The sequence below is a fragment of the Methylobacterium sp. WL6 genome, from assembly GCF_008040095.1.
In the GTDB taxonomy this organism is placed as follows: Bacteria; Pseudomonadota; Alphaproteobacteria; order Rhizobiales; family Beijerinckiaceae; genus Methylobacterium.
The window spans coordinates 1-54,145 of sequence record NZ_VRVH01000006.1 but is presented as its reverse complement, the minus strand read 5'-3'; the positions used below and the strand labels follow the sequence as shown (position 1 = coordinate 54,145).

At 70.3% G+C, this 54,145-nt stretch carries 60 protein-coding genes (1 of these 60 cut by a window edge); 36 read left to right on the top strand and 24 right to left on the bottom strand.

Translation table 11 applies throughout. From position 1 onward, the window contains the following. A protein-coding gene (locus tag FV230_RS01965) for a hypothetical protein (RefSeq protein ID WP_147841021.1) crosses the window boundary here: on the top strand, positions 1 to 1,303 show its 3' portion. Its footprint begins 236 nt before the window's first position; the window shows 1,303 of its 1,539 coding nt (coding positions 237–1,539); the start codon falls outside the window, past its left edge; its stop codon occupies positions 1,301 to 1,303. Positions 1,304 to 1,368: 65 nt separating this feature from the next. Here the strand turns inward: FV230_RS01965 and FV230_RS01960 are convergent, their stop codons facing one another. Beyond that, on the bottom strand, positions 1,369 to 2,175 hold the full coding sequence (locus FV230_RS01960; RefSeq protein WP_147841020.1) for a hypothetical protein: 807 nt from the start codon (positions 2,173 to 2,175) through the stop codon (positions 1,369 to 1,371). After that, entirely contained in the window at positions 2,176 to 3,699 is a 1,524-nt protein-coding gene (locus tag FV230_RS01955; RefSeq protein WP_147841019.1) for an integrase family protein, read from the bottom strand. Between the two features lie 360 nt (positions 3,700 to 4,059). On the opposite strand from FV230_RS01955, the gene FV230_RS01950 reads away from it, so the two are divergent. The 3 genes from FV230_RS01950 to FV230_RS01940 all read left to right on the top strand — a co-directional run bounded on the left by FV230_RS01950 (position 4,060) and on the right by FV230_RS01940 (position 5,614). Beyond that, positions 4,060 to 4,815 carry a CDP-diacylglycerol diphosphatase gene (locus tag FV230_RS01950; RefSeq protein ID WP_147841018.1) on the top strand — a complete coding sequence of 252 codons (756 nt, stop codon included), beginning with the start codon at positions 4,060 to 4,062 and terminating at the stop codon, positions 4,813 to 4,815. A gap of 219 nt (positions 4,816 to 5,034) precedes the next feature. Further along, positions 5,035 to 5,271: a hypothetical protein gene (locus tag FV230_RS01945; protein WP_147841017.1), complete on the top strand. Its 237-nt coding sequence runs from the start codon at positions 5,035 to 5,037 to the stop codon at positions 5,269 to 5,271. A gap of 97 nt (positions 5,272 to 5,368) precedes the next feature. Further along, complete coding sequence (locus FV230_RS01940) at positions 5,369 to 5,614, top strand: hypothetical protein (RefSeq protein WP_187274660.1); 246 nt, start codon at positions 5,369 to 5,371, stop codon at positions 5,612 to 5,614. Positions 5,615 to 5,757: 143 nt separating this feature from the next. On the opposite strand, the gene FV230_RS01935 is transcribed toward FV230_RS01940, so the two are convergent. Further along, a complete protein-coding gene (locus FV230_RS01935) occupies positions 5,758 to 6,075 on the bottom strand; it encodes a hypothetical protein (RefSeq protein ID WP_147841016.1) in 318 nt (105 codons plus the stop codon). Positions 6,076 to 6,555: 480 nt separating this feature from the next. Here FV230_RS01935 and FV230_RS01930 point away from each other — a divergent pair, with 480 nt between their 5' ends. Together FV230_RS01930 and FV230_RS30475 are read left to right on the top strand one after the other, a co-directional pair. Next, positions 6,556 to 7,803 carry a nucleotide disphospho-sugar-binding domain-containing protein gene (locus tag FV230_RS01930; protein ID WP_147841015.1) on the top strand — a complete coding sequence of 416 codons (1,248 nt, stop codon included), beginning with the start codon at positions 6,556 to 6,558 and terminating at the stop codon, positions 7,801 to 7,803. Between the two features lie 231 nt (positions 7,804 to 8,034). Then, complete coding sequence (locus FV230_RS30475) at positions 8,035 to 8,454, top strand: hypothetical protein (RefSeq protein WP_246694687.1); 420 nt, start codon at positions 8,035 to 8,037, stop codon at positions 8,452 to 8,454. Positions 8,455 to 8,503: 49 nt separating this feature from the next. Here the strand turns inward: FV230_RS30475 and FV230_RS01920 are convergent, their stop codons facing one another. Continuing rightward, positions 8,504 to 8,749, bottom strand: coding sequence for a hypothetical protein (locus FV230_RS01920; protein WP_147726754.1), 246 nt, complete (start codon positions 8,747 to 8,749; stop codon positions 8,504 to 8,506). 646 nt (positions 8,750 to 9,395) lie between these two features. Here FV230_RS01920 and FV230_RS01915 point away from each other — a divergent pair. The 3 genes from FV230_RS01915 (at position 9,396) to FV230_RS29340 (ending at position 10,266) form a co-directional block, all read left to right on the top strand. Next, positions 9,396 to 9,704, top strand: a complete 309-nt coding sequence (locus FV230_RS01915) for a DUF1488 family protein (protein ID WP_147841014.1) — start codon at positions 9,396 to 9,398, stop codon at positions 9,702 to 9,704. A gap of 145 nt (positions 9,705 to 9,849) precedes the next feature. Next, positions 9,850 to 10,083 (top strand): hypothetical protein, encoded by a 234-nt coding sequence (locus FV230_RS01910; protein ID WP_147841013.1) that lies wholly within the window; start codon positions 9,850 to 9,852, stop codon positions 10,081 to 10,083. Between the two features lie 12 nt (positions 10,084 to 10,095). Next, entirely contained in the window at positions 10,096 to 10,266 is a 171-nt protein-coding gene (locus FV230_RS29340) for a hypothetical protein (protein WP_187275350.1), read from the top strand. A 188-nt stretch (positions 10,267 to 10,454) separates the two neighbouring features. Here the strand turns inward: FV230_RS29340 and FV230_RS01905 are convergent, their stop codons facing one another. Beyond that, positions 10,455 to 10,832, bottom strand: coding sequence for a DUF4440 domain-containing protein (locus tag FV230_RS01905; protein ID WP_147841012.1), 378 nt, complete (start codon positions 10,830 to 10,832; stop codon positions 10,455 to 10,457). 411 nt (positions 10,833 to 11,243) lie between these two features. Between FV230_RS01905 and FV230_RS01900 the strand changes: the two genes are divergently transcribed. After that, positions 11,244 to 11,486, top strand: coding sequence for a hypothetical protein (locus FV230_RS01900; RefSeq protein ID WP_147726746.1), 243 nt, complete (start codon positions 11,244 to 11,246; stop codon positions 11,484 to 11,486). Positions 11,487 to 11,559: 73 nt separating this feature from the next. Here FV230_RS01900 and FV230_RS01895 read toward each other — a convergent pair whose 3' ends face one another. Both FV230_RS01895 and FV230_RS01890 read right to left on the bottom strand, forming a co-directional pair. Beyond that, positions 11,560 to 12,831, bottom strand: coding sequence for an SPFH domain-containing protein (locus tag FV230_RS01895; RefSeq protein ID WP_147841011.1), 1,272 nt, complete (start codon positions 12,829 to 12,831; stop codon positions 11,560 to 11,562). Between the two features lie 231 nt (positions 12,832 to 13,062). Further along, positions 13,063 to 13,362 carry a hypothetical protein gene (locus FV230_RS01890; protein ID WP_147841010.1) on the bottom strand — a complete coding sequence of 100 codons (300 nt, stop codon included), beginning with the start codon at positions 13,360 to 13,362 and terminating at the stop codon, positions 13,063 to 13,065. A 286-nt stretch (positions 13,363 to 13,648) separates the two neighbouring features. Here FV230_RS01890 and FV230_RS01885 point away from each other — a divergent pair, with 286 nt between their 5' ends. The 7 genes from FV230_RS01885 (at position 13,649) to FV230_RS01855 (ending at position 22,017) form a co-directional block, all read left to right on the top strand. Next, on the top strand, positions 13,649 to 14,452 hold the full coding sequence (locus FV230_RS01885) for a DUF3108 domain-containing protein (protein ID WP_246694686.1): 804 nt from the start codon (positions 13,649 to 13,651) through the stop codon (positions 14,450 to 14,452). Between the two features lie 130 nt (positions 14,453 to 14,582). Beyond that, the gene (locus FV230_RS01880) at positions 14,583 to 14,972 is read left to right on the top strand and encodes a hypothetical protein (protein ID WP_210248608.1); all 390 of its coding nucleotides are present in this window, start codon (positions 14,583 to 14,585) and stop codon (positions 14,970 to 14,972) included. A gap of 235 nt (positions 14,973 to 15,207) precedes the next feature. Continuing rightward, the gene (locus tag FV230_RS01875; RefSeq protein WP_147726737.1) at positions 15,208 to 15,411 is read left to right on the top strand and encodes a hypothetical protein; all 204 of its coding nucleotides are present in this window, start codon (positions 15,208 to 15,210) and stop codon (positions 15,409 to 15,411) included. Between the two features lie 160 nt (positions 15,412 to 15,571). Beyond that, complete coding sequence (locus tag FV230_RS01870; RefSeq protein WP_147726735.1) at positions 15,572 to 15,766, top strand: hypothetical protein; 195 nt, start codon at positions 15,572 to 15,574, stop codon at positions 15,764 to 15,766. A 345-nt stretch (positions 15,767 to 16,111) separates the two neighbouring features. Continuing rightward, positions 16,112 to 16,402: a hypothetical protein gene (locus tag FV230_RS01865; protein WP_147841008.1), complete on the top strand. Its 291-nt coding sequence runs from the start codon at positions 16,112 to 16,114 to the stop codon at positions 16,400 to 16,402. A gap of 146 nt (positions 16,403 to 16,548) precedes the next feature. Further along, the gene (locus FV230_RS01860; protein WP_147841007.1) at positions 16,549 to 19,467 is read left to right on the top strand and encodes a bifunctional [glutamine synthetase] adenylyltransferase/[glutamine synthetase]-adenylyl-L-tyrosine phosphorylase; all 2,919 of its coding nucleotides are present in this window, start codon (positions 16,549 to 16,551) and stop codon (positions 19,465 to 19,467) included. 126 nt (positions 19,468 to 19,593) lie between these two features. Next, positions 19,594 to 22,017: an MASE4 domain-containing protein gene (locus FV230_RS01855; RefSeq protein WP_147841006.1), complete on the top strand. Its 2,424-nt coding sequence runs from the start codon at positions 19,594 to 19,596 to the stop codon at positions 22,015 to 22,017. On the opposite strand, the gene FV230_RS01850 is transcribed toward FV230_RS01855, so the two are convergent. Then, the gene (locus tag FV230_RS01850; RefSeq protein WP_246694685.1) at positions 22,001 to 23,104 is read right to left on the bottom strand and encodes an OpgC domain-containing protein; all 1,104 of its coding nucleotides are present in this window, start codon (positions 23,102 to 23,104) and stop codon (positions 22,001 to 22,003) included. The genes FV230_RS01855 and FV230_RS01850 overlap by 17 nt on opposite strands. Before the next feature lie 390 nt (positions 23,105 to 23,494). Here FV230_RS01850 and oxlT point away from each other — a divergent pair, with 390 nt between their 5' ends. The 3 genes from oxlT (at position 23,495) to FV230_RS01835 (ending at position 27,501) form a co-directional block, all read left to right on the top strand. Beyond that, positions 23,495 to 24,781 (top strand): oxalate/formate MFS antiporter, encoded by a 1,287-nt coding sequence (gene oxlT, locus FV230_RS01845; RefSeq protein WP_147726225.1) that lies wholly within the window; start codon positions 23,495 to 23,497, stop codon positions 24,779 to 24,781. Positions 24,782 to 24,919: 138 nt separating this feature from the next. Further along, positions 24,920 to 26,683, top strand: a complete 1,764-nt coding sequence (gene oxc / locus FV230_RS01840; RefSeq protein ID WP_147841004.1) for an oxalyl-CoA decarboxylase — start codon at positions 24,920 to 24,922, stop codon at positions 26,681 to 26,683. Positions 26,684 to 26,808: 125 nt separating this feature from the next. After that, entirely contained in the window at positions 26,809 to 27,501 is a 693-nt protein-coding gene (locus FV230_RS01835; protein WP_147841003.1) for an esterase, read from the top strand. Positions 27,502 to 27,513: 12 nt separating this feature from the next. Here FV230_RS01835 and FV230_RS01830 read toward each other — a convergent pair whose 3' ends face one another. From FV230_RS01830 to FV230_RS01820, 3 genes are all read right to left on the bottom strand, one after another. Continuing rightward, entirely contained in the window at positions 27,514 to 28,704 is a 1,191-nt protein-coding gene (locus FV230_RS01830) for an HPP family protein (protein WP_147841002.1), read from the bottom strand. Positions 28,705 to 28,997: 293 nt separating this feature from the next. Then, complete coding sequence (frc, locus tag FV230_RS01825) at positions 28,998 to 30,248, bottom strand: formyl-CoA transferase (RefSeq protein ID WP_147841001.1); 1,251 nt, start codon at positions 30,246 to 30,248, stop codon at positions 28,998 to 29,000. Positions 30,249 to 30,452: 204 nt separating this feature from the next. Beyond that, complete coding sequence (locus FV230_RS01820; protein WP_147841000.1) at positions 30,453 to 30,872, bottom strand: PAS domain S-box protein; 420 nt, start codon at positions 30,870 to 30,872, stop codon at positions 30,453 to 30,455. A gap of 377 nt (positions 30,873 to 31,249) precedes the next feature. Between FV230_RS01820 and FV230_RS01815 the strand changes: the two genes are divergently transcribed. Then, a complete protein-coding gene (locus FV230_RS01815; protein WP_147840999.1) occupies positions 31,250 to 31,693 on the top strand; it encodes an OsmC family protein in 444 nt (147 codons plus the stop codon). Between the two features lie 50 nt (positions 31,694 to 31,743). Beyond that, entirely contained in the window at positions 31,744 to 32,118 is a 375-nt protein-coding gene (locus tag FV230_RS01810) for a nuclear transport factor 2 family protein (RefSeq protein ID WP_147840998.1), read from the top strand. Here the strand turns inward: FV230_RS01810 and FV230_RS01805 are convergent. After that, positions 32,106 to 33,116: an NAD-dependent epimerase gene (locus tag FV230_RS01805; RefSeq protein WP_147840997.1), complete on the bottom strand. Its 1,011-nt coding sequence runs from the start codon at positions 33,114 to 33,116 to the stop codon at positions 32,106 to 32,108. The two genes, FV230_RS01810 and FV230_RS01805, sit on opposite strands and share 13 nt — an antisense overlap. Before the next feature lie 353 nt (positions 33,117 to 33,469). Between FV230_RS01805 and FV230_RS01800 the strand changes: the two genes are divergently transcribed. Next, positions 33,470 to 33,727: a hypothetical protein gene (locus FV230_RS01800; protein ID WP_147726234.1), complete on the top strand. Its 258-nt coding sequence runs from the start codon at positions 33,470 to 33,472 to the stop codon at positions 33,725 to 33,727. Positions 33,728 to 33,773: 46 nt separating this feature from the next. Here the strand turns inward: FV230_RS01800 and FV230_RS01795 are convergent, their stop codons facing one another. Continuing rightward, positions 33,774 to 34,109 (bottom strand): SRPBCC domain-containing protein, encoded by a 336-nt coding sequence (locus tag FV230_RS01795; protein ID WP_147840996.1) that lies wholly within the window; start codon positions 34,107 to 34,109, stop codon positions 33,774 to 33,776. Positions 34,110 to 34,349: 240 nt separating this feature from the next. On the opposite strand from FV230_RS01795, the gene FV230_RS01790 reads away from it, so the two are divergent. The 5 genes from FV230_RS01790 (at position 34,350) to FV230_RS01770 (ending at position 37,932) form a co-directional block, all read left to right on the top strand. Further along, positions 34,350 to 36,026, top strand: a complete 1,677-nt coding sequence (locus tag FV230_RS01790; protein ID WP_147840995.1) for a cache domain-containing protein — start codon at positions 34,350 to 34,352, stop codon at positions 36,024 to 36,026. A 209-nt stretch (positions 36,027 to 36,235) separates the two neighbouring features. Continuing rightward, positions 36,236 to 36,526, top strand: coding sequence for a hypothetical protein (locus FV230_RS01785; RefSeq protein ID WP_147840994.1), 291 nt, complete (start codon positions 36,236 to 36,238; stop codon positions 36,524 to 36,526). 473 nt (positions 36,527 to 36,999) lie between these two features. Further along, positions 37,000 to 37,185, top strand: a complete 186-nt coding sequence (locus FV230_RS01780) for a hypothetical protein (RefSeq protein ID WP_147726923.1) — start codon at positions 37,000 to 37,002, stop codon at positions 37,183 to 37,185. A 16-nt stretch (positions 37,186 to 37,201) separates the two neighbouring features. Further along, positions 37,202 to 37,495: a hypothetical protein gene (locus FV230_RS01775; protein ID WP_147841029.1), complete on the top strand. Its 294-nt coding sequence runs from the start codon at positions 37,202 to 37,204 to the stop codon at positions 37,493 to 37,495. A gap of 182 nt (positions 37,496 to 37,677) precedes the next feature. Then, positions 37,678 to 37,932 (top strand): hypothetical protein, encoded by a 255-nt coding sequence (locus FV230_RS01770; RefSeq protein ID WP_147840993.1) that lies wholly within the window; start codon positions 37,678 to 37,680, stop codon positions 37,930 to 37,932. Positions 37,933 to 37,940: 8 nt separating this feature from the next. On the opposite strand, the gene FV230_RS01765 is transcribed toward FV230_RS01770, so the two are convergent. From FV230_RS01765 to FV230_RS01755, 3 genes are read right to left on the bottom strand one after another with little or no spacing between them, the layout of a single operon-like run. Continuing rightward, the gene (locus FV230_RS01765) at positions 37,941 to 38,699 is read right to left on the bottom strand and encodes an ABC transporter ATP-binding protein (protein ID WP_147841028.1); all 759 of its coding nucleotides are present in this window, start codon (positions 38,697 to 38,699) and stop codon (positions 37,941 to 37,943) included. 28 nt (positions 38,700 to 38,727) lie between these two features. Further along, positions 38,728 to 39,480, bottom strand: coding sequence for an ABC transporter permease (locus FV230_RS01760; RefSeq protein ID WP_147841027.1), 753 nt, complete (start codon positions 39,478 to 39,480; stop codon positions 38,728 to 38,730). Continuing rightward, positions 39,477 to 40,502, bottom strand: a complete 1,026-nt coding sequence (locus tag FV230_RS01755; RefSeq protein ID WP_147840992.1) for an ABC transporter substrate-binding protein — start codon at positions 40,500 to 40,502, stop codon at positions 39,477 to 39,479. Before FV230_RS01755 ends, FV230_RS01760 begins: the two co-directional genes overlap by 4 nt. A gap of 332 nt (positions 40,503 to 40,834) precedes the next feature. Between FV230_RS01755 and FV230_RS29335 the strand changes: the two genes are divergently transcribed. Together FV230_RS29335 and FV230_RS01750 are read left to right on the top strand one after the other, a co-directional pair. Further along, positions 40,835 to 40,987 carry a hypothetical protein gene (locus FV230_RS29335; protein ID WP_187275349.1) on the top strand — a complete coding sequence of 51 codons (153 nt, stop codon included), beginning with the start codon at positions 40,835 to 40,837 and terminating at the stop codon, positions 40,985 to 40,987. A gap of 90 nt (positions 40,988 to 41,077) precedes the next feature. Beyond that, entirely contained in the window at positions 41,078 to 41,485 is a 408-nt protein-coding gene (locus FV230_RS01750; RefSeq protein ID WP_147726929.1) for a DUF3597 domain-containing protein, read from the top strand. A gap of 86 nt (positions 41,486 to 41,571) precedes the next feature. Here FV230_RS01750 and FV230_RS01745 read toward each other — a convergent pair whose 3' ends face one another. After that, the gene (locus tag FV230_RS01745) at positions 41,572 to 42,678 is read right to left on the bottom strand and encodes a polyamine ABC transporter substrate-binding protein (RefSeq protein WP_147840991.1); all 1,107 of its coding nucleotides are present in this window, start codon (positions 42,676 to 42,678) and stop codon (positions 41,572 to 41,574) included. Next, positions 42,675 to 43,034, bottom strand: coding sequence for a RidA family protein (locus tag FV230_RS01740; RefSeq protein ID WP_147726931.1), 360 nt, complete (start codon positions 43,032 to 43,034; stop codon positions 42,675 to 42,677). Before FV230_RS01740 ends, FV230_RS01745 begins: the two co-directional genes overlap by 4 nt. 225 nt (positions 43,035 to 43,259) lie before the next feature. On the opposite strand from FV230_RS01740, the gene FV230_RS01735 reads away from it, so the two are divergent. Next, positions 43,260 to 43,526, top strand: coding sequence for a GlsB/YeaQ/YmgE family stress response membrane protein (locus FV230_RS01735; RefSeq protein WP_147726932.1), 267 nt, complete (start codon positions 43,260 to 43,262; stop codon positions 43,524 to 43,526). Between the two features lie 85 nt (positions 43,527 to 43,611). On the opposite strand, the gene FV230_RS01730 is transcribed toward FV230_RS01735, so the two are convergent. From FV230_RS01730 to rpsO, 3 genes are all read right to left on the bottom strand, one after another. Beyond that, positions 43,612 to 43,833 carry a YgaP-like transmembrane domain gene (locus FV230_RS01730; RefSeq protein ID WP_147726933.1) on the bottom strand — a complete coding sequence of 74 codons (222 nt, stop codon included), beginning with the start codon at positions 43,831 to 43,833 and terminating at the stop codon, positions 43,612 to 43,614. Between the two features lie 148 nt (positions 43,834 to 43,981). After that, positions 43,982 to 46,201 carry a polyribonucleotide nucleotidyltransferase gene (pnp, locus tag FV230_RS01725; protein WP_147840990.1) on the bottom strand — a complete coding sequence of 740 codons (2,220 nt, stop codon included), beginning with the start codon at positions 46,199 to 46,201 and terminating at the stop codon, positions 43,982 to 43,984. A gap of 210 nt (positions 46,202 to 46,411) precedes the next feature. Then, entirely contained in the window at positions 46,412 to 46,681 is a 270-nt protein-coding gene (gene rpsO / locus FV230_RS01720) for a 30S ribosomal protein S15 (protein WP_147726935.1), read from the bottom strand. A 295-nt stretch (positions 46,682 to 46,976) separates the two neighbouring features. On the opposite strand from rpsO, the gene FV230_RS01715 reads away from it, so the two are divergent. From FV230_RS01715 to FV230_RS01700, 4 genes are all read left to right on the top strand, one after another. Further along, positions 46,977 to 47,177, top strand: coding sequence for a hypothetical protein (locus tag FV230_RS01715; protein WP_147840989.1), 201 nt, complete (start codon positions 46,977 to 46,979; stop codon positions 47,175 to 47,177). Between the two features lie 18 nt (positions 47,178 to 47,195). Beyond that, on the top strand, positions 47,196 to 47,768 hold the full coding sequence (locus FV230_RS01710) for a DUF1003 domain-containing protein (RefSeq protein WP_147840988.1): 573 nt from the start codon (positions 47,196 to 47,198) through the stop codon (positions 47,766 to 47,768). A 150-nt stretch (positions 47,769 to 47,918) separates the two neighbouring features. Next, positions 47,919 to 49,205 (top strand): phosphoglycerate dehydrogenase, encoded by a 1,287-nt coding sequence (gene serA / locus FV230_RS01705; protein ID WP_187275348.1) that lies wholly within the window; start codon positions 47,919 to 47,921, stop codon positions 49,203 to 49,205. A 325-nt stretch (positions 49,206 to 49,530) separates the two neighbouring features. Beyond that, positions 49,531 to 50,967: an amino acid permease gene (locus FV230_RS01700; protein WP_147840987.1), complete on the top strand. Its 1,437-nt coding sequence runs from the start codon at positions 49,531 to 49,533 to the stop codon at positions 50,965 to 50,967. Positions 50,968 to 51,182: 215 nt separating this feature from the next. On the opposite strand, the gene xth is transcribed toward FV230_RS01700, so the two are convergent. Continuing rightward, on the bottom strand, positions 51,183 to 51,992 hold the full coding sequence (gene xth / locus FV230_RS01695) for an exodeoxyribonuclease III (RefSeq protein ID WP_147840986.1): 810 nt from the start codon (positions 51,990 to 51,992) through the stop codon (positions 51,183 to 51,185). 174 nt (positions 51,993 to 52,166) lie between these two features. Between xth and FV230_RS01690 the strand changes: the two genes are divergently transcribed. Next, positions 52,167 to 52,883 (top strand): lysophospholipid acyltransferase family protein, encoded by a 717-nt coding sequence (locus tag FV230_RS01690; RefSeq protein ID WP_147840985.1) that lies wholly within the window; start codon positions 52,167 to 52,169, stop codon positions 52,881 to 52,883. Between the two features lie 6 nt (positions 52,884 to 52,889). Here FV230_RS01690 and FV230_RS01685 read toward each other — a convergent pair whose 3' ends face one another. Both FV230_RS01685 and FV230_RS01680 read right to left on the bottom strand, forming a co-directional pair. After that, complete coding sequence (locus FV230_RS01685) at positions 52,890 to 53,360, bottom strand: cupin domain-containing protein (RefSeq protein ID WP_147728930.1); 471 nt, start codon at positions 53,358 to 53,360, stop codon at positions 52,890 to 52,892. Positions 53,361 to 53,527: 167 nt separating this feature from the next. Further along, on the bottom strand, positions 53,528 to 54,145 hold a 618-nt coding region (locus FV230_RS01680), incomplete at its 5' end, for an outer-membrane lipoprotein carrier protein LolA (RefSeq protein ID WP_187275347.1).

The following is a 54,145-nucleotide window of genomic DNA, read 5'->3' as shown; positions in this document are numbered from 1 at the left end:
TGACTGGCTCGCCAGAGGGGCCGTGCCGACGGTCCTGCCCGGGCCGCTGCTCCGTCGGAAGGAGCACGCGCAGGTGCTCCTGACCGAGACGCGGCTCGGCTACACCGCCGGCTGGGACTACGAGCAGCGCGACTACGGCGCCGGCGAGGGCGGGCACCTGGACCCCTGCTGGGACACGGAGGGGGCCTACCTGTGGCTGACGCGGCAGGCCGCAATCCATGCCGGCGGGCACGAGCTCTACGTCGCCGTCCAGGGGCGGTGCCCGCTCTCCGCCGCCGAGGTCCGCAAATACTGCCTGCAGCATGGTATCGACGTTGCGAGCCCACCGGATCGTGCCTTGCAGCGTCGCCTCGTGACGCGCGAGCGGATCAGGCTGCGTGCCGCGGTGCCCGCGCCGGACGATGTCGACGCCGACATGGAACCGAACCCCGAAGCGCTCGCGTACGAGCGCGCGATCGGACTGTCGGACGTTCCGGAACAGGCGATGGTCCGCGTCGGCCCGACCGTCTCGCCGGAGCCTGAACCAGGGGCTGAGTTCGCGCACGAGCCGACCCCCACCGCCGGCGAGGACGACCCCCACGAGCTCCTCCGCGAGATGGTCGCCGACTCGACACCCAAGGGCATCCCGTCGTGCGTCGACGGGGTCGTGACGGCCTATTGGCTGGATGGCGTTCTCGTGGGGCGGCTCCGGATGTGGGATGGGGCCTACTGCTGCCTCAGGGCTACGCCGGCGCCGGGAGGGTACCGTACGTTCTGGGACCACCATGGCCGAGAGCCACCCTACTGGGAGGGCGCGCGCCGGGCGTGGCGCAGGGGGGCGCCCGAGGCCATCGACGAGGACGATGTGGAGGTCGATGCGGAGGACGAGGCCCCGGCACCCGTGCCCGTATCCCAGCCTGAGCCAGCCCCGACCCGTCCCGTTCCGATCCCGGTGACCGGCTCCGGTGTGTCCGCCGAGGACGCCGCTTACGTCCACGCCGCGGTCCTGGAGCTCATGCTGAAGGGGCGGCCCAGCTACGTGAGCGAGATCCTCCGCGTCCGCCGCACCCCCGCCAGAACGGTCTGCGGATTCGTAAAGCTCCGCCCCATCACCGTCGCAACGGTCCGCCTGTTCGATGGTCATCTGGCCCAGGTGAAACTGTTCGAAGACGTCGGCGAGCCCGCCTACGCCGGCGGTCTACGGCTCAGGACTGACCGGGCTGACTTCACGTTCGACGAGGAGGCCTGGGCATGGAAACGCGTCGAGGAGCCCCCGCCTGCGAAGCCCGCCCGCACTCGCAAGCGCAAGCCCGTCACCGCCTGAACCTCGCTCGCGGGAATGGCTGCTTTATTTACGAGTTGGCCGTTAACGATTGGTCGAAGCAAAGATTAACGGGATTGCCCGACCGGAAACAGTTGCCTCGTTTGTGAGTCAACTTTGTTGCGACTGGCGTCGTATCGGAGGCCACGTACACATATCGGCCAGGGGTTGTCTGTCGTTAGCCCCTGCGCGATCGCCCATTTCCAGAACGCGGACAGTCGCGACAGGAGTTTGGCCGCCGTCGTCGGCGCCATGCCAGTGCGGTCTCTCATGCCCTCGGCGATGTCTCGCGCCGTACGATCCGTCACCGCCTCCATGGCCGCCGGCGTGCTCTGTTGGGCGAGGAGCCGCAGTAGCCACAAGATCGCGGTGCGGTCATCGACGAGGGTACGAGGACTGAGCCGCCCGGCCTGCTCGCGAATGTAACGGTCGTGCAGGCCGGCCAGCGACGTCTGCCCTGGCTCAAACCTATCGCTCTGCTCCCTTTCCCCGACGCGGTCCTCGTACGGTATCCCAAGCTGCCGTTCGAGCTCTGCGATCGCACCGGCGGGGTATCGGTCAGGGCGTAGCCGCCAGTCCTCGACAACGGCCAGATACGCGGCGACGTCGCGGTCACGCTGAGTTTCACCGAGCGACGCTAGGGCCTCGTCGATCCTCTCCCGGAACTTGTCGACGTGCGGGATCTTGGCCAGGGCGGCGACCTGGAGGTTCCCCGTCTTGAGGTCGTGCCGGAGCCGGGCGGCGCCGACGAGATGGCGCACTCTCTCCGGCACGAGGATCGTCACGCGGTACGACCCCCCGTGGTATTCGAGGTTGCTCCGGGCCTCCTCGCCCCCGCGGGGGCGGCCTCGGCGCCCGACCGGCTTCTCGACCATTCACGCCTCCCCGCTGCGCTCCCCGACTCGCTCCCCATGGCATGCCCCGGCCGCCGCGGCCAGGGCGCGCTTGCCCTTGCCCGCGGTCTCTCGTGCCCGGCGCCGGCGGGCGAGCTCGGCGCGCAGGTCGGCGATGTCGGGCAGCGCGGCCGCGGCCTCGGTGGCGCGCTCGTCCGCCCAGGCGCACCATCGAGACATCAGGGGCTGCTTCAGGTCCAGGCGATCGTCGTCGCTGTAGTGGCGTTCGAGAACGTCGTCGCTGCGGATGCCCTCGTTGTGGTCGAGGACGAGCTTGACGCTGTCGCGCGGGATTCGGAGCACGCGCTGGCAGACTGTCGAAAGGCCGCGGCGCAGGTCGTGCGGCGAGGCGAGGACGCCCATGTCAAGCAACCGGGCATTCATCGCGCTGTCGTTCATGTGACCGTCCTCGGCCGCGCCGGCGCGCGCGGGGCGGATCTGCGGGAACAGGAACGGCCCGGTCCCACGGTCGACCTGGGCCTGAACGAGCGACCACAGGCCCGGCGGGAGCGGGATCGCGTGCCTGTGCTTGTCGCCGCGCTTGGCAGCGGTCTTCCTATGGGCGGGGCCCATAGACCACACGCCCCAGCCCGGCGTCTCCGTCCAAGCCACGAAATCCTCGGCCAATGCCTCCGCGATCGGCCGCCGTCGCTGTCCGGTGAGGACGAGAAGCTCAAGGGCGGCCGCCACGGTCGGCTCCAGGGCACCGGATCGGGCGACCGCCAGGACGCGGCCGATCTCGGCGGGCGTCGCGACGTGGCCGCCGGGCACCTTCCCGTTGGTCCGCGGCTTGTCGCCGGGCGTCCGCTCCGGCGCGCGCAGCCCGGGCATGCCGGCGTCGACGCCGCTGCGCTTCCGGTTCTCGTGGCGCGCGAGGTAGCTCCACATGGGGCGGAGCACGCTCGCCAGGTGCTCGGCGTGCCGTTCCCGACCGCTCGCATGGATCGCGTGGACGATGGTCGCGAGGTCGTCGATCCCGATGCGGCGGACCCGGCGGCCGGTGAATACCGCGAGCTCGGGGGCCCGCAGGAGCTTCGTGTAGTCGAGGTGCGTCGCCGGTCGCCGCACCCGCGCGACCTCCGAAAGGAAGGCCGCCTTGGCCTCGTCCCAAGTCCATTCCCCGGGGCGGTTCCACGCGTCCTCGAACGCTTCGACCTGCGCCGGGTCCCGGGGCGGGGGCTCTACCTTCGGCGGCAGCTTGCGCAGGCGGCGCAGCTGCGCTTCGAGCCAGCGGTCATCCGGCACGCCGATCCGATCGACGAGGCGGCGCCGAGCGTCGCTGGCCAGCGACCGCGCCTCGGACAGGGAGATCGTCGCGGGGCCGCCGAGCGTCAGCCGGCACGTCCGCTCCTGGCTCTCGTACTTGAATGAGAACCGCGCCCCGCGCGGCCCGACGCGCAGCAGCAGCCCCGGGCACCCGCCGTCGATGAGGTCGTAGGCGGGGCGCTTGGCCTCGACATCGGCTAGGGCCTTCTTGACGATCGTCTCGGATAGGCGGATTGGCACGCGGCGAACTCGGGCGGTTCTCGGGCGGGGGTGCTCGGGCGGGGCCCGGAGCCCGTTCTAGGAGGCAGACCCTGCCAAGTCGTTGCCTGAATGCGCGAAACCAGGGGATAACGCCCCGCCCGAACGGGCTCACGCACGCCGTCCAGGGCGCCGAACGAGGAATCATAATCCTCGTGTCGGGGGTTCGAGTCCCTCTCCCGCTACCATTTCTTCAACCCGCCCAGTCTCGACGTGGCGGGTTTTTCATGCCTGCAGGGCACTCCGAAGCCGTGCTGCAAAGCGCGATCGCCGATGCGACGCGGCGGGGGTGATCGCGGCCGCCTCGGGCGGACGGCGCGTCGGGGATCCGGGAGGGACGTCATGCGCTGGATCGTGCCGACCGCGATCGTTCTCGCCGCGCTTCCGGCGGCCGCCCGCGCCGCCGGCGATCCGAGCCGGGACGTGCTCTGGGCGGCGCTGAAGACTTGCGTCCTCGCCAAGACGCTCGCCAACCGGACCTTTCCCTGCCTGGACGTCGATCTCGGCGACAAGGACCGGCCTGGGACCGCGGTGCTGCGCGCGCCGGGCGAGCCGACCCACGTCGTCGTGATGCCGACGGACACGGTCGCCGGGCTCGAGGCGCCGGTGCTGCGCGGGGCGCGGGGGATCGTCTACTGGCGCGCCGCCCTCGCGGCCCGGCGCTTCGTGGCGGCCCCTCTGAAGAACCGCGTGCCGGTGGAGGAGGTCGGCCTCGCGGTGAACTCGGCGCGGGGCCGAAGCCAGGACCAGCTCCACATCCATCTCGACTGCATCAAGCCGCGGGTGCTGGCCGCCCTGCGGACGCACGGCCACGGCATCCGCGCCACCTGGGCACCGTTCCCGGTTCCCCTCGCGGGCGACCGCTACCTCGCCCTGCGGGTGACGGCTGCCGAGGCGGAGCGCTTCAACCCGTTCGCGGCGCTCGTCCGCCTGCCGGGGCGTCGGGACCTGCGGCAGACCAGCCTCGCGGCGGTCGCGACCCCGGCCGGCGATCCGGATCCCGGCTACTACATGCTGGCCTACCGGGCGCCGCGGGCGAGCGCCGAGGACCTGATGGATCACACCTGCGGGGCGGCTGACGGAGCCGCGACGCCGTAGGCTGTGTGCCGCCGGCGTCGACGGTCATCCACAGGTCGCTCCGTGCCGTCGAGCCGAACCGGATCGGGGCCGCCGAGGCGAAGCGTCGTCACGCGCGAGCGCCTTCGCGCGACAACCGGTTGCCTCGACAAGGCGATGCCGGCGCTTATCCTTCACCGATGCGCTTTCCCGAAGCCAGCCGTCACCACGTCCAAGGCGGCCTGCCGCGCGATCGTCCGGATGCCTGAGACGTCGGACCGATCGCCGCGCTGTGTCCACTACGTCGGCTTCAAGGACGACCGCTACTGGAACGCCGTCCGGATCTTCGGCGGTCCCCGGGTGATCCACCGCCTCTGGGATTGGTTCGCGGTCCACGATGTCGGCCCCAACGACGTGGTCGTGTTCGCCGAGGGCGATGCGAGCCAGCCGATGGCGGCGTGGAACGCGACCGACATCGACGAGCGCTGGCTCACCTGAGCCGCCGGCCGGCCGCACGCCTGACCATGATCGGGCTGCGGCACTCGGAGCAGCGCGAGCGTGCGAACCGAACCAGGATGGCGGCTGTTGATGCGCCATGACCGATCCGACATCCGCCCCAGCGTCCGACGCGATCATCGACGCCCGCCGCCGCGAGATGGCGGTCGAGCACCTGCTGTTCGGCACGATCCGCTTCGTCGCGCAGCGCCATCCGGAGCTCCTCGACGAGCTCGACGGCAGCCTCGACCACCTGTGGGACAAGGCCCACGGCGAGGCCCGCGACGACGAGGCGGTGCGCGAGATCGCGCGGCGCTTCATCAAGAGCCTGCACGCCGAGAGCTAGCAGCCGCACGGCCACCCGCGACCTCTCGGGTTCGATGTCCCACAGGGCCGCCTTCGAGGCGGGCGGTGCCGCATGCGGCCGGCACCGCCAGCCGCGGACCGATGCGGCCGGTGGAGAACGCATCCTCGCGCGTCGGCCGCTGTTCATGCCGGTGCCGTCGGCCTCGGCGCGTAAGCGGCGCCGTCGCATAACCCGCCGAGGTCCGGCCCCGGCAAGCGCGAGGACCAAAACCCGCACTTGATTTCTTGCTTTGGGAGTGCCGGCGCGTCCGCCAGCCAACCGGCACCTTGCAGCGCGGGTGCAGCGCGAAACTTCAGGACGTGCGGCACCGCGCAGGCGCCGTGGATCGCGTCGATCTGGTCGATCGCAACAACCCGCCTTCGCAGGTCGAGCGCCGTGTCGAGAAGCGGCCCGAACGCGCCCGCGCCGACCTGGATGTCGATCCGACGGAACGGCCGCAAGGGGCTCGGCAGCGATGGCCTCCACCGCCTCAGGATCGGTTGCGTCGGTCGGGGTCGCGACCACCTCGTCGTTGCCGACCCGGAACTCACGACCGCGTGGCATCGGGCCCACCGATACGGCGCGCGGCCGGAACGACGCAGCCCGCGCGCGCCATGAACGCCCCAGCGGCCGCATGGGCGGTACCGCTCGATGCGCCGGTCAGGACGACGGTCACCATTTGAGTTCGGACATGCTCGCGCTCCGTCGCGACGTGCTTCGCGAGGCGAGCAGGTCCAGGTTCGCGTCCTGCGCGCGACCCTTACGACATAGGCGTTTGCCGGGTTGGGGTGCCACGGCCCGATCGTGCAGGCGAGAAGAAGCTTGACCGCAGCAACTAGTACGAACGCATTATACTAGGAAATCCGGCCTATGACTTATGTCATATGCGCGTTCTTAAGTTTGTTGAAGTCAAAGGCCGGAATTTATCGTAATAGAGCGCAATGCAGGTGCATCTCGTTACGCTCGGCTCACACGGCGACGTTCTGCCGTTCCTTGCGCTCGCCTCCGCCCTCAAGCGGCGCGGTCATGCCGTCGCCCTGGCGGCGCCGGCGCCGTTCGGCGGGCTGGCGAAGCGGGCCGGGGTCGATTTCCACGCTCTCGGCACGCAGGCGGATTACGAGCGCACCATCCGGCACCCGGATCTCTGGCATCCGCGGCGCGGGGTCGCACCGCTTCTGCAGACCCTGTCCTCGGCGACCGAGCCGGTGTTCGACTGGCTGCGCGCACGGTGGTCGGCCGAGGGCGGTGTCGTCGTGGCCTCCCCCAACAGCCTCGGCGCCCGCGTCGCGCAGGACAAGCTCGGCCTGCCCCTGGTGACGCTCCACGTCGCGCCGTTCCTGATCGAGAGCCGCCGCGACGCCCCCGTGCTTCCGGGCCTGCCGCTGGTGCACCTCCTGCCATCGCGCACCCGGCATTGGCTCGGGCGGGGCGGGGATCGCTACGTCGTCGACCCGGCGGTGCTGCCCGGCCTGAACGCGTTTCGGGCGACCCTCGGCCTGCCGCCGGTCCGCCGGCTGCGCCACTGGTGGAACAGCCCGACGCGGATGGTGCTCACCTGCCCGGACTGGTTCGCCGAGCCGCAGCCCGATTGGCCCGAGCAGGCCGTGCAGGTCGGCTTTCCGCTCTCGGATCGCTTCGGTGACCGGGACGGGCTCGACCCGGAGGTGGCGGCCTTCCTCGACGCGGGCGCGCCGCCCATCGCCTTCACCTACGGCTCGGGAATGCGCCAGGGTCGGGCGTTCTTCCGCACCGCGACCGCTCTGTGTCGGCGCATGGGCCGCCGCGGCATCCTGCTGGCGCCGCAGGCCGATCAGGTCTCCGACACCCTGCCGCCGGAGATCCGGCACGTGGCCTACGCGCCGTTCAGCGCGCTGCTGCCGCACTGTGCCGCCCTGGTCCATCACGGCGGCATCGGCACCGTGGCGCAGGCGCTCACCGCCGGCATCCCGCAACTCGTCGTTCCGGTGGCGTTCGATCACTTCGACGAAGCCGCCCGCCTGAGAAAGCTCGGCGTGGGGGCGACGCTGAGCCGTCGCCGGTTTACGCCGTCACGCGGCGCGCGCGTCATGGATCGGCTCCTGACTTCCCCGACCGTGGCGCACGCCTGCCGCGAGGCCGCGCAGCGGGTCGCGCACGAAGACGGGCTCGGCGCGACCTGCGATGCCGTCGAGCAGGCGATCGCGGCGTGAGCCCCGGCATGACCACGAAACGTCGGTCGCACCCGGTGACGGGCGACGGCCCGGCCGATTGAGCGGTCGCGACCGTCGGGGCGACCGTCTGCGTGAGGTCAGGCTCGCGACCGCGACCTCCGCGGCACCTGACCACAGGCTCCGAACCGGGTGGCGAACGGACGGTTGGCCTCGCGACCATGGGTGGCATGGGCGGGCTTGCCCGGCATGTCGCGACGAAGGAGGTTCCGGGTGCCGTTTTCACCGAACAAGGCGATCTGCGTCCTCGGCTGCGTCGCCTGCCTACTGGGGCCGGCATGGCCTGCCGCGGCGCAGAGCACGGGCTACGTCACCGGCTTTCCGGGCAAGGATCCGGCCGGCGACGACGAGATCGGGTGGGGGCCGGCCTACAGGCCGGAGACGAGCTTCTTGCAACCCGGCACGCCGCCGACGCCCGGCGATTTCGCGGGCGCGGCCTATCGGGCGCGCACGGGCCGCGGGCCCTACGACGACGTGCAGAACGTCCGTAGCATGCGGCAGGTCCGTACAGAGCCCAGCGAGCGGTTCGCGACGGCATCGCAGCGCATCGTCCGGGCGCGTCGGATCGGCAAGCGGTCAGCGGCCGCACACGGCCACGTCCGACACCGGGCGGCACGGCAGGCGGTCCGATGAAGGGGCCCTTTCGCGTCGACCGCGACGCGTCTTCCGCGCGAGGGCGACGCTACAGGAAGTCGATCTTCCGGGCGAAATAGTCGCTGTGCGGATTGACGCCCATCGGCTCGGACGAGACGAAGGGCCGGGCCGCCTGGAACACGATCATCGCCATGATGGCCGCCATCGACCCTCCGACCGGTGCCGATACGATGGCCAGGACCGGCGAGTATTTCCAGAGCAGCAGAGTCGTGATCGCGAGCCCGACAGCCGACGCCAGCACGATCCGAAAGATGCAGCATTCCGACGGTTGCATGCTTGCCTCCCAACCTGGGCACGTAAATCATAGGTTGTTAACATTGCCAAACATTCAATCGTGCCGTGTGTGCGTACTCATCCGCAAGGCATGACCGCGGCTTACCGCGCGCAGGCTTCGGCCTCGCGGTTTTTCGGAAGGCTGTTGCACCCCGGTCACGCTGGATCACGGCGGGCAACGATCCACCGGCGGCGTCTCCTGCGATCATCCTGGCACCGACCTTGCTCCGGATGGTGCACCGCGACGTGTTGCGACGCAGCGTGCGCACCGGCACGTCACGGCCGAGGTCGGATCGCCATCTCCGGATCGACGCAGATCGCGGTGCGGCTGCACCGCCGGCGGATCGCTTCGCCACAACCGGTAAGGATGCCAAGCATGAAACTGAAGCTGTTCAGCTACGCGATGATCGGGGCCTTCGCTTTCGGCCTCGTTGCGACCGTCATCGGGACGGCCAGCGTGATTGTCGGCTTCTGACCGAAGGACTTGAGGCGCGATTCGAGGCGTGCGCGACGGGGCAGGGTCCCGCCGCGCGCGTCCCATGCTGGATCGGACCCACGCATCCAGGGCCCTGGTTCGGCGGTGATCGAACGCTAGGTGCGTGTGCTTGAGCGACGGCGATCCGCCGGCGCGAGCCGGATACCGTCCCATGGCCTTAGAAAAGCATTCTGATCAGGATGCGCACCTTTCCGCCACCGATCCGAACATCGTGGCCTTCGCCATGATCGAGGGGGGGCGGGTGATCCACGTCGAGATCCCGGTCGACGTGATGCATGCCGAGTTCGGCGCGACCAAGCTCGGGCCGGTCGACTTCTTCGAGTCGCATCGTGCCGTGATCGAGGGAACCGCGAAGCAGACCTATGAGCGCCTGTCCGAGCCGAGCGACCGCGTTCGGATCGGTGCTGCGGATTTTGCCGCGCCGGGCTCGCGGGCCAATGCGGCGGACGAGGTGACCTGACCGAGGACGACCCGTCGAGGCTCCCCGGCTCGGACGCGATCGGCACCGCGGATCATGCCGCCGGCGCCGCTCGGAACATCGCGACGCGCTTGCGAGAACCGCGACCGATCGCAGGACGTTGCTCTTCCGAACCGGAGAGTCCCCCATGCCCGATCAGGTCGCCAACACCGAAGATCTCGCGAACACCACCTACGACGCCGGCCGTCCCGCCGACGCTGGGGAAACGCGTGATGCGCCAGCCGCCCGGAAGCCGGAGGAAGGCCTGACCGACGCGACCAGTTCCGAGCCGCTCCCGGTGCCGGGAGAGGATGCCGAGGTCGGCCTGGCCCAGAAGGGCACCGGCGAGGCCGCGGTCGTCCGCCGCGAAACCGAGATCTGAAGGACCGCCCGCATGACCGACGACACCACCGACACCCAGGCCCAGCGGATGCCGCAGGGAAAACCGAAGCCGAACGGCGCGGCGATCACGCCCCAGGACACTGTCACCGGGGAGACCAAGCCGGGCGCGGGCCCGATGGACCGGCCGGGAACGGAGGCTGAGGACAAGGCTCGGCGTCCGTAGGCCGCCAGGCGCGGCTGGACCCGACGACGCGAACTCGCACCCTGTCCCGAACCCAGATCGGCGCGAGCCGCTGGGTTCGCCATGCCATAGGGTCCGATCGGCGAAGCGACGCCGCCACGCGGTCCCGTCGAGGCCGCGAGGCCTCCGGCAGCGTGACGGCACCGGCGCTCTCGGCGAGACGGACCCGATCAGCCGGTCTTCTCGACGGCGCTCGGCAGGACGAGCGGCGGCGTCTGCTGGTGCTGGATCACGCGCCAGACCTCGTGCGACACGCGTCGATAGGTCGAGGTGCAGTTCGCCTGATACGCCTCGTCGTCGCGCGCGGCCTCGACGTGGTAGGCGACCACGATGATGCCCTCCTGCGGCCGGGCGATCTGGCCCTTCGAGAACGCGACCTCGGTCCATCGCGGCGTATGAGCGACGGCCTCGATCGCCTGGGTGCCGCTGAGCACGAAGGGCGGGTGCGGCAGCACCATGAGGCATTCCTCGTCGACGAGCTCGCGATAATGGTCGGGACTGCCGTCCCAGAGGCTCTTCTCGAAAGACCAGACCCGGTCGTCGTCCATGGCGTTCACCTCAAGCAGCGGGAAGTCCCTCGGAGAAGTGCGGTCGCACCGCTTCGTTCCGTCGTGCCGCGACCCTGCGAGCGGGTCGACCGCTTGAGGCTCGGGTCGTCCGAACCCGTAAAACAGTATCGCCGACGCGCTCGAACGCGCTTGGCCCGACGTCGCGCAACGACCTTCGCAGAGGGTCATTCCGGCTCGGCGAGGTCCCGCACTGTGCTTCGGAAGCCTTGTCGGACCGCGGCCGAATTCTGACGCCGGGCCGGACACCGCAGTCGCTTTCCGGTCGGCCGAAGCTCCGATGTCTAAATTCGGCACATCATCGACGGCATCGCTCTTGCCGAAACTTGGTGCGTTCGCCATTTCTTGTCTCACTCACGGACAAGCGGGGGCCCGCGATCCGGGATCGAAACGATGTCCTCATCAACGACGGAACGGCTCCTCGATGTCGGCGGCCCCTTGAGCCGCCGATCGACGGTCATCGCCAACGTGCGCTGGTTCCGAAAGCTCGCCGCGCGCGCGCTTCGCGACGGCGCGCCGAATGCGGAGGTGCGGGCGGCCAACGCCCGAGCCGCCGCGCGCATCCTGATCCGTCAGGGGAAGCGCGAAGCCTTGGTCGACCGCATGATCCGTGAGACGCAAGGGGCCGACGTCTAGGCCTTCCGCACCGATCCACGCCCTTCGCGAACAGTCCGCCGGCGCGCCGCATCCATGCACCGGCGGCCGACGGTCAGTGCCCGGCCGGCGCCGGCTGACCCGGCTGGAGCCAGATCTTCAGCGCGTCGAGCCAGCCGGCAGGCAGCACGACCCAGCTCGGCAGGGCGGGCAGGACGTTGGCGGCCGAGCCGTTCCAGCGGCCGGCGAGGGTCTGGCGGCTTTCCGCATCCATCTCGCGGATCTTCAGGTCGAGGATCTTCTCCTGGATCGGCAGCGTCTGCATCTGCGCCTGAGCCGACTGGGCGTTCTTCATCGCCACGAAGGTCAGGTCGATCGCCTTCTGGATCTCGGGGTTGTCGAAGGTCAGACCCTCGGCGTAGCCGAGCGTCGTCACCGTGATCCCCATCGGCTCGTAGACGCGCCGGACCTCCTTCTCGACGGCCTCGATGATCGCGGCCTTGCCGTGGATCGCCTCGTCGGTGGTGCGGCGGCCGAACTCATTGGCCATCGCCGCCTGAACGGTGCGGTGGACGTTCTCGTCGACCACCTCGGCCAGCGACTTGCCCTGGATCACGCTCGCGAAGTTCACCTGCGGGTCGCTCGCGTTGCCGCCGGTGGCGCGCGCGCCGAACCAGTAGACGAACTTGCTCGCATCCTCCTCCTTCACGAAGGCCGAGACGACGACGCCGGTGCGCAGGGTCACCGATTCCGCGGTCTCGAAGCGGATGCCCTGGTCCTTGGCCGAGGTGCCGCGATCGGTCGAACTCACCCATTCGCGCGAGACCGGCGACCGGTCGACGAGCATCAGCCGCGCGGCGGGCACGTAGTAATCGTATGCCCAACCGGGATTGCGGATCAGCGTGTGCGGGATCTGGACCCGCTTCATCGCGACCTTGCGCTCGTTCAGGAACTGCTCGGACATGAAGGCCGCCTGGCCGGACTTCGATTCGCCGACCTCGGGGATGAGGAAGGCGGTCTGGTTCGGTAGGACCTCGACGAATTCCGGGTAGTCGCGGGTGTCGTAGTAGGCCTGTGCCGGCTCGGGCTGCGCCTCGACCAGCAAGCCCGCGACCGCGAGCCCGGCATATCCGGCCCCGCGCCGTCCGACGCACCAGATCGCGGCGATCAGGGCCAGAGACAGGATTGCCGCGAACGGGCCGGCGCCGTTCAGGGCCGTCGCGGCCCAGGCGGTCTCGGCCGCCGGCCAGTCGGCATCCTGGAACTGGCGGGCCGCGATGCGCCCGGCCCCCGCGGCGCCGAGCCGGTCGCCCGGCCCTGCACGCAGGACGAAGACATCCGTGCCGACGACGAGCGTCGTCAACGCGATACGAAGCGTGGTGCTCATGGATGGGGTCTGCAGCGAGACGTGAGATGCCCCAGATGGCCTGGGGCCGTCACTGTGGGCGGAGGGCACGCCGGAGTCTCGCCGGGGCCGCGTCGCGCGGTGCTCGCCGACCGGGATGGCGGCGAACGACAGTGATCATCGCGCCGCGTCGTGTGCGCCGCAACACCAAAGCGACAGGCGGAGCGTGCGGCGCGGACAACGAAGCCATGCGACCCTTGCAGGTCGCCGGCCTCACCGGCCGAGGGACGGGCCGCCGGCCGCGCCGCCGGTGCCAGGCGGTCCGCTGGTCGGCGTCCCGCCGATGTTCACGCTCGGGGTGGTACCGGGCACGGACGAGTTGCTCGGGTTGGCCTCGTTGCCGCGGGTGATCGGGCTCGGGCCGAGGTCGCGCGCTCCGCCGCCGACACCGCCGGTGCCGGGAGGGGCGGTGACGCCGGTATTGCCGGCGCCGCCCGTGACGATCTGTGCCGAGGCGGGACCGCTTAGGAGAACTCCGAGCGCGGAGGCGAGTGCGATCGTCAAGCGTGTCATCGGGCCGTCCATTTCATGAGAGGTCGCACGGCAACGGACAGAAGCAGGCGCGGTTCATCCGAAACCCGGGGGATTCGGCAGGTCGACCACCGGCCTATCCTCGGCGGCATCACTGCGTGGGCGCTCGGGTCGCTGTTCGATGGCTGGCACCGCTTCTCGACCGGTCGACGGGGTTGCCCTAGGCTCCGGCGATACGAGGATGTCCGGCATGCGAGGGCACGGGGTGAGGGGCGTGCGTTTCCCGAAGCGATCACGTCCGTCGGCCCCGCCGTCGACGTTCTCTGCGGTGCTCGTGGCGGTGGTCGCCCTCGTGCCGGCGGCGTCCGCGGCGCCGCGCGGGGACGGATCTCGGCACGTCGTCGTGAAGTACGGCCTCAGCTTCCTCAATCTCGGCGTCGGCACCGCGGATCTCACGGCCGACCTCACCCCCGAGCGCTACGCGATCGGCCTCACCGGGCGCCTCACCGGTCTCGCCGGCTGGTTCTTCCAGGGCGACGGCACGGCGCGGTCGAGCGGGCGCCTGTCGCCGGCCGGCGCGGTGCCGAGCACCTTTCGGATCGACAGTCGCTACGGCACCGCACCGGTGCGCGTGCTGGTGACGTTCGATGCCGGCACCGTCCGCAAGGCGGAGGTCGAGCCCGAGCCGCAGCCGAAACCCGATCGCGTCCCGGTCACCGCCGCCGACACGACCAACGTCACCGATCCGATCGGCATGCTGGCGGTGCAGGTCGGCCCCGGCCCGCTGGTCCCCGCCATGTGCGATCGGCGCATCCCGGTCTTCGACGGCGCCGCCCGCGCCGACATCGCGCTGTCGCGCGGCACGGTGGTCCAGGTCGCCGCCGGGCCCTACCGCGGGGCCGCGCTCGAGTGCCGGATCCGCTGGATCCCGGTGGCGGGCCACCGCGCCAAGGGCTCGTCCGTGCGCCGGATGTCGGAGAACGACGACATGCGCGTGCGCCTCGCCCCGATCACGGAAGCCGGGCTGCTGCTGCCGCTCTCGATCGCCGTCGGCACCGGCTGGGGCACGGCGCGCATCGAGACGACGAGCTGGAATGCCGCGCCGGCCAAACCCGCCCACGCGGATCCATGAGGCCGGCTCGGGGCTTTCGGCATCGCGGCCCATGTTCGGACCCGGCGCCCCGAACGTCGGACGAAGGCCGCAGGAGGACGATGAGATGCGACGCCCACCCTTTGCGATCCGATCGCTCGCGGCCCTGGCGATGATCGTCCTCCCGGTCGCGGGCATGCCCCGCGCCCAGGCTCAGACCGTCGCGGCGCCGCCGTCCGGCTCCGCGGCGGCGACGCCCGACAACGCGATCCTGCTCACGGTCTTCCTGAAGCACGACCAGTCGCGTCCGCTGGCCGAGCTGAACGCGCAGCTCACCCGGCAGGGGTTCTACAAGGCCTTCCCGCCGCCCGGCATCGAGGTGGTGTCGTGGAACGTCGTGATGGGCATCGGCCAGGTCATCGTCCTGCGCCTGCCGGCGAACCGGATCCGCGAGATCAACCGCGTGCTGGAGGATACTGCCTGGGGCGCCTACCGGACCGAGTTCTACCCGACCTACGATTACAGGGCCGTCGGCCTCGGCGAGCACGAGAAGGCGCAGTAGGCCGCACCGATGACGACCGGTCAGGCCCGGCTTCGGCTCGGGCCACGGCGTTGAGGGCCGCTCTCGCGAGCGTCGTCGCAGACGTCTTGCGCTCCCCGCGGGCGTCCCTCGCCGATGCCCGCCGGCGGCATCGGCGCGGCGGACACGTCGCGCGGCGGATCGCCCGATGCGGCATCTCGAGCCGATGTTTCAGACCGGACTTGGTCTGGCTCCCTGTCCGTGGCATAATCGGCGCATGAGCGATACATCAACGAACATCCATCCGTACTCCCTGGAGATCATTCCCCCGAAGGCCGACGGCGGCTCGTATCAGTGGGCCATCCGCAAGAATGGCAAGCTGACCCAGCGCTCCGACCGGAGCCTGCCGAGCGAGGCGAAGGCCCGCGAGAGCGGCCTCGGCCAGATCGAGAAGCTGCTGTCGGGCGTCGGCGACCGCTAAGGCCCACGACCCTTCGATTTGCGAGACAGGAACGGCGCGGCCCCCCAGGGTCCGCGCCGTTCCGCTTTCCGGGCGTCGTCGTCGCCGCATCCCCGGGCCGGACGACAGGGTTCGACCGCAGGACGGTTGCCATGTCCGCCCCGGCGCCAATGTAAGGCTCATGCTCGAAACGAACCGCCAAGCCCAGACCATCGTCGCCAAGCCGGACGCGCCGCCGACCCTCGACGCGCTGACGCGCCAGCGCCTCGGGCGCCATCTCCAGGCGCTCTACGAGCCGGTGATCGACGAAGCGCTCGATCCACGCCTGGCCGAATTGATGCGGCAGCTCGACGACGATCGACAGGGCGGTTCCTGACGCCGCGTTCCGAAGCGGGGGGAACGCTGCGCTCCGTCATCGGTACGGAACGTCCGACGCTTGCATGGTGCGTCGCAACGTACTATTGGTGCGTTGCGGGATAGCGATGGCGTCGCGGTCCTGCTGCCCATTTTGGGCGTTTCCTCCCTAGACTTCGGGCCGCTCCTTTCGGGGCGGCCTTTTTTCTGTCCGGGCCGTCGCGTCGACCGGAGACGACATGTCCTGGCAAGCACGCTGATGCGCGATCCGGCGGACGGCGTTATCCTCGTCCGGCCGAAGCTGCGATCCGAACCTCGGTCCAACGGAGCGGATGCCCGGCCCCACCGCGTGCGAGGGACTCGACGCATGAGCAACGTGATTCGTCCCACCTTCGGCAGCCAGCCGCAACCCGTCGACGCGGAGTCCGACGAGGCGGCCTATCAGCCGCTTCGGGTCTACGGCGAGGCCGCCGGCCACGTCGTCGCCCTGGTCGAGGATCCCGACGCGCCGGCCGGCGCCGTGCTCAAGGTCGTGGTCGGGCCGCTTTCGGGAAACATCGTCGAGGCCGTCGCGGTCCTACCCCGGACGGAGGCCGGCGAGATCGATGCCGAGCTCGTCGGCATGGCGGTGCTGCGCACCCTCGCGCTGATGGATTAGGGCGTCGGCCCGGGAAAGCCGCCCTTGCCGGTGTGCCGAGACGCGGCATCCGCATCCCCAAAGGCGCGGCGATCGGGTAGCGTGTCGCCCGATCGGAGGACCGAACGGCAACCTCCCCCATCCCGGCCACGGACGGGTCGAACCCCATGCCAGCCCTCGGCCCGTTGCGCGACCGCCTCGGGGCGGCCCCGGCGCTCCACGATCCGGACACCGCCGCCGCCCGGCTCGGCGACGTCGAAGCCGCATTCCCGGCGGGGTTCCTCACGCTGCCCCTGCGGGCGCTGCTCCTTGGGATCGCCGACCATTCCCCGTTCCTGTGGCGGCTGATCGCACAGGCGCCGGAGCGCTTCGCCGCCCTGGTCGAGAAGGCCCCGGAAGCGTCCGACGCGGCGATCACAGCGCGCCAGCGCGCCGCCGGGCGCGCGGGCGGCACGAAGCCGGACCTCGTCGCGATCGGGCGAGCGCTCCGGTGGAACCGGGCGGAGCATGCGCTGCTCGTCGCGCTGGCCGATCTCGGCGGGCTCTGGGACCTCCCGACGGTGACGAAGGCTCTGTCGGACTTCGCCGACGCGTCCGTCGGCGCCGCGGCCGACGCGCTCCTGCTCCAGGCGGCCGGGGCGGGGAAGCTGCATCCGCCCGACCCGGGCGACCCGCAGGCCGGTTCGGGGCTCGTCGTCCTCGGCCTGGGCAAGCTCGGCGGGGGCGAACTCAACTATTCCAGCGACATCGACCTGATCGTGTTCTTCGACGCCGCCCGCGTGCCGCTCGCCGACGGCGTCGAGGCGAAACCCTTCTTCGCCAAGGTCGCGCAGGGCATCGCCAAGCTGTTGGAGGAGCGCACCGCCGAGGGCTACGTCCACCGGGTCGATTACCGACTGCGGCCCGATCCCGGCTCGACTGCGGTGGCGCTCTCCACCGATTTCGCCTTCGACTACTATCAGTCGCTCGGCCAGAACTGGGAACGGGCCGCCTTCATCAAGGCTCGGCCGATCGCCGGCGATCGCGAGGCCGGCGCGCGCTTCCTGGCCGAGCTGAGGCCGTTCATCTGGCGCAAATACTTCGACTTCGCCGCCATCGCCGACATCCACGCGATGAAGCGCCAGATCCACGTGGTGCGCGGGCACGAGGCCCTCGCCGTCGGCGGCCACGACATCAAGCTCGGCCGCGGCGGCATTCGCGAGATCGAGTTCTTCGTCCAGACGCAGCAGCTGGTCTTCGGCGGGCGGCGCCCGGAGCTGCGCGGCAGCCGGACGGTGCCGATGCTGGGCCGCCTCACCGACGCCGGCTGGATCACCGAAGCCGCACGGGACGAATTGCACGCGGCCTACGCGTTCCTGCGCACGATCGAGCATCGCCTGCAGATGCGTCGCGACGAGCAGACGCAGCGCCTGCCGCTCGAGCCGGACGATCTCACCGCCTTCGCACGCTTCTGCGGCTTCGCCACGCGTGCGGCGTTCGAGGCGGCGCTCCTGCACCATGCCGGCCGTGTCCAGGCCCATTACGTGCTGCTGTTCGAGACCGCGCCGAGCCTCTCGGCCGAGGTCGGCGACCTCGTCTTCAGCGGCAGCGAGGACGATCCCGCGACGCTGGCCACGCTTTCGGCGCTCGGCTTCGCCGAGCCGGCGCGCACGATCGAGACCGTGCGCGGCTGGCATTTCGGCCGGCGCCCTGCGGTGCGCACCGCCCGCGCGCGCGCCGTCCTGACCGAGCTGCTGCCCAGCCTGCTCCAGGCGCTCGGCGGCACGGCGGAGCCGGACGCGGCGCTGAACACCCTCGACCACGCCTTCGGCCGGATGCCGGACGCGGCCGAGCTGCTGACGATCCTGCTCGCGCACGAACGCCTGCGCCTGCTGTTCGCCGACATCCTCGGCACCGCGCCGCGCCTCGCGGCGACCGTCGGGAGCGGCCCGCACGTGCTCGACGCGGTGCTCGATCCCGACTTCGTCCTGCCGACCACCGATGCGGGGGCGATCGCCGCGCAGTACCGGGCGCTGGTCGGCAGCCCGGGGGACCACGAGACCTTCCTCGACCGCAGCCGCGACGCGGCCCGGCAGCTGCGCTTCGTCACCGGAGCGCGGCTGCTCTCGGGCATCCTGTCGGCGGCCCAGGCCGGCGAGGCCTATTCCGGGATCGCCGAAGCCGCGGTCGCCGCCAGCCTCGCGGCGGTCGAGCGCGGGTTCGCGGCGGAATACGGCGCAGTGCCGAAGGGGCGCTGCGCGATCCTCGCCGTCGGCCGCCTCGGCTCGCGCCAGCTCACGGCGGATTCCGACCTCGACCTCATCGTCGTCTACGATTTCGACCCCGAGGACCGCACCACCACGGGCCCGAAGGCGATCGACGCGGTGGTGGCCTACAACCGCCTCGCCCAGCGGCTCTACGCGGCGCTGACCGTCCAGACCCGGCGCGGCGGCCTCTACGCCGTCGACCTGCGCCTGCGGCCGGGCGGCGAGCACAGCCCGACCGCGGTGCAGGTGCGGGGCTTCGTCGCCTATCACCAGGACGAAGCCGAGATCTGGGAGCACATGGTGCTGACCCGGGCGCGCGTGATCGCGGGCGATGCCGGCCTCGGCGGCGAGATCGCGGCGCGCATCCGCGAGACCGTGGCGCGGCCGCGCGACGCGACCGCGGTGTGCGCGGCGGTGCGCGACATGCGCGGGCTGGTCGCCCGCGAGAAGGGCCATCGCGGGCCGCTCGACCTGAAGCTGGCGCCGGGCGCCCTGCTCGATCTCGAGTTCCTGGCCCAGGCCCTCGTGCTCGGCCACGCGCAGGCCGATCCCGATCTGGTCGGCGCCACCGCCGACGCGGTGCTGGAGCGGGCCGGCGCCCGCGGGATCCTGCCCATCGACACCGCAACCCGGCTCGCCGACGCCTATCAGCTGTTCGACACGGTGCATCATTGGCAGCGGCTGGTCGGCGCGGACGGGTCGGCGCCGTCGCGCGGCGCGCTGGCCCGCATGGCCACGGCGATGGGCGTCCCAAGTGCCGAGACCCTGGTCGCGCAGATTCAGGCCGAGCGGCGCGCGACGCGTAAGATCCTTCTCGCTCTTCGACGCCCGAAGCACTGACGTCGCCGCATCGTTCGACGCCGAACGACTTTGCCGAGCTTCAAGGCGGGTATCGTAGGTTGTGGAAATCTGCCACAACCTTGACCGCTCGGCATCACCACTGGTGTCGCGCGGTCGGAGACCATCGTGAACGACGCACCGCGCCCCACCGACCTGAGGACCCTCGCCACAGCGGCACCCGGGGCGGGGCAGCGCCGGTTCGCCGGCCTCGCCTGCGCGGCCTTCACCGCGCTGTCCTTCGCGCTGCTCCCGGTCGCAGGCCGCCCGATGGCCCCGATGCCGGGCTTCGTGGCGAGCTATCAGTCCGCGCTCGTCGTCGTCTACGCGGTGACCACCGTGCTGTTCTTCGCGCAGTACGGCCGCACCCGCTCGGTGCCGCTGCTGGTGCTCTCGGCAGGCAGCCTCTACGTGACGCTGATCGTCGCGGTTCAGCTTCTCAGCTTTCCGAACGTGTTCGGTGCCGACCGCATCCTCGGCTCGAGCCCGGCGACGACGACGTGGCTCTGGACCCTGTGGCATCTCGGGCCGCCGCTGTTCGCGCTCCCCTACGCGATCATGGAGGGCGACGGCCGTACGAGGCTGATCGCACCCGACCGATCCGCGCGTGCCGGGATCGCCACGGCGATCGGCGTCGCGGCGGCGGTAGCCGGCCTGAGCTACCTCGTGGTCGCCCATGTCGATCGGCTGCCGACGACGGTCGTCGGCGAAGACTACTGGGCGCTGACCACCTCCGGCATCGGGCCGGCGGTCGTCGCGCTCACCCTGGCCTCGCTGGCGATCCTCTGCTGGACGACGCGCCTGCGCAGCCTGCTCCAGCTCTGGCTCGCGGTCTCGCTGTTCCTGCTGCTCCTCGACAACCTGGTGACGCAGACGGGCGCGGCGCGCGGCACCGTCGGTTGGTTCGCCGGGCGGATCGAGGCGCTGATATCGGGCGTCGTCGTCCTGTGTGCCTACCTGCGCAAGGTCGATCTGCTCTACGGCCACGCCGAGCGCATCGCCGAGGCGCGCGAGCGCCAGCGCGCCGACCTCCAGGCCGCACGCGACCACCTCGCCATCGCGCTGGACGCCGCCGACATGGGCGACTGGGAGTTCGACCTCGCCGCCGGCGCCTCCCGCCGGAGCCTGCGCCATGATGCGATCTTCGGATACGACGCCCTGCAGCCGCGCTGGGACGTCGCGACGACCCTCGCCCACGTCGTCCGCGAGGATCGCGACGTCGCGGAGGCGGCCTTCGCCGCCGTCGCCGCCACCGGATCGCTCGACCTGCAATGCCGCATCCTGCGCGCCGGCGACGGCGCGACGCGCTGGATCGAGCTCAAGGGCCGGGCGGCGCGGGACAAGGCCGGCCGGGCGACCGGCCTCGCCGGAATCGTCGTCGACGTCACCGCCCGCCAGGACGCGGACGAACGCCTGTATCAGGCTCAGAAGATGGAGGCGATCGGCCAGCTCACCGGCGGCATCGCGCACGACTTCAACAACCTGCTGACCATCGTCATCGGCAACCTGGACATGATCGTCCGGTGCCCGGGCGACGCGCAGCGGGTGGAGCGCCTCGCCGGCTCGGCGATGACCGCGGCGCGGCGCGGCGCCGAGGTGACCGAGAAGCTGCTGTCCTTCTCGCGCCGGCAGGTGCTGCGGCCCGAGACGGTCAACCCGAACCGCCTGCTGAAGGATTTCCACACCCTCCTGCAGCGCGCCGTCGGCGAGACCATCGCCGTCGAATTCGACCTCGACCCCGCGCTCGATCCGGTGCGGCTTGACCCCGGCCAGTTCGAGAGCGCGATCCTCAACCTCGCGGTCAACGCCCGCGATGCGATGCCGTCCGGCGGCCGCCTTCTGATCCGGACCGAGAACCTGACCGTGACGGGCGAACCGGGTGCCGCGCCGCCGGAACTCGCGCCCGGGCACTACGTCCACGTCGCGGTCAGCGACACCGGCCTGGGCATGGAGGCCGGCACCGCTTCGCGCGCCTTCGAGCCGTTCTTCACCACGAAGGAAGTCGGCAAGGGCACCGGCCTCGGGCTGAGCCAGGTCTACGGGTTCGCGCGCCAGGGCGGCGGGCAGGTCGTGCTGCAAAGCGAGGTCGGCACGGGCACGACCGTGTCGATCTACCTGCCGCATTCGAAGGAGCAGCCCGCATCGGCCCGTCCCGAGGCCCCGATGCCGCTGCGCCGAGCGACCGACGGCGAGGTGATTCTCGTGGTCGAGGACGAGCCGGCGGTGCTCGACATGGCGGTCGAGAGCCTGAGCGAGCTCGGCTACCGCACCCTGACCGCGACCCGTGCCGCCGAAGCGCTCGCCCGCCTGCAGGGGCCGGAGCGGGTCGACATCCTGTTCTCCGACGTGGTGATGCCGGGCGGCATGAACGGGGTACAGCTCTCCGTCGCAGCGCGTCGCCTCCGGCCGGACCTGCGCGTGTTGCTCGCCTCCGGCTACACGGCGTCCGCGTTCGGCGAGGACGGCCTGCCGGCCGACCTGCCCCTGCTCAACAAGCCCTACGGCCGCGAGGATCTGGCCGACAAGCTGCGGGTGGTCATGGGGCGGCGCTGAGGCGCGCCCGGCGGTCGAGGAACCACGCCAGCGCGATCATCGCCGCGAGGCCGCCGAGGTTGACGCTCACCTGCAGCGGCCAGCTCGGCCCGAAGGTGCGGTAGCTGATCCGCCCGATCAGCGCCGCGAGGCAGCCCAGCGCGAACACTTCGAGCGAATGGCGCCCGCACCATTCGAGCGGCCGCAGGCGCGGGCTCGTCGCGAGGCGGTGGAGCACGGGAGAGCCGAACAGGAGGTAGATCAGCGCGAGGATGTGCAGGAGCCGCAACGGCGAGACCCGGGCCTTGTCCGGCACCGCCATTTCGAACGGCCTCATATCGGGCAGGCCGAAGACGTCCCAGGGGACGGCCTGGAACAGCGAGACGGCGAGATAGGCCCAGCACGCCGCCGTGAGCCAGGCGCGGCGCGGCAGCAGTCCGTCGCCGGCCGCGACCATCACGGCGAGCGCCATCCCGATCGCGAACAGGAACTGCCAGGCGAACGGGTTGAAGTACCAGCCGTCGTCGGCCGCCGCGTTCGGCAGGTTGAGGGCCGGGTCGAGGTTGGCCAGCACCCAGACCAGGCCCGACAGGCTCAGCACCGCCCAGACGCTGCGGCGGATGCCGGCATAGTAGAGCGGAAACGCCGCCAGCAGCACGATGTAGAGCGGCAGGATGTCGAGGTAGTTCGGCAGGGCGTTGAGCAGGAGCCCGCGCCACAGGCCGGACCACAACCCCATCTGCAGCAGCGGCGCGACCCCGAAGCGCGGGACGAGGCCGGTCGCGTCCATCCAGGCGCGCACGATCAGCAGGGTGGCGAGCAGCAGGCCGGCCTGGAACACGTAGATGCGCAGGCACCGCATCGCGATCCGCTTCAGGGTCTCGGGCACGCCCGCCCGCCGGAACAGGCCGCCATAGGCCACCGTCGCCGAGTAGCCCGCAAACAGAACGAACAGCTCCGCGGCATCCGAGAAGCCGAGATTGTGTGGCGTGATCAGCGCCGGCGCGTTGTTCGGGATGTGGTCGATGAAGATGATCAGCAGGGCGAGGCCGCGCAGGACGTCAACGCGCGGGTCGCGCTTGCGCGACGCAGGTGCGGGATCGGTCACGCGGACAATCGGAGGAGGGCGCAGGGCATCGGCATCTCGGAAGGCGTCGCCGCATGCTCTCGCACGCGGCGGGCCGGTCGAGCCAGCGCGCATCGCGGCGGCGCAGGCGCGATCCGATCACGATCGAACGACGGCCGGCCGGAGCGTCCGCGGGAGACGGCCGCAAAGCGGTCTCCGCGTGAGCCGGCCGTGTGCGGCCCCTACATCGCCAAGGCGCAATCGCGCCTAGCGTTTCAACCGCTTTGCGCGGAGCGGCGTCGGGGCCGAATGACAGAAAGCGGCAGGATAATACGTTTCGCAGGCCTCTTCAGGTCTGGTATATTGCATACCTGTTGAATCGATGCATGATGCAGACACGCGAACAGAGAGTCGCAGGCGGAGGAGACCGGGATGGAACGTCAGGACGCCCCTGCGGCGAAATGGTGGCAGCTCGCCTTCGGCGTGCTCTGCATGGCGATGATCGCCAACCTTCAATACGGCTGGACGCTGTTCGTCGACCCGATCGACGCGGACCACCATTGGGGCCGGGCTTCGATCCAGCTCGCCTTCACCGTCTTCGTCGCCACCGAGACCTGGCTCGTGCCGGTCGAGGCCTGGTTCGTCGACAATTACGGCCCCAAGGTCGTCGTCGCCTTCGGCGGCGTGATGATCGCCCTGGCCTGGGTGATCAACGCCTACGCGGGATCGCTGCCGGTGCTGTATCTCGGTGCGGTGGTCGGCGGCATCGGCGCCGGGTCGGTCTACGGCACCTGCGTCGGCAACGCGCTGAAGTGGTTCCCGGATCGCCGGGGCCTCGCCGCCGGCGCCACCGCCGCCGGGTTCGGCGCGGGCGCCGCGATCACCGTTGTGCCGATCGCGAAGATGATCGCCTCGAGCGGCTACCAGAGCGCGTTCCTCACCTTCGGCCTGATCCAGGGCGCGGTGGTGGTGTTCCTCTCGATCTTCCTGCGCAAGCCGAGGCATGCCGGGCCGATCCAGCGCCGGCGCCACAACCTGCCGCAGAGCCAGGTCGACCGCACCCCGAGCGAGACCGTGCGCACCCCGGTGTTCTGGGTGATGTACGCGATGTTCGTGATGGTCGCGGCCGGCGGCCTGATGGCGGCGGCGCAGATCGCCCCGATCGCCCACGACTTCCACGTCGCCGACGTGCCGGTGAGCATGCTCGGCCTGACCATGGCGACGCTCACCCTGGCGATCTCGCTCGACCGGATCTTCGACGGGTTCGGCCGGCCGTTCTTCGGCTGGGTCTCGGACCAGATCGGGCGCGAGAACACGATGTTCATCGCCTTCTCGACCGCCGCGGTCGCGGTGCTGCTGCTCCTGAGCTACGGCACCACCCCGGCGGTGTTCGTGCTGGCGACCGCCCTCTACTTCGGCGTGTTCGGCGAGATCTACTCGCTGTTCCCCGCCACCTGCGGCGACACGTTCGGCTCGAAGTTCGCCACCAGCAATGCCGGGCTGCTCTACACCGCGAAGGGCACCGCCTCGTTCCTGGTGCCGTTCGGCAGCCTGATCGCCGCGGCGTACGGCTGGTATGCTGTGTTCGGCATGATCGTCGCCCTCAACCTCGCCGCGGCGGCGCTGGCGATCTTCGTCCTGAAGCCGATGCGGAGCCGCTACCTCGCCCTCGACGCCACGCTGCCGGTGCCGAAGGCCGAGCCCGTCCGGATCGCCTGAGTCGGCGGGTCCGTCGCTTCAGGGCCCGCCCCCTTCGACGATCGCTCGATCGACCCGCGCGCGGCGCGGATCCTGCGACCAGCCATCCGGGGCCGAGGCCCCGGAGCGGCCCAACATCCATCCATTCGGGAGGCCGAGATGTCCGCACGCGCCCAAGTCATCGATATGCACACCGCCGACGTCAACATGGCCGAGGCCGACACGCAGCCGGCGCTGACCGACGGCTTCCACCTCGTCATCGACGCGCTCAAGCTCAACGGCATCACCACGATCTACGGGGTGCCCGGCATCCCGATCACCGATCTCGGGCGCCTCGCCCAGGCCGAGGGCATCCGGGTGATCTCGTTCCGGCACGAGCAGCATGCCGGCAACGCGGCCGCGATCGCCGGCTTCCTGACGAAGAAGCCGGGCATCTGCCTCACGGTCTCGGCGCCGGGCTTCCTCAACGGCCTGACGGCGCTCGCCAACGCCACCACCAATTGCTTCCCGATGATCCTGATTTCGGGCTCCTCCGAGCGCGAGATCGTCGACCTGCAGCAGGGCGACTACGAGGAGATGGACCAGCTCGCCATCGCCAAGCCCCTGTGCAAGGCCGCCTTCCGCGTGCTGCACGCCGCCGACATCGGCATCGGCGTCGCGCGCGCGATCCGCGCCGCCTGCTCGGGCAGGCCCGGCGGCGTCTACCTCGACCTGCCGGCCAAGCTGTTCGCGCAGGTGATGGACGCGGAAGCCGGCGCAAAGTCGCTTGTGCAGGTGATCGACCCGGCTCCCGCCCAGATCCCGGCGCCGGAGGCGATCGCGCGCGCGCTCGCGGTGCTGAAAGGCGCCGAGCGCCCCCTGATCATTCTGGGCAAGGGCGCCGCCTACGCGCAGGCCGACGCGGCGATCCGCGAGCTCGTCGAGAGCAGCGGCATTCCCTACGTGCCGATGAGCATGGCCAAGGGCCTCCTGCCCGACACCCATCCCCAGTCGGCCGGCGCGGCGCGCTCGACGGTGCTGAAGGAGGCCGACGTGGTGCTCCTGATCGGCGCCCGCCTGAACTGGCTGCTCTCGCACGGCAAGGGCAAGACCTGGGGCGCGCCGGGCTCGAAGAAGTTCATCCAGATCGACATCGAGCCGCGCGAGATGGACTCGAACGTCGAGATCGTGGCGCCTGTGGTCGGCGACATCGGCTCCTGCGTCGCGGCGCTGCTCGACGGGATGAAGGGCGGCTGGCCGGCGCCGCCCGCCGCCTGGACCGACACGATCAAGGCGAAGAAGGACGCCAACATCGCCAAGATGGGCCAGCGCCTCCTGAAGAACTCCACGCCGATGGACTTCCACGGCGCGCTCGGCGTGCTGCGCACCATCATCAGGGAGCGGCCGGACGCGATCCTCGTCAACGAGGGCGCCAACACCCTCGACCTCGCCCGCGGCGTCATCGACATGTACCAGCCGCGCAAGCGCCTCGACGTCGGCACCTGGGGCATCATGGGCATCGGCATGGGCTTCGCCGTGGCGGCGGCCGTCGAGACCGGCAAGCCGGTGCTCGCGGTCGAGGGCGACTCGGCCTTCGGCTTCTCGGGCATGGAGGTCGAGACGATCTGCCGGTACGAGCTGCCGGTCTGCATCGTGGTGTTCAACAACAACGGCATCTACCGCGGCACCGACGTGAACCCCTCGGGCGCCGCCGACGTGGCGCCGACCGTGTTCGTGAAGGACGCGCGCTACGACAAGATGATGGAGGCCTTCGGCGGCGTCGGCGTCCACGTCACGACGCCGGACGCGCTGCGCGAGGCGGTCAACACGGCGATGGATTCGGGGCGGCCGACCCTGATCAACGCGGTCATCGACCCCGCCGCCGGCACGGAGAGCGGCAACATCGGCAGCCTCAACCCGCAGAGCACCGTGAAGCGGAAGTGAGGCGAACAGATCGGGGCTCGTAACCCGTCGATCGACGCCGAGCCCGTCATTCCGGGCTCGGCTTCGCAGCCCCGGAATGACGGGCTCGGCGTCAACGGCCTTCCGGGTTCTTCGGCGAGAACACGATGATCGACCCTCGCCTCATCGGCCGGATCGCCTTCGCGCACCGGCTGCCGACGCGGCCGCCGCTGGCGCCGGGGCGGCACGCGCTCGGGCTGTTTGCGGAGCGGGACGCGATCCTGCAGGTGCCGCGTGGCATCGACCCGCGCAGGCCGACGCCGCTCGTGGTGCTGTTTCACGGCGGCGGGGGCAGCGCCGAGAAGATCCTGCCGATACTGGAGGCGCATGCGGAGACGCGCCGCTTCCTGCTGCTGGCGCCGCAATCGCTGTTCCCAACCTGGGACCTGGTCATCGCCGGCCACGGGCCCGACCGCGAGCGCCTCGAAGCCGCGCTCGCCGAGGTCGGTTCGCGGTTCCTGCTCGATCCGGCGCGGCTGGCCTTCGCGGGGCATTCGGACGGCGGCAGCTACGCCCTCTCATCGGGCCTGACCAACGGCGACGTCGTCACCCACGTCATCGCCTCGTCCGCCGGCTTCCTCAGCGTGCAGGTCCAGGCCGGCGCGCCGCGGATCTTCGTCTCGCACGGCATCCGGGACGCGCAGATCGCGGTCGGCCATGGCGGGCGCAGCCACGCCGCCCAGCTGGAGCGGGCCGGCTACGACGTCACCTACGTCGAGTACGACGGCCCCCACGCCTACGATCCGGCCGTGGTTGCGCAGGCAGTGGCGTTCTTCCTCGGCGAGCCGAGCCCGCCCTGACGTCGCGGCGGATCAGGCCGGCGCGACGGCGAGTGCGCGGAGCGCCGGCGCGTCGGCCCTTGGCCGTTCCGCGTCGGTGAGCAGCGCCGCCACGAGGTCGCCCTGCGAGACGATCCCGACGAGGCGGTCGTCCGGCCCGACCACCGGCAGGTGATGCAGGCCGAGGCCCGACATCTGCAGAACCACCTCGCCGATCGGGCTTTCCGGCCGCAGGGTGACGACCGGGCTGGTCATGATGTCCTCGACGCATCCGTGGGGGGCACGCCCGCGCGATGCGGTCAGGCGCAGGCGGCGCCCGAGCCCGAGTCGCGGGCCGCGCCGGTCCCAGGCCGCCTTGTCGAGGAGGTCGGTCTGCGTGACGATGCCGACCACGCGGGCGCTCTCGTCGGTGACGGGCAGGACCTTGATGTGGTGGCGTCGGAGCAGGGCAAGGGCGTCCATCAGCGGGGCGCCGGGCGCGATGGCGACGACGTCGCGGGTCATGATCGCGGCGCAGTCGGTCTGCCCCGAGCGCCGGCGGTAGGAGCGGATCTGCGCCTGGCGCAGGATCGCCTCGAGGTCGCTCCGGCCGACGTCGAGGAGCTGGTCGAAGTCCTCGAGCGCCGCGTCGAGGTCGGCGGAGGTGAAGCCGAGCGGTGCGGTGGCGGGCTCGGCGCCGATCCGGCCGGGCGAGGCGGCAACCGCGTGATGCGGATAGGGCCGGCCCGTCAGGTTGTTGAACAGCAGCGCCGAGGCCAGCAGCAGCAGCGAGTTCGCGCCGACCGGCCAGAGCACGAAGCCGTAGCCGAGGTCGTGGATCGCCGGGCCGCCGAGGACCGCGGTGAGCGCGACCGCGCCGCTCGGCGGGTGGACGCAGCGCAGCGCCATCATCAGGCCGACAGTGCCGGCGATGGCCAGCGCCGCCGCGGAGACCGGATCGGGCACGAAGGTCGCGACGCTCACGCCGACCAGGGCCGCGACGAGGTTTCCCCCGATGATCGACCACGGCTGCGCCAGAGGGCTCGCCGGCACGGCGAACAGCAGCACCGCCGAGGCGCCCATCGGCGCGATCAGGAAGGGCAGGGCGGTGGTCGGTCCCAGCGCCCAAGCGCCGAGCACCCCGGTGACGAGGATGCCGAGCATCGCGCCGAGTGCCGACCGGATGCGCTCGCGGACGCTGAGCGGCGTCGCGGCCGGAACGAACCGGTGCCACAGGGCCTGCATGGATCCGAGCCTTTGCATGTTTCAGCGCCGCGCCACGCCTACACCCACCGAGGCCGTCGTCTTCGCACGGCCGACGGGACGAGGCACGGGTCCCTTCTCCCATGGGGAGAAGGACAGGATGAGGGGCGTGAGCTTTCCGGAGAGGTCACGCCCCTCACCCCAACCCTCTCCCCTTGGGAGAGGGGGCCGTCTGGTGCTTCGCGCGACCCATCCAGTCGTTCTCACGCGAAAACGGCGGAAGCCGCCCCCGCGTCCTGTGGGACCGGAAGCGGCTTCACAGAGCGTCGGACCGCTCAGACCGCGCGGGCCTGATGCAGCTCCTCGATCTGCTGCTGGGTGTAGCCGAGGTCGACCAGCACCTCGTCGGTGTGCTCGCCGAGCAGCGGCGAGGACTTGATCTCGACCGTCATGTCCGAGAATTTGATCGGGCTTCCGACCGTCAGGTACGAGCCGAGATGGGGGTGGGGCACCTCGACGACCGTGCCGCTGGCGCGCAAGGACGGATCGACCGAGATCTCCTTCATCGACATCACCGGGGCGCAGGGGATGTCGAACTTGCGCAGGATGTCGACCGCCTCGAACTTGGTCTTGTCGGCAAGCCACTCCTCGATCGTGCCGAAGATGTCCATGATCTTGTCCTGGCGGGCGGACGCGGTCTTGTAGGCCGGATCGTCGATCCACTCCTCCTTGCCGATCGCCCGGCAGATCGGGGCCCAGGCATGGCCCTGGATCGTGAAGTAGATGTAGGCGTTCGGGTCGGTCTCCCAGCCCTTGCACTTGAGCACCCATCCGGGCTGGCCGCCGCCGCCGGCATTGCCGCCGCGCGGCACCACGTCCGTGAACGTGCCGTGCGGGTATTGCGGATACTCCTCGAGATAGCCGAGCGCATCGAGCCGCTGCTGGTCGCGCAGCTTCACGCGGCAGAGGTTCAGCACCGAATCCTGCATCGACACGGCGACCTTCTGGCCCTTGCCGGTCTTGTTCTTCTGGTGGAGCGCGGTGAGGATGCCGATGGCGAGGTGCATGCCGGTGTTGGAATCGCCGAGGGCCGCCGCGCTGACCGTCGGCGGCCCGTCCCAGAACCCGGTGGTCGAGGCGGCGCCGCCGGCGCACTGGGCGACGTTCTCGTAGACCTTGAGGTCCTCGTAGTGGTGGCCGTCGGAGAAGCCCTTCACCGAGGCGACGATCATGCCCGGGTTGAGCTCGTTGATCCGCGGCCAGGAGAAGCCCATCCGGTCGAGGGCGCCGGGGCCGAAATTCTCGACGAGCACGTCGGATTCGGCGATCAGCTTTTCCAGCACCTGCTTGCCCTCGGGCGTCTTGGTGTCGAGGGTCAGCGAGCGCTTGTTGGAGTTTAGCATCGTGAAGTAGAGCGCATCCGCGCCCTCGACGTGCCGCAGCTGGTTGCGGGTGACGTCGCCGGAGCCGGGGCGCTCGACCTTGATCACGTCGGCGCCGAACCAGGCCAGCAGCTGCGTGCAGGCCGGCCCGGCCTGGACGTGGGTGAAGTCGATGATCTTGATCCCCTCGAGTGGCTTGCTCATCGTCGGCTTTTCCTCTCTTGCGTGGATGGGTGGCGACGCCGACCCTCGATCGGTGCCGCGTTCGGCGAGCGGAGACCGGGCTCTTCTGCGGAGCCTCGATCCGCGGTCACGTTGCTTTCGGCCGGATGCCGTCTTGCTTGCGAAATCCGGCCTTGATCTCGAGGACGTCGGCTGTTCCCGGCGGCGGACCGCCGAACGCCGTCGTCAGGCTTCCAGCTCGGCGAGGCGGCGCCGCATCGCGCGCTCCGCGTTCCAGCGTTCCGTCTCGTCGCGGATCACGGCGGTGATGCCGGTGACGTTCTCGTCAGCGTCGAACAGCATGCTGACCGTGAAGGCGATCGACATGGCGCGGCCGTCCTTGTGCAGGGCCGGCACCCGCAGCACCTCGGCGCCGTAGCGGGTGACGCCGGTGCGCATGGTCTTGCGGTAGCCCTCCCAGTGCCGGTGCCGGTGGCGATCGGGGGTGATCAGGTCGAGCGATCGCCCGAGCGCCTCCTCCGGCGTGAACCCGAAGATGCGCTCGGCGGCGGCGTTCCACACCACGATCGCCCCCTCGGGATCCGAGACCACGATCGCGTCGCCGGCGTTCGAGACCAGTTGTTCGAAGTCGATCGCCGCAGACATGAAGGACGCTCATCAATCCTGGACTCGTCGTCCACCGCCGATCGTCGATCCGCGAGGGTCGTCGTCGGTCGCGCGGGCCGCGGAGCACGCGACGACGCGGACCCTGATCGGGATCGAGGTCAGCGGTCGGGAATTCGGCCGGGCATGGAAGCTCTCCCTGCGGCGGAGCCGGGCCACGCTCGCAATCGCCGAGACGATCCGTCAAGGGCTCGATTCCTTATTTGGTATTTGGTATGCCAGAGCAGAAATCGCGTCAAGGCACGCGATGCCCGCGCCGCCTCGCTTCGGTTTCAAGTCGCGGATCTGTCAGCCGACCGGGCTCGAACCACGGAACGCCGGTGCCGATCGCAACATTCGGCAGCACAGGGAGCAATGCGATGACGCCGGCGCCGAGCATCACGATCAGCCAGGTCGGCGATTACGTCTTCACGGTGGATTTCGGCAAAGCATTGCCGGCCTTGCGCGTGGACGAGGCGGAGCCGATCGGCGGCGGGACCGGCCCCCATCCGGAACAGCTGCTGATCGCCGGCGTGGCGAACTGCCTGTGCGCCAGCCTGGTCTTCGCGCTGGGGAAGTTCCGCCAGGACGGCAAGGGCGTATCCGCGGAAGCCACCTGCCGGATCGCGCGCAACGAGGCCGACCGCCTTCGGATCGTCGGCATCGACGTGCGGATCGCGCTCGGCGCCGCAGCCGCCGACATGCCGCGGATCGACCGGGTGCTCGACCAGTTCCAGCGGTTCTGCACGGTGTCGGAGAGCGTGAAGCTCGGCATTCCCATCGCCGTCTCGGTGCACGACGGCACCGGCACGGCGTTGACCTGACGGCGGCCCCGCGGAGCGGGAGCGCGGCGCCCACCACGAGAGGAGATGCGATGTCGGACATGCACAGGGCGGGCGCCGAGGCGCCGGAGGCGTTGGCCCGCCTGTTCAACCAGCGCGCCAATGCCGGCGACGTCGAGGGGCTCGTCGCGCTCTACGAGCCCGATGCGGTGCTCGCCGCGGGCCGCGTCGTCGCCACTGGGCACGCGGAGATCCGCGCCTTCTACGCCGACCTGCTGTCCCGCCGCTCGGACTTCCCGGCCGCGGACGTGCTGCCGCCGCTGCGCAACGGGCCGATCGCGATGACGTTCGCGCGGCTGCCCAACGGCACGATCTCCGCGGAGACCGCGCGCGAGCAGTCGGACGGGACGTGGCGCTGGGTGATCGACCAGCTGAAGATCAAGCCGTCCGAAGGTCAGGCCCGGTAATACGCGCGATACCAGCGCACGAACCGCTCGACGCCGGCCTCGATCGGGGTCGACGGCGCGAAGCCGACGGCGGCGGAGAGGTCGTCCACGTCGGCGAAGGTCGCCGGCACGTCGCCGGCCTGCATCGGCAGCATCCGCCGGACCGCCTTCACGCCGAGGCAGCCTTCCAGCACGTCGATCAGGTGGAGCAGCTGCACCGGCTGGTTGTTGCCGATATTGTAGAGCCGGTAGGGCGCGGCGCTCGTGCCCGGGTCGGGGCGTGCACCGTCCCAGCCCGGGTTCGGCGCGGCGATGCGCTCACCGATCCGCACCACCCCGTCGACCACGTCGTCGACGTAGGTGAAGTCGCGCTGCATCAGCCCGTTGTTGAACACCGAGATCGGCTCGCTTGCGAGGATCGCCCGGGTGAACAGGAACAACGCCATGTCGGGCCGGTACCAGGGGCCGTAGACCGTGAAGAAGCGCAGGCCCGTGGTCGGCAGACCGTAGAGGTGGCTGTAGGAATGGGCGAACAGCTCGTTCGCCTTCTTGGTCGCCGCGTACAGGCTGACCGGGTGGTCGACGTTGTCGTGGATCGAGAACGGCATCTTGGTGAGCGCGCCGTAGACCGAGCTCGACGAGGCGTAGACGAGGTGCACGCAGCCGTGATGGCGGCAACCTTCGAGGATGTTCAGGAATCCGTCGACGTTGCTGCGCGCGTAGGCGCGCGGGTTCTCGAGCGAGTAGCGCACGCCCGCCTGCGCCGCGAGGTGGACCACGAGCCGGAAGCGGTGCTCGGCGAACAGCGCATCGACGGCATCGGCCTCGGCGATGTCGAGCTTCAGGAAGCGGAAGTTCGGATGGGCCTCGAGCCGTGCGAGCCGCGCCTGCTTCAGGCCGACGTCGTAATAGGCGTTGAGGTTGTCGATGCCGATCACCGGCCGGCCGGCCGCGAGGTAGCGCTCGGCGACGTGGTACCCGATGAACCCGGCCGCCCCGGTGATCAGTACCGGATCCATGAGCGTCCCCCTTCGTGCGGCCGCATCCGCGGTCCGAAGCTGCGCCTCCCTAGACCATTTCCAGCGCTTGGTGGATGCCGTCGCGGAACGGGATCGATGTCGCGTCCGACGCGGGGAGCCGCGCCGGCGGCGGCCTGCGCGGAGCGCGTCCGCACGGGGGTGGAATACCGAGTTCGATCACCAACCGTGAGTAGAGCGAGCCGATCGGATCGTCGCTCCCGCGGAAACGCTTCCCGGCGGAGGAACCCCGACGCGACGGCGACGGTTCACCAGCGTACGCCGATGCTGAATCGGGCAGCGGCGCCGTTCGAGGCGGGGGCTCCGCCTCCGCAGACGACCCAAGGACTTCCCCAATGAAGAAACTGTTCCTGATCGCCGCGTCGCTGACGCTCATGTCCGCGACCGCCTTCGCCCAGGGAAACTCCCCCTACAACTCGTCCGGCTCCCAGGCCGGCGGCCCGCGCGGCGGCATGGAGCGCGCGATGGGTGCGCCGGGCGGCACGCCGGAGATGGGCTCGTCGATGCGCCCCGGCATGCGTCCGATGGCGCGTCCGATGATGCGCCACCAGCGCCGCCACCGCATGATGCATCACCGTCGCCACCGCATGTGATCGGTTCGACGTTCGCGCGAAAGGCCGCCCGAGAGGGCGGCCTTTTTCATTTCCGGGATCGCTTTCCGGCCGGCATCGACCGGACGTCGGCCGAAAAAGTCACGGGGCGGCGAGCGCCGGGCGCTGGTCGGCGCAGATGCCCCCAGCCCTCGTGTAACCCCATCGCCTGGTGCGCCTCCCGGTCGGCCGCGCTTCGGTGCCTGGCAACGGCCGCGCAGAGGCAGCCACCCACGGCCGCGAAGGTGAGGATCAGCGTCGTGAACGGCTTGTCAGGGGGCGCCCATGCCGCGGTCTCGGCGTCGGTCACGACGCGGCGGGCATTCTCCGCGACGTCGCGATGGACGCCGCGATCGGGAAAGGCGTCGCCCTGCAGGCCCTGCATCTGACGACGCCGGTGTCGCCCGATCCGGCGTCGAATTCCACCGACGCGTGGTGTCGGGCAGAGGCGCGATCGGTCCCCATCCCCGATCGCCGGCCGGCTTTCGAACGCGCATGCACGGAACCGGGCTTCGCTTTCGCGACGCCGCGGATTCGCACATCCCAGGTTCGAATTCACCTCCCCTCAACCGGATGCGGACATCACTCCTACGGATAGGGATCCGTCTTCGTGCCGCGGTGAATCATGAGCTTGTCGATCGGTACGAAGATCCACGCGATCACGGTGATCTGCGTGCTGGGGCTAATCAGCCTCATCGCCCTCTCGGTCATCGAACTCCGCGACGAGGTGACGAACAGCCGGGCGGTCAAGACGCAGCAGCTGGTCGAGGTCGCCGCCGGCGTGCTCGAGCATTTCGAGGGGGAGGCGCGGTCCGGCCGGATGACCGAAGCGGCCGCCAGGCGGTCGGCGCTCGAGGGCGTACGGAACCTGCGATACGGCGCGAACGAATACTTCTACATCATCGACGACCAGGTGCGGATGGTGATGCATCCGATCAAGCCGGCTCTCGACGGCACCGATCTCGCCGCGCTGAAGGATCCGGTGGGCAAGGCCCTGTTCGTCGAGATGGCCGACGTGGCACGGAGACGGGGGGCCGGCTTCGTGTCCTACATGTGGCCGAAACCCGGGGCCGAGCAGCCCGTCGACAAGATCTCGTTCGTGAAGCGCTTCGAGCCGTGGGGCTGGATCATCGGCTCGGGCGTCTACGCCGACGACACGCTGGCCCACCTCAAGGCCCTCGTGATCAAGCTGTCGCTCGGCCTCGGCGGCATCGCGCTGCTGGTCGGCAGCGCCGCCTTCCTCATCGGGCGGCAGGTCACCCGCCCGATCTACGGGCTCACCGACACGATGAGCCGGCTCGCCCGCGGCGCGACCGCCGTGGACAATCCGGGGATCGCGCGCCGCGACGAGATCGGCGAGATGGCCCGGGCGGTCGACGTCTTCCGCCAGAACGGGATCGAGCGCCTCGCCCTGGAAGCCCAGAAGGTCGCGGAGCAATCCGCCCGGCAGCGCCGGGCCGACCGGGTCGACCAGCTCGTGGTCGATTTCGACCGGACGATCGCGGGCGCGATCGGCATCGTCACCTCGGCCGCCACCGAGCTTGACGCGACCGCCCGCTCGATGACCCAGGTGGCCGACGCCACCAGCAACCAGGCCCTGGCATCCAGTGCGGCGGCGGCGGAGACCTCGGCGAACGTCCAGACGGTCGCCGCCGCAGCCGAGGAGATGGTCGCCTCGCTTCGGGAGATCGAGCGCCAGGTGCAGGAATCGAACGCGGTCGCCGCCACCGCATCCCGCGAGGCGCGCGCCACTGACGCCGCGATGGCGACGCTGTCGGAGGCGGCGGAGCGGATCGGCGAGGCCGTGGCCACCATCACCGCGATCGCCGGGCAGACCAACCTGCTGGCCTTGAACGCCACGATCGAGGCGGCGCGGGCCGGGGAGGCGGGCCGCGGCTTCGCGGTGGTCGCCGCCGAGGTCAAGGCGCTGGCCGGCCAGACCGCGCGGGCGACGGACGAGATCGGCGGCCAGATCCTGGCGATCCAGAACGCCAGCAGCCAGGCGGCCGCGACCATCCGGCAGGTCGGGCAGACCATCGTGTCGGTCAACGCGATCACCGGCACCATCGCGTCGACCGTCGTCGAGCAGACGGCCGCGACCGACGAGATCTCCCGCAACGCCGTCGAGGCGGCGCACGGGACGCAGGACGTCTCGCGGAACGTGGCGCAGGTGCTGGCCTCGGCCGGGGAGACCGGGACCGCCGCCCAGCAGGTGACGATGGCGGCCAACGAGCTGGCCACGCAATCGGTGAACGTGCAGCGCGAGGTCGAGGCGTTCCTGTCGGCCATCCGCGCGGCCTGATCGACGGCGATCGATCGGATCGGACGCAGGGCGATTTGCGTCCGCCGGGCCCGAACCCGGCGGAGCGTGCGGTCGCGATCACGAAACCCCGAGCTGGGCGCCGCGGCCGGAGCGGTTAACACCCCGGTAACCATAACCTTCGAGAACCGGGCCCTGAACGGCGGCGGGCTCGCCCATGCGCCCCGGCCGAGTTCGAAGGAGCAACGACCATGGCCCCCGGTTACGTGATCGCCGCCTGTCTGGAAGGCGCCGGAGCCATCGGGATCGTCGTGGCGCTGTTCCGCCTTCACCGGGAGCAACGTGCCAAGGCCGCCGAGCTCGCCCGCTTCCTGCGGTCCGGGCAGGTCCCGGACGTGCCGCTGCCGAAGCCTCGACCGGCTTCCACCGCCCGCCCGGCGCCTGCCATCCGGCTCGGCTCGACGATGCGGCCGCCCGAGCCGATCGATCCCTCCGACGCGCTGCTCGCCCTTCGAAGCGCGTTCGGCGCCTCGGTGCGTTGACGGCGCGCGCTCCGCGCTCGCCTCAGCGCAGCAGGGCGTCGAGACCGAAGCCGCCGAAGACCACGAAGGCGAGCGTCATCAGGAACTTGAAGTCGTCGATCGTCTCGGTCATGGCCGCCGCCCGCACGTGCTTGAACGCTGAAGACCGGGACCAGCCCGGCCTCCTCACCCTCCGCCGTCGCGCGATTTCGAGCGAATCGTTTCAGGCTTTCTTAACCGGCCGTCCCGGACTTCCCGGAGACGTGCTTCACGCCTCGTTAAGGCCTCCGACATTCGTCAGGCCGCCGTCAACCATGTTCCCGCCGCGGCGGCTCGCCGGAACCCGAGCCGCATCCCGCTCGTTGGGTGCGCGGAACCTGCCTCCACGTTGAGGTGCCGCGACGACCGCTCGGCCCGCGCCTTTCCCGGCAGGCGGGCCTTTTTCATGGACGTCCAGTCGCTTGGCGGCAGCCCGTCCCGATCGGAGCCCCGTGATGCGCAACCTCCTCCTCACCCTCATCGTGCTCGCCGCCGGCTTCGTCCTCGTCGCGATGTACATCGCGCCGACCCAGCCCGGCCTGCGCACTTGGTATCGCGACAACGCCTGCGTCCACCTCGACAAGGTGAGCCCGCAGATCTGCGCGCCCATCCGTCAGGCCGAGGGCAGCGACAAGGTCTGACCCCCGGATGTCGGCCCTGCGCCGTGCCGTCGATTGGACGTTCCGCGACCGGAACACCGGCGCGATCGTGATTGGACAATGGCCCAATCTGCCGCTCTGGTTGTTCCTCGGATTGTCTGCCGCGCGATGGCTGCTCGCGCCGAAGGCTGACGGCGGGCAGAATGACGTCGGGATGTGGCTTCGGATCGCGTCCGGCGCGGCGCTCGCCTGGTGGGCGGCGGACGAGATCCTGCGCGGCGTGAACCCCTGGCGCCGCCTGCTCGGTGTGATCGCGTTGGCCGGTTTGGCGGTCTCCGCATTGTTCGGCTGATCCAGGGCAGCTTCGGCGCGAGGCCGCGCCGGCATTCACGCCATTTCGTATTTTCTACGCAGCATCGAAACTTGTCGTTGCGTGCACAACGAATTCCGTGAATACGGTTTCGACCGATGGGTCCGTTCGCGCTCGCGTGTGACTATGCGAACAGAAGCCGGAAATCTGGGCGGGCGAAACCGATGACCAACCTGGGAACCACGCGCCGCCTGCAGGACGGCCCGCATCCGTCGAACGGCCTGCAGGTCCTGGGCAAGATCGCCGCCGTGCTCGCGATCCCGGTCCAGGATTTCTTCCGCGACGAGGTGCAAGCCTCCAGCGCCGCGACGCCCTCGGCGGCCGAGTGCGATCTGCTGATGACGGCGTTCCTGCGGGTGCGCGATCCCGAGATCCGGAACCGCATCGTCGGCATGCTGCGGGCGTATTCCGGCAACTGATCGCGGCGTCAGAGTTCGGCCGAATCGCGGGAGAGCTCGCTCCGCAGGCGCCGTGCCGCTTCGAGCAATGCGCCATCGCGCCGCCTACGCGGACGGGGCAGGTCGATCCGCACCTCCGCCGACACGCGGCCGGGCTTGCCGGCCAGCACCACCACCCGGTCGGCCAGCGTCACCGCCTCGTCGATGTCGTGGGTGACGAACAGCACCGTCTTGCCGGTGGCGGCCTGGATGCGCTGCACCTCGTCCTGGAGACCCTCGCGGGTGAAGCTGTCGAGGGCCGAGAACGGTTCGTCCATGAGCAGCACGTCCGGGTCGACCGCGAGCGCACGGGCGATGGCGACGCGCTGGCGCTGCCCGCCCGAGAGCTGATGCGGCCAGCGCTGGGCGAGATCGTCGAGCCCGACGAGGGCCAGCATCTCGGCGGCCTTGGCCCGACGCTGGGAACGCGACAGGCCGCTGTTCTCCAGGCCGAAGGCGACGTTGTCGACGACCCGCCGCCACGGCAGCAGGCGCGCATCCTGGAACACCAGGGCCATCGGCGTGCGGCAGCCGGGCCGCGTCGCCAGCTCGACCGTGCCCGAGCTCGGCGCGGCGAGGCCGATCAGCACTCGCAAGAGCGTCGACTTGCCGACGCCGGATTCGCCGACGATCACCAGGAACTCCCCGCGCGCGACGGTGAGGTCGAGGTCCGACAGGATGACGTTGCGCGTGCCCCCGCGCGCGTAGGCGAGGCTCAAGGCCCGGAAGGCGATGATCGGGTCGCGCATGGCGGTGTCGGCCTGGGTCGCCATGCGCTCAGGTCCGCCAGCGCAGGAGCCAGCCCTGCAGGGCGACGAACGCCGAATCGAACAATCCGTAGAGCCCGGCCATGGTGAGCATGTAGACGACCACGATGTCGGTGGAGAGCAGGCTCGAGGCCTGCATCATCCGCTGCCCGACGCCCGGCACGCCGAAGATCTCGGCCGCGACCACCGCCATCCAGGCCTGGCCGAGCGCCGTGCGCAGGCCGACGAGGATGCCCGGCGTCGCCGCCGGCAGCAGGATCTTGGTCAGACGTGCGGGGGCCGAGCGGAAGCCGAAGGCCTGTGCCACCTCAACCAGGTCGCGGTCGACGCCGCGCACGGCGCCCTGCGTCGCGAAGAAGACGATCCAGAACACGCCGATGGCGATGATGAACACGGCCGCCGACGGCTCGACGCCGAACCAGATGATGGCGAACGGCACCCAGGCGAGGCCCGGGATCGGCCGCAGCAGGCGCACAACCCAGGCGGTCGCGGCCTCGAACGTCCGCGACATGCCGCCGACGAGGCCGAGCGCGATCCCGGCGCCCGCGCCGACGGCGAGGCCGACGAGGTAGTGGCTCAGGCTCGACGCCACCGCCTCGAACCACACCCCGAGCTCGATCTCGCGCAGGAACGCGGCCGGGATCGTGCTCGGCGGCGGCAGGAAGGCCGGGTTGATCAGCCCGAGCCGGGGCGCCGCCTCCCAGACCAGGAGGAAGGCGGCGAGCCCGAGGGCCGACAGCAGGATCGCGCGGAGGACGGTCAGCGCGCGATCGCCTTCTCGTAGAAGCCCGGCACGAACAGGCCGTCGATCGGCACGTCCTTGTCGAGGGTGCCGATGCTCACCTGATAGGCCTGCATCTTCCGCGTCGCCTCGACGATCACCCGCGGGTCGGCGGTGAACTTCGCCGCCGGCGAGGACAACGCCTTCCGGATCGTGGCGAGATCGGTGATGCCCTTGCCGAGCGCCTTTTCGACCGGCGGCGCGGCGCGGGCCGGATCGGTCTTGAGCAGGTCGGTCGCCTTCACCAGCGCGTCGACGAGGCCCTGCACCGCGGCCGGGTTCCTGTCGGCGAAGGCGCCCGAGACGGCGACCACGGTGCCGGGCTGGTCGGGGAACATCTCGGCGCCGGTGGCGATCAGGGCGATCGCCGGGTTGCGCTGCTGGACGATCGTCAGCGCCGGCTCGCGGATCGAGGCGCCGTCGACGGCGCCGGCGAGCAGAGCCTGCTGCGTCGCGTCGATGCCCATGGCGACGACCTCGGCGTTCGTCTTGTCGGTCTTGGCCACCTGCCAGAGCCAGTGCTGCAGCGTGGTGTTCGGCACCGAGCCCGGCGGCTGGGTCGCGAGGCGGGCGGCGCGGCCCTCCTTCTCCCGGTAGCGGCGGAAGGCCTCCGCCTTGTCGGCGGTCGCCGCGAAGTAGGGCGCGAGCTTGGGGCCGGCGACGAACACCATCTCCTCGACCGCGGTCGCGGCGACCACGCGCACGTCGATGTTCTTGGTGCGCGCCACCGCCAGCGGCGCGATGCCCGCGACGTAGACGTCGATGGTGCCGGAGGCCAGCGCCTGGATCATGTTCGGCCCGGACTCGAAGGTGGTGAATCCCGGCTTGAGCCCGGCGGCCTCGAGCCAGCCCTCTCCGTTGGCGACGAAGATCGGCGCCGCGCCGATCACCGGGATCACGCCGATGCGGACGGGCACCGGCGCGGTCTGCGCCGTCGCGGAGCCCGCCCCGAACGCGAGCAGGCCCGCAGCGAGGATAGTCCGGCGATTGGGGAACTGACGCATGGGCTCGGGATTTCCGGGCTCGGGAGCGGAGCGGCTTCGGCCGCTCCCATGCCACAGGCCGGCGAAAGTGCAAATCGGCGCGCCGAAAACGCCATCCGCCCTCGCTCGCGCGTGGCAAGCACTTCGATTGCGACCACATGGTTACGAAGGATGAAGCCGCGCAAAATCGCCTAGGTATTCCAATGCAACTTTCAGATGCTGGAAAACGGTTCTGTACTCATAGAAAGCGTGTCTGCGAGATATCCACAGAGTCGAATTTTATTGCCATTCATTTCTGTATAAGGCATCCATCCTTTCCACCAGAGAAGTCTGCCTTGGGGATGATCGTCGCGATGCTCAGCTTCGCTTGCCTGACCTGCGGCGTTGGCCTTGCCCGCATGTCGACGCGCGACCCGGATCGGGCGCCGATGCTGGAACGATGGAGCGGGCTCTGCCTGCTCGCCGGCCTCGCCCTGCTCGGAGCCGCCCTGCCGCTCTTCCGCTGACGTTGCGGCGCAGTCGGAACAGGCCGGTCCGGCTCCCGTTGTCACGCGACTGCGGCGCTTTTCCGCGGCATCGATCGAGGGAATGATCTCATGAGCCTACTCGGCAGCATCGTCAGCAAGATCCTGCATCCGTTCGGAGGCGCCTCCTCCGCGGCGGCCCCCTCGACCGCGGATGCCGGCGGCGCCAGCAGCCCGGCCTCGACCACCACGGCCGACGCGACGCCGTCCGCCTCGGGCGAGCCCGTGGACGTGGAGGCGGTGCTCAACGGCATGGCCCAGAAGAATTCCCAGACGCTGAACTGGCGCACCTCGATCGTGGACCTGATGAAGCTCCTCGATCTCGATTCGAGCCTGACCGCCCGCAAGCAGCTTGCCGACGAGCTGCACTACACCGGCGACAAGGACGATTCGGCCACGATGAACGTCTGGCTGCACAAGCAGGTGATCAAGAAGCTCGAGGAGAACGGCGGCAAGGTGCCGGCCGACCTCAAGGACTGATCACGGTCGCCCGCGACGATCGAAGCCCGGCCATCGCGCCGGGCTTTTTCGTGCGCGCTCCCCGCGGCGACGGCTCACTTGACGGCTCACTTGCCGGTGCGCACCCGCGTCCAGGCCCGGGTGACGAAGCGCTGGGTGCGGTCGTCCCAGGCGGTGTTGACCGAGAGCCGCTGCATCGTCGCGTCGTCGGGATAGATGCCGGGATTGGCCAGGATGTCCGGCTTCACGAGCTTCTTCGCGGGCAGGTTGCCGCTGGCATAGGATACGAAGTTGGTGTTGGCCGCCGCAACCTCGGGGCGCAGCATGTAGTCGATGAAGCTCAGCGCCTCCGCCGCATGGGGGGCGTCCTTCGGGATCGCGAAGGCGTCGAACCACATCAGCGTGCCCTCCTTCGGGATGAGGTAGGCGATCTCGACGCCGTTCTTCGCCTCGTCGGCCCGCTTCTTCGCCTGGAGCACGTCGCCGGAATAGCCGACCGCGACGCAGAGATCGCCGTTGGCGAGCGACTGGATGTATTCCGACGAGTGGAACTTCCGCACCGTCCCGCGCACCTTGAAGAGCGCGTCGGCGACCTGGGTGATGTCGTCCCAGCGCTTGGAGTCGCTCTTCAGGCCGAAGGTCGGCAGCATGCTCGGGATCAGGTCCTCGGGCGAGTCGAGCATCATGATCCCGCAATCCTTGAGCTTGTTCGCCGAGGCCGGGTTGAGGACGAGGTTCCAGGTGTTGAGCGCGGCGCCGGCGCCGAGACGCTCGCGCACCAGCCCGAGGTTGAGCCCGAGCCCGGTGGTGCCCCACATGTAGTCGACGGCGTAGGCGTTGCCCGGATCGTAGGCCGCGAGGCGCCCGGCGATCTCCGGCCAGACGTTGCCGAGGTTCGTCAGCTTGGCCTTGTCGAGGGGCAGGAACGCGCCGGCCCGGATCAGCCGCTGCAGGAACGGCCCCGACGGCACCACCACGTCGTAGCCGGACTTGCCGGCGAGCAGCTTGGTCTCGAGGATCTCGTTGTTGTCGTAGGTGTCGTAGACCACCTTGATCCCGGTCTCGCGGGTGAAGGCCTCGAGCACCTTCGGATCGATGTAGTCCGACCAGTTGTAGATGTTGACGACCCGCTCCGGCCCCGCCGCCAGCGCCGGCCCGGTCGCGAGCGCGAGGCCCGCGAGGAGGATCGCGCGGGCGAGGGCGGCGGCCCTCATGCGCCCGACCGCGCGGCGACGACGACGATCTCGACGAGGTATTCCGGCCCGGCGAGCTTGGCCTCGACCGTGGCGCGGCCGGGCGGGTTGTCCTTCGACACCCAGGCGTCCCAGGCGGCGTTCATCTCGGCGAAGGTGCCCATGTCGGCCAGGTAGATCGTCGCCATCAGGATCCGCTCCTTGTCGCTGCCGGCAGCCGCCAGCAGGCGCTCGATCTGGCCGAGGATGGCCTGCGTCTGCGCGGTGACGCCGGTGCCGACCGTGTCGGCGGCGACCTGGCCGGCGAGATACACCGTGTCGCCGTAGGCCACGCCTTGCGCCATCCGCGCGCCCGGCTCGAAGCGTTCGATCGTCATGTCCTGTCCCCCGGCTGATCTTCGGATCGCTTCTGCCGCCGGGCGCGGGCGAGGTAAAGGGGCGCCGGGCCGGCGGCCTTGGCCCATTGCAGTGCGGAAAAAGATCCGGCGACGGCCAATCCGTCGCAACCCCCGCTGCCACCGTGCGTTTCAACACCGTTCCAGCGTCGCGTCATCCGAAAGCGGCGTCACATCGTCAGGCGTCACGTCGCCAAGGGGTTCGTCATGGGTATTCTCTGGACCATCGTCATCGGTTTCCTCGCCGGCATCGTCGCCAAGTTCATCATGCCCGGCTCGAACGAGCCGTCGGGCTTCATTCTGACCACCATCCTCGGCATCGTCGGCGCCTTCGTCGCCACCTTCCTCGGACAGGCGCTCGGCTGGTACGGCCCGAACCAGGGCGCGGGCTTCATCGGCGCCGTGGTCGGCGCGATCGTCGTCCTCGCGATCTACGGCTTCATCGCCAGCCGCGGCCGCACCACCACGCTCTGAGGTCGCGCTCGTCGACACGGACCACGACGTAGAAAAAAGGGGGCGCCGCGAGGCGCCCCCTTCTTCGTTGCGACTGGTCCGATGCTCAGATGTGGTCGGAGGCCGCCTTGATTGCGCAATGGCCGGTGGCGCCGCGCAATGCGAGGCCGACGCCGACCACGAGGGCCGCGAGGCTCAGCCACTTGTTCGGACGCGGCTGCGCGGCCGCCGCCGCGATGCCGAGGCCGAGCGCCACCGAGACCGCGCGCTCGGTGGTGCTGAGGTTCGGCTCGCCGCTGAAGATGTCGTGGATCATGTCGTTGGCCATGGGGTCGGGTGCGCTCCTGTTGGGGTCGCGGATCGAACGCCCTCCGAAGGCCGGCGTTCCTTGCCGCCGCGCCGGAACCGCCCACGAAAAAGGCGCGGCCCCGAGGGGACCGCGCCGTCTTCGCCGTCAGGACCGCGGGTCCGGACGATCAGTCGTTCGACTGGCGACGCTCGCCGCGGCTGCTGCGCTCGCTCCGCTCGCGCGGGGCCCGCTCCTCGCGCTCGGGCTCGCCGCGCTCGGCGCGCTCGGCCTTGAGCTTCTCGGTGAGGTCCTCGCCGGTCTCCTGGTCGACGACCTTCATCGAGAGGCGGATCTTGCCGCGATCGTCCTGGCCGAGGAACTTGACCTTGACCTTCTGGCCCTCGCTGACGACGTCCGTCACCTTGGCGACCCGCTGGGCGGCGAGCTCCGAGATGTGGACGAGGCCGTCCTTGGCGCCGAAGAAGTTCACGAAGGCGCCGAACTCCATCGTTTTCACGACGGTGCCCTCGTAGATCATGCCCGGCTCGGCTTCGGCGACGATCGAGCGGATCCAGTTGTAGGCCGCCTTGATCGCCTTGCCGTCGGCCGAGGCGATCTTCACGGTGCCGGAATCGTCGATGTTGATCTTGGCGCCGGTCTTCTCGACGATCTCGCGGATCACCTTGCCGCCGGTGCCGATCACTTCCCGGATCTTGTCGGTGGGGATCTGCATGGTCTCGATGCGCGGCGCGTACTCACCGAGCTCGGGGCGGGCGGCGGTGAGCGCCTTGGCCATCTCCACGAGGATGTGGGCGCGGCCGTCCTTCGCCTGGGCGAGGGCGACCTGCATGATCTCCTCGGTGATGCCGGCGATCTTGATGTCCATCTGGAGCGAGGTGATGCCCTCGTCCGTGCCGGCCACCTTGAAGTCCATGTCGCCGAGGTGGTCCTCGTCACCGAGGATGTCGGAGAGCACCGCGTAGCGCTCGCCCTCGAGGATGAGGCCCATGGCGATGCCGGCGACGGGACGGCGCAGCGGGACGCCCGCATCCATCAGCGACAGCGAGCCGCCGCAGACCGAGGCCATCGAGGACGAGCCGTTCGACTCGGTGATCTCGGACACGACGCGGATCGTGTACGGGAACTCGTGGGCCGGCGGCAGCACCGGGTGGATCGCGCGCCAGGCGAGCTTGCCGTGGCCGATCTCGCGCCGGCCGGGGGAGCCCATGCGGCCGGTCTCGCCCACCGAGTAGGGGGGGAAGTTGTAGTGCAGCAGGAAGGTCTCCTTGTAGGTCCCCTGCAGCGCGTCGATGTACTGCTCGTCCTCGCCGGTGCCCAGCGTCGCGACCACGAGCGCCTGGGTCTCGCCGCGGGTGAACAGCGACGAGCCGTGGGCGCGCGGCAGCACGCCGACCTGGCTCTCGATCGGGCGGACGGTCTTCACGTCGCGGCCGTCGATGCGCGAGCCGGTGTCGAGGATGTTCCAGCGAACGACCTTGGACTGGGCCTCCTTGAAAGCGGCCTTGACCTTCTCGGGGGCGAACTTCTGCTCGCCTTCGGCCGGGCACAGAGCCGCGACCACCTTCGCCTTCACGGCGTCGACGGCCTTGTAGCGCTCCTGCTTGACGGTGATCTTGTAGGCGTCGCGCAGCTCGGACTCGCAGACGCCGAGCACGGCGGCCTCGACGTCGGCATTCTCCGGCGGCGAGAAGGCGCGCGGCTCCTTGGCGGCCTTCTCGGCCAGGCGCACGATCGCCTCGATCACCGGCTGGAAGTGCTTGTGGCCGAACATCACGGCGCCGAGCATGATCTCCTCGGACAGCTCCTTGGCCTCCGACTCGACCATCAGCACCGCGTCGGTGGTGCCGGCGACGACGAGGTCGAGCACCGCGCCGTCCATCTCCGGGACCGGCGGGTTGAGCACGTACTGGCCGTTGGCGTAGCCGACGCGGGCGGCGCCGATCGGGCCCATGAACGGCACGCCGGACAGGGTGAGCGCCGCCGAGGCCGCGACCATCGCCAGGATGTCGGGGTCGTTCTCGAGGTCGTGGGTGAGCACGGTCACGACGACCTGGGTGTCGTTGCGCCAGCCCTCGACGAAGAGCGGGCGGATCGGGCGGTCGATCAGGCGGGAGACCAGCGTCTCCTTCTCGGACGGCCGGCCCTCGCGCTTGAAGTAGCCGCCGGGGATGCGGCCGGCGGCGTAGGCGCGCTCCTGGTAGTTCACGGTCAGCGGCAGGAAGTCGATCCCGACCTTCGGCTCCTTGGAGGAGACGACGGTGGCGAGAACCGAGGTCTCGCCGTAGGTGGCCATCACCGAGCCGTCGGCCTGGCGGGCGACCTTGCCGGTCTCCAGAACGAGGCGGCGGTCGCCCCACATCAGCTCTTCACGTTGTACGTCGAACATTCTTGTCGTCCTTGCCATCATGCGGCGGGCGAACCCGGCGCGGCCAGGGGCAAGACGGCGGGGCACTCCGGCTGGAGGAGTGCCCTGCGATCCTGTCCCTGGTGTTCGCGCCTCGAAGTCGCCCGTTGCTCGCGGGGCCGGACCCGTTCCGGCCACCCGAGATCTTGAAAAAAGCGGTCCCGAGCCGGGCTCGGAACCGCGTGGGCTGGATTAGCGGCGGATGCCGAGGCGCTCGATGAGGCTGCGGTAGCGGGCCTCGTCGCGACGCTTCACGTAGTCGAGCAGCGAGCGGCGCTGCGAGACCATCTTCAGGAGGCCGCGGCGGGAATGGTTGTCCTTGCCGTGGGTCTTGAAGTGGCTGGTGAGGTTGGTGATCCGCTCGGTGAGGATCGCCACCTGGACCTCCGGCGAGCCGGTGTCCTTGGCGACGGTCGCGTATTCCTTGATGAGCGCGGTCTTGCGCTCTGCCGAGATCGACATCGCAGTGCCTTTCAGGTGAGGTTTTCAGAAGCGCCGTGCGGCCGCCCCTCCGGATCGGGAGGACGGCGCCTGAGGCATGCTCGAGCCTTGGCCGATGCCGGGATGTCGTCCAGCAGGGTCGTTGGTCCAAGCGGTTTCGGCCCCGCCCGTCGCCGGGCCGAGGCCGCGCGGACCATACACGAAACGGTTCGCGGCGCCAGTCCCGGCCACCGGGCGTCTCCCGGGCCGCGATGCGAATTCTTCGCTGCTGCCCGCCCGTTTGGGATATGTTCGATGAACATCAGGGGGCGACATCATGATCTGTCAGACAGCGATCGAGGCGATGGGTGTCCAGAACGACCGCCTCACGACGATGATCAGGAACATCGACGGCGGCATCTGGTGGCAGACGGATGCGAACGCCAAGGTCGAAGCCGGGAAGATCCTGGCCCAGACCGCACGCATCGGCGATGCCCTCGACGCCATCGAACGCCTCGTGAAGGGCATGGCGACGTAGCGGGAGAGGGGCACCGGCATGTCCGCCGACGGAGACGAGGCGGTCGCCCGGCTCGCCCGGCAGCTCCTGGATCCGGGCTTGGGCTGCCTGTCGCCGCACGACCGGCGCGTCCTCGCGCACATCGCCGGGCGCGTCCATGCCCGCGACGCGGGCGCCGCCGCGACGTCGCGCGCGGGCCCGGATTTCGGCGAACGCCTCGCCGATCGGGTCGCCAGGCTCGGCGGCTCGTGGGGGTTCATCATCGCCTTCACCGGCCTGCTCGTCGGCTGGGTGGTCCTGAACACCGTCGTCCTCGCAAGGTCGGGGGGCGGCTTCGACGCCTATCCCTACATCTTCCTCAACTTGATCCTGTCGATGGTCGCGGCGTTGCAGGCGCCGGTGATCCTGATGTCGCAGAACCGGCAGGCGGAGCGCGACCGCATCGCCGCCGGCCTCGACTACGAGGTCAACCTGCGCGCCGAGATCGAGATCGTGTCCCTGCACGACAAGCTCGACCGCATCCGGACCGAGCAGCTGGAGGATCTGATCCGCGCGCAGACCCGGCAGATCGCCGAACTCGGCGCCGCGCGGGCCGCCCGCCCGCGCGGGTGAGCGGCGGCCATTTCGCATGACGGAACGGTCGCACCGGAAAGCCGATGCATCCCAGCCATCCGCCCGCGTCGTTGCATCGCGAAATCACCGCTCCTATCGCTGCCGGCCTTCGGCGCCCGGAGGCGCCCTCGTCGAACGGCCGATCGCACCATGAACTCCGAACCGCTCCCGCTGCTCGAAACCCTGGCCCTGCCCGAGAAGCTGTCGCTGCCGAAGGACAGGATCCGGGTGCTGCTGCTCGAAGGCATCAACGACAGCGCCGTCGGGCTGATGCGCGCGGCCGGCTACACCAACCTCGTCCGCCTGCCGAAGGCGCTCGACCGCGATGCGCTGCACGAGGCCCTGAAGGGCATCCACATCCTCGGCATCCGCTCGCGCACGCAGCTCGACGCGGCGGCCCTCGACGCCGCCGACCGCCTGCTCGCGGTCGGCTGCTTCTCGGTGGGCACCAACCAGGTCGACCTCGACGCCGCGCGGCGGCGCGGCGTGCCGGTGTTCAACGCGCCGTTCTCGAACACCCGCTCGGTCGCCGAGCTCGTCATCGGCGAGATCGTGATGCTCCTACGCCGGATCGTGCCGCGCTCGGTCGGGGCGCATGCCGGCCAGTGGGACAAGTCGGCGGCCGGCTCGGTCGAGGTGCGCGGCAAGACGCTCGGCATCGTCGGCTACGGCAACATCGGCACGCAGCTCTCGACGCTGGCCGAGGCCATGGGCATGCGGGTCGTGTTCTACGACCACACCGACAAGCTCCGCCACGGCAACACCGAGCCGACCGCCTCACTCGCCGAGCTGCTCGCCCAGAGCGACGTGGTCTCGCTGCACGTGCCCGAGACCGACGCCACCGCCAACATGATCGGCGAGGCCGAGATCCGCGCGATGAAGCCGGGCGCGTACCTGATCAACAACGCCCGCGGCACCGTCGTCGACCTCGACGCGCTCGCACGGGCCCTGCGCGACGGGCACCTCGCCGGCGCCGCCGTCGACGTCTTCCCGGTCGAGCCCGGCTCGAACCAGGAGCGCTTCGTCTCGCCGCTCCAGGGCCTGGAGAACGTGATCCTCACACCCCACGTCGGCGGCTCGACCGAGGAGGCGCAGGAGCGCATCGGCTCGGAGGTCGCACGCAAGCTGGTGGATTACTCCGACATCGGCTCGACCATCGGCGCAGTGAACTTCCCGCAGGTGCAGCTCCCGCCGCGCCCGACCGGCGCGCGCTTCATCCACGTGCAGCAGAACCTGCCCGGCATGCTCAACCGCCTCAACGCGGTGTTCTCGAGCGCAGGCATCAACATCGCCGGGCAGTTCTACCAGACCGACGGCGAGGTCGGTTACGTGGTGCTCGAGACCGACGCCACCAACGCCGACGCCGAGACCCTGCTCGCCGAAATCCGCGCGATCCCGGGCACGATCCGCGCGCGGCTGCTGTACGAGCGCCGCTGAGCGGGGCGTTCGCGGACGCCGCCCTGCGATCGATCCGGTCTCCATCGCGGCGTGACGGCACCGGAGGGATCCTGCGAAGCACGCCGCGCTCGCTCTCCCATGAAAAGTGTGTCGGGGAGAGGGGCGTGACTCTCCGAAAGCTCACGCCCCTCATCCTGTCCTTTTCCCCCTGGGAGAAGGGACCCGTGCTCGATTCGGCGTCCGGCCGGTGCCTGAGCGCTCCGTCGCGGACGACCCTGAAAAACTTTCCGTGGCGCGGCTATCGCTAGCGCGGCACTTGCCGCAGCCTCGCTGCATCTTCCGCGGGCTCGGACATCGCCACGCCATGACCACAGGCTTTTTCGCCGCGAAGAAATCCGTCGCCGCGCTCGTCGCCGGGCATGAGGACGACCACGGGCCGGCGCTGGCGCGGAGCCTGTCGGCGTTCGGGCTGGTCTGCATCGGCCTCGGCGCGACGATCGGGGCGGGAATCTTCGTCCTCACCGGCACCGCGGCGGCGGACTATGCCGGCCCCGGCCTCGCCCTGTCCTTCGTCGCCGGCGGGATCGCCTGCGCCTTCGTCGGGCTGTGCTACGCAGAGCTGGCCGCGATGATCCCGGTGCCGGGCTCGACCTACGCCTACACCTACGCGACGCTCGGCGAGCTCTGCGCCTGGATCATCGGCTGGGACCTCGTCCTCGAATTCGCCTTCGCCGCCGCCACCGTCGCGGTGGGCTGGTCGGGCTACGCGCAGAGCCTGCTCGCGGATGCGGGCCTGCGCCTGCCGGCGGCGCTCGCCGCGGCGCCCGGCGGAGGCGGCCTCGTCAACCTGCCCGCCGCAGGGATCGTGCTCGCGCTGACGGCGCTCCTGATGCGCGGCAGCCGCGAGGCCTCGCTCGTCAACACCGCGATGGTGGCGCTGAAGGTCGCAATCATCCTCGGCTTCGTCGGCGTCGGGGCGGCGCACCTGAAGCCGGAGCTGTGGCACCCGTTCATCCCGAAGAACACCGGCACCTTCGGGGAATTCGGCTGGAGCGGCATCCTGCGCGGCGCCGGCGTGGTGTTCTTCGCCTTCATCGGCTTCGAGACGGTCTCGACCGCCGCCGGCGAGACCCGCGACCCGCAGCGCGACGCGCCGATCGGCCTGCTCGGGTCCCTGGCGGTGAGCACGGTGCTCTACGTCGCGGTCGCCGCGGTGCTCACCGGGCTCGTGCCCTACCGGGCGCTGAACGTCGCTGACCCGATCGCCAAGGCGATCGACGCGATCGGGCTCGGCGGCTTCGCCGTCGCGATCAAGCTCGGCGCGCTGATCGGGCTGACGACCTCGACGCTGACCGCGCTCTACGGCCAGGCGCGGGTCTTCTACGCGATGGCCCGCGACGGCCTGCTGCCGCGGCTGTTCGCGCGGGTGAGCCCGACGACGCGCACGCCCATGCTGAGCCAGGCGACGATCGGCCTGATGACCGCGCTCGTGGCCGGCCTCGTGCCGATCGAGGAACTCGGCGAGCTGGTCAGCATCGGCACGCTCTTCGCTTTCGTGCTGGTCTGCACCGCCGTGCTGATCCTGCGCCGGACCGAGCCGGAGCGGCCGCGCCCGTTCCGGGTCCCGGCGGTCGGGCTGGTGGCGAGCCTCGGGATCCTGTCCTGCCTGCTGCTGATGGCGGGCCTGCCGGGCCAGACCTGGATTCGCCTCGCGGTCTGGCTGACGCTCGGCCTCGCCCTCTACGCGGGCTACGGACGCAGGAACGCCCGCCGGGTGAGGGCGGGCGCGTCGCGGGCTTAGAGCTGGAACCGAGCCTCATGGGGCCTGACCCATGAGGCTCGGTGCGGACGCTCAGAACGAGCGGCGGTGCGGGGTCTGGGCGCCGCCGTAGCGGCGGCGGAGATACGAGACGACCTTCGGCAGCAGGAAGGCGAGCAGGATCTTTCGCATGGGGTCGGCGAACCTTCTTCACGAGCGTGTGAAGATGCAATGCGCCGGCCCCGTTCGCGTTCCGGTCAGAGCTCCAGCGTCAACGTCACGGGCGCGTGGTCGGACGGGCGCTCCCAGCCGCGGGCCTCGCGCGCGACCTCGACCTTGCGCACAGTGCCGGCGAGGTCGGGCGAGACCCAGGCATGGTCGAGGCGGCGGCCCTTGTCGGCCGCCGCCCAGTCGGGCGAGCGGTAGCTCCACCAGGTGAAGATCTTCTCCGGCGGCGGCGTCAGCAGGCGCGCGGTGTCGACCCAGCCGGCCTCGTTGCGCAAGCGTTCCAGCGCCTCGGTCTCGATGGGGGTGTGGCTCACCACGTCGAGCAGCTGCTTGTGCGACCAGACGTCGTGCTCCAGCGGCGCGACGTTGAGGTCGCCGACGAGGATCGCGGGGCCCTTCACGCGCCGCCCGCCCCAGGCGCGCAGGTCGCGCAGGAAGTCGAGCTTGTGCGCGAATTTCGGGTTGAGCGCGGTGTCGGGCACGTCGCCGCCGGCCGGCACGTAGAAGTCGTGCAGCGCGATGCCCGCCGCGGCGCCGGCCTCGGGCCCGAGCACCGCCGAGATGTGGCGCGCGTCCTGGCGCTCGCAGAAGCTCATCACCGCGCGGGTGACGAGCGGAAACCGCGACAGGATCGCGACGCCGTTGTAGCCCTTCTGCCCGGCGAAGACGACGTTCTCGTAGCCCGAGCCGCGCAGGGCCTTCAGCGGGAAGGCGTCGTCCGGGCACTTGGTCTCCTGCAGGCACAGTACGTCGGGCTTCGCCTCGGCGAGGAAGCGCAGCACGAGATCGATGCGCAGGCGCACCGAGTTGATGTTCCAGGACGTGACGGTGAGGCGCAACGGAAACGCTCGCGGTTGTCGGGGGAAGGCCGGTGGATAGCGCGATTCGCCGGCGCGATCGACGCTGCGACCGGGCGGCCTGCGGAAATGGCGTGCTCCGCACCGGACGACGGGGTATGTCCGCGCAAAGACCATCGGTCGGCCCCGCTCGACGACACTCAGAGACATAGCCCCTTGCCGCGCATCCGCTCCGTCCTGTTCAACGCCTACTGGGCTGCCTGGACGGCCTTGTTCCTGGCACCGCTCGCGGTGCTGGCCGCCTCCGGCTCGCCGGTCCGGCCGATCCGCGCGGCGACGCGCCTGTGGGCGCGGGGCATCCTTTTCGGGCTCCGCACGATCTGCGGCCTGCGCTACGTCGAGGAGGGGCGCGAGCGCATCCCGGCCGAGCCCTGCCTGATCGTCGCCAACCATCAGTCGGCCTGGGAGACGCTGGCCTTCCTCATCCTGGTGCCCGACGTGGCGATCATCGCCAAGCGCGAGCTCGTCGCGATCCCCGTGGTCGGCTGGTTCCTGCGGCGCTCGCCGATGATCATCATCGACCGCGCCAACGGCACCCAGGCCCTGCGCACGATGATCGACGAGAGCCGCGCCGCGGTAGCCGACGGGCGCTCGGTGCTGATCTTCCCCGAGGGCACCCGCGGCACCATCGACGAGAAGCTGCAGTTCAAGCGCGGCGTCGAGCTGCTGTACGGGCGTCTCGGCCTGCCGGTGCTGCCGGTGGCGGTCAATTCCGGGCTGTACTGGCCGACCGGGTCGTCGACGCGCGCCGGCACCGTGACGGTGAGCTACCTCGCCACCCTGGCGCCGGGCCTGTCGGCCGCCGAGTTCATGCGCGGCACCGAAGGCGCGATTGACAGCGAGCTCGACCGCTGGCGCCCGCAGGCGGCGTGAGGGCCCTCAATCGACCGCGCCGTAATAGGTGAAGTGCTTCCGCACCGGCTCGATCACGTCCCAGGTGCCGGAGAAGCCCTTCGGCGTGACGAAGGCGTCGCCCGCGCGATAGGTCTTCGAACGGCCCTCGGCGTCGGTGACGGTCACCACGCCTTCGAGCAGGTGGATGAACTCGTCCCGGCCGAAATCGATGCGGAACTTGCCCGGCCGGCAGGTCCAGATCCCGGCGGCGAACAGCTTGTCGGGGCTCTCGTAGACGTAGGTCGCGGTCTGCTCGGGGCGGCCCGAGAGGATGCAGGAGCGCTCGGGCCAGTACGTCGCGCTCGGCGGCTGGACGGCCGGAAAGTCGACGTTCGTCATCGTCGGCCCGTCCAGCACCGGCGGCGGCGGGCCGGCCGGGCGGCGAAGGCCCGGCACCACCGCGAGGAACGCGGCGACGGGACCTGCGAAGGTGTGGAGCAGCCTGGCGATTTCCATGTCGAACCCTTCCTCGAATCGATCGAGGGGCACGATCGGGCGGCGCGCCTTGACGGCGGGTTCACCGGCGCGCCAGGCCACGCCGATCGGCGCGCTTCGGGACGTCCTTCCCCGGATCGATGCGAGAAGCGTTAAGGAAGCCTCACCATGGCGGCCTTTCGCGGACCTCAGGGGGTCTGGGACTGCTTGATCCGCTCCTGCATCGCTTTGTCCTCGGGGCGCCCGTAATTGATGAAGAACAGGTTGCCGTCGACGGCCTTGCCCTTCTGCAGGTTCGAGAGCTGCACGGTGGTCAGGTAGCCCTGCGGATCGGTGATCCGCCACTGGCCGAGCACCTTCATGTCGGCATCGAAGTACAGCTGGATCTTCGAGGTCCCGCCGAGCGTGGCGCGGTCCTCCAGGCTGATGCGGACGCCGCCCGGGTCGTTCGAGACGTCGGTGACGGTGAGGTCGCGGGCGAGGTCGATCTTCTCGCGGACCAGGAATTTCAGCGGGGTCTGCGCGATGAAGTACAGGTCCTGGGTCGCGAGCTTGCGGTCGCGCACCGCCACCGAAGTGCCGTCGGCCACCACCTCCAGCGGCGAGGGCGCGTCGTAGTCGAAGCGCAGGCGCCCGGGCTTGGCGATGGTGAGCTTGCCGCCGATCTTCCGCCCGTCCGCGGCGATCTGGATGAACGAGCCGGTGAGCGTGCTCATGCCGTTGAAGTAGGCGTTGGCCTGGGCCAGCACGGTGGCGGCGTCCGGCGCTTCGTCGGAGGCGGCGGCCGGGGCGGGGGTCGGCGCGCC

Coding starts and splice junctions, on each gene's coding strand:
- FV230_RS01960 (WP_147841020.1), bottom strand. CDS start 2,175: ATGGTCGAGAAGCCGGTCGGGCGCCGAGGCCGCCCCCGCGGGGGCGAG.
- FV230_RS01950 (WP_147841018.1), top strand. CDS start 4,060: ATGCGCTGGATCGTGCCGACCGCGATCGTTCTCGCCGCGCTTCCGGCG.
- FV230_RS01945 (WP_147841017.1), top strand. CDS start 5,035: ATGCCTGAGACGTCGGACCGATCGCCGCGCTGTGTCCACTACGTCGGC.
- FV230_RS01940 (WP_187274660.1), top strand. CDS start 5,369: ATGACCGATCCGACATCCGCCCCAGCGTCCGACGCGATCATCGACGCC.
- FV230_RS01930 (WP_147841015.1), top strand. CDS start 6,556: ATGCAGGTGCATCTCGTTACGCTCGGCTCACACGGCGACGTTCTGCCG.
- FV230_RS01920 (WP_147726754.1), bottom strand. CDS start 8,749: ATGCAACCGTCGGAATGCTGCATCTTTCGGATCGTGCTGGCGTCGGCT.
- FV230_RS01915 (WP_147841014.1), top strand. CDS start 9,396: ATGGCCTTAGAAAAGCATTCTGATCAGGATGCGCACCTTTCCGCCACC.
- FV230_RS01910 (WP_147841013.1), top strand. CDS start 9,850: ATGCCCGATCAGGTCGCCAACACCGAAGATCTCGCGAACACCACCTAC.
- FV230_RS29340 (WP_187275350.1), top strand. CDS start 10,096: ATGACCGACGACACCACCGACACCCAGGCCCAGCGGATGCCGCAGGGA.
- FV230_RS01905 (WP_147841012.1), bottom strand. CDS start 10,832: ATGGACGACGACCGGGTCTGGTCTTTCGAGAAGAGCCTCTGGGACGGC.
- FV230_RS01900 (WP_147726746.1), top strand. CDS start 11,244: ATGTCCTCATCAACGACGGAACGGCTCCTCGATGTCGGCGGCCCCTTG.
- FV230_RS01895 (WP_147841011.1), bottom strand. CDS start 12,831: ATGAGCACCACGCTTCGTATCGCGTTGACGACGCTCGTCGTCGGCACG.
- FV230_RS01890 (WP_147841010.1), bottom strand. CDS start 13,362: ATGACACGCTTGACGATCGCACTCGCCTCCGCGCTCGGAGTTCTCCTA.
- FV230_RS01880 (WP_210248608.1), top strand. CDS start 14,583: ATGATCGTCCTCCCGGTCGCGGGCATGCCCCGCGCCCAGGCTCAGACC.
- FV230_RS01875 (WP_147726737.1), top strand. CDS start 15,208: ATGAGCGATACATCAACGAACATCCATCCGTACTCCCTGGAGATCATT.
- FV230_RS01870 (WP_147726735.1), top strand. CDS start 15,572: ATGCTCGAAACGAACCGCCAAGCCCAGACCATCGTCGCCAAGCCGGAC.
- FV230_RS01865 (WP_147841008.1), top strand. CDS start 16,112: ATGAGCAACGTGATTCGTCCCACCTTCGGCAGCCAGCCGCAACCCGTC.
- FV230_RS01860 (WP_147841007.1), top strand. CDS start 16,549: ATGCCAGCCCTCGGCCCGTTGCGCGACCGCCTCGGGGCGGCCCCGGCG.
- oxlT (WP_147726225.1), top strand. CDS start 23,495: ATGGAACGTCAGGACGCCCCTGCGGCGAAATGGTGGCAGCTCGCCTTC.
- oxc (WP_147841004.1), top strand. CDS start 24,920: ATGTCCGCACGCGCCCAAGTCATCGATATGCACACCGCCGACGTCAAC.
- FV230_RS01835 (WP_147841003.1), top strand. CDS start 26,809: ATGATCGACCCTCGCCTCATCGGCCGGATCGCCTTCGCGCACCGGCTG.
- FV230_RS01830 (WP_147841002.1), bottom strand. CDS start 28,704: ATGCAGGCCCTGTGGCACCGGTTCGTTCCGGCCGCGACGCCGCTCAGC.
- frc (WP_147841001.1), bottom strand. CDS start 30,248: ATGAGCAAGCCACTCGAGGGGATCAAGATCATCGACTTCACCCACGTC.
- FV230_RS01820 (WP_147841000.1), bottom strand. CDS start 30,872: ATGTCTGCGGCGATCGACTTCGAACAACTGGTCTCGAACGCCGGCGAC.
- FV230_RS01815 (WP_147840999.1), top strand. CDS start 31,250: ATGACGCCGGCGCCGAGCATCACGATCAGCCAGGTCGGCGATTACGTC.
- FV230_RS01810 (WP_147840998.1), top strand. CDS start 31,744: ATGTCGGACATGCACAGGGCGGGCGCCGAGGCGCCGGAGGCGTTGGCC.
- FV230_RS01805 (WP_147840997.1), bottom strand. CDS start 33,116: ATGGATCCGGTACTGATCACCGGGGCGGCCGGGTTCATCGGGTACCAC.
- FV230_RS01800 (WP_147726234.1), top strand. CDS start 33,470: ATGAAGAAACTGTTCCTGATCGCCGCGTCGCTGACGCTCATGTCCGCG.
- FV230_RS01795 (WP_147840996.1), bottom strand. CDS start 34,109: ATGCAGGGCCTGCAGGGCGACGCCTTTCCCGATCGCGGCGTCCATCGC.
- FV230_RS01790 (WP_147840995.1), top strand. CDS start 34,350: ATGAGCTTGTCGATCGGTACGAAGATCCACGCGATCACGGTGATCTGC.
- FV230_RS01785 (WP_147840994.1), top strand. CDS start 36,236: ATGGCCCCCGGTTACGTGATCGCCGCCTGTCTGGAAGGCGCCGGAGCC.
- FV230_RS01780 (WP_147726923.1), top strand. CDS start 37,000: ATGCGCAACCTCCTCCTCACCCTCATCGTGCTCGCCGCCGGCTTCGTC.
- FV230_RS01770 (WP_147840993.1), top strand. CDS start 37,678: ATGACCAACCTGGGAACCACGCGCCGCCTGCAGGACGGCCCGCATCCG.
- FV230_RS01765 (WP_147841028.1), bottom strand. CDS start 38,699: ATGCGCGACCCGATCATCGCCTTCCGGGCCTTGAGCCTCGCCTACGCG.
- FV230_RS01755 (WP_147840992.1), bottom strand. CDS start 40,502: ATGCGTCAGTTCCCCAATCGCCGGACTATCCTCGCTGCGGGCCTGCTC.
- FV230_RS29335 (WP_187275349.1), top strand. CDS start 40,835: ATGCTCAGCTTCGCTTGCCTGACCTGCGGCGTTGGCCTTGCCCGCATG.
- FV230_RS01750 (WP_147726929.1), top strand. CDS start 41,078: ATGAGCCTACTCGGCAGCATCGTCAGCAAGATCCTGCATCCGTTCGGA.
- FV230_RS01745 (WP_147840991.1), bottom strand. CDS start 42,678: ATGAGGGCCGCCGCCCTCGCCCGCGCGATCCTCCTCGCGGGCCTCGCG.
- FV230_RS01740 (WP_147726931.1), bottom strand. CDS start 43,034: ATGACGATCGAACGCTTCGAGCCGGGCGCGCGGATGGCGCAAGGCGTG.
- FV230_RS01735 (WP_147726932.1), top strand. CDS start 43,260: ATGGGTATTCTCTGGACCATCGTCATCGGTTTCCTCGCCGGCATCGTC.
- FV230_RS01730 (WP_147726933.1), bottom strand. CDS start 43,833: ATGGCCAACGACATGATCCACGACATCTTCAGCGGCGAGCCGAACCTC.
- pnp (WP_147840990.1), bottom strand. CDS start 46,201: ATGTTCGACGTACAACGTGAAGAGCTGATGTGGGGCGACCGCCGCCTC.
- rpsO (WP_147726935.1), bottom strand. CDS start 46,681: ATGTCGATCTCGGCAGAGCGCAAGACCGCGCTCATCAAGGAATACGCG.
- FV230_RS01715 (WP_147840989.1), top strand. CDS start 46,977: ATGATCTGTCAGACAGCGATCGAGGCGATGGGTGTCCAGAACGACCGC.
- FV230_RS01710 (WP_147840988.1), top strand. CDS start 47,196: ATGTCCGCCGACGGAGACGAGGCGGTCGCCCGGCTCGCCCGGCAGCTC.
- serA (WP_187275348.1), top strand. CDS start 47,919: ATGAACTCCGAACCGCTCCCGCTGCTCGAAACCCTGGCCCTGCCCGAG.
- FV230_RS01700 (WP_147840987.1), top strand. CDS start 49,531: ATGACCACAGGCTTTTTCGCCGCGAAGAAATCCGTCGCCGCGCTCGTC.
- FV230_RS01685 (WP_147728930.1), bottom strand. CDS start 53,360: ATGGAAATCGCCAGGCTGCTCCACACCTTCGCAGGTCCCGTCGCCGCG.